Source organism: Paenibacillus sp. FSL P4-0176, assembly GCF_037975265.1.
GTDB lineage: Bacteria > Bacillota > Bacilli > Paenibacillales > Paenibacillaceae > Paenibacillus > Paenibacillus amylolyticus.
The window spans coordinates 4,613,720-4,671,390 of the sequence record NZ_CP150242.1; the positions used below are offsets into that span (position 1 = coordinate 4,613,720).

Here is a 57,671-nt window from a genome sequence, read left to right on the forward strand (position 1 = left end):
AGCTGATCGAGAGCATCGAGCGCTTTCTTCATATATCGGTCAGCAAGGGCTTCAGCTTTAGCAATTCCTTGACTTTGTCGAATCATTCCAATTGCATCCGATGCACTTGCCCGTCCTTCTTCATGCTGGACACGGGAAATCTCCTTAAGCAAAGGTTCCCGCAGATCGGATTCTTCCAAGGCATAAAGTACAGGAAGAGTGATATTTCCTTGCTTCATGTCACTGCCAGGTGGCTTGCCAAGTTGTTTCTCAGTACCTACCAGATCAAGTACATCATCTTGAATCTGGAAAGCCATCCCCACATTGTATCCGTACGTATACAGCAGGGAAGATACATGCTCAGGTGCACGTGTAGCCAATGCCCCTAACTGACAGCTAACCGCAATCAGAAGTGCTGTTTTGCGGCGAATCCGCAACAGATAGTTACGAACACTTTGTCCCGTATTGAAAAAGTCGCGAATTTGCTCCATCTCACCAATGGACATCTGTACCATAGCTTTGGCAAGGATACGATGAATCGCTGGATCGGATAATCCGGCAGTCATTTCAAGTGCCTTACCGTAGATATAGTCTCCAGTGTACATGGCAATCCGGTTATCCCATTTTGACTTCACCGTGGGTTTGCCTCGGCGTGTCTCCGCATTATCAATGACATCATCATGAACGAGGGATGCCGAATGGATGAGTTCCAGCGGAACCGCAACCAGCTTCAGACGTTCAATGTCGTATGTACCAAATTTCCCACCAAGTAACACAAAAACGGGCCGCAACCGTTTTCCTCCTGCTTTGAGCAAATGAAGTGACGTTTCACTCAGCAGCTTCTGTTCTCCTCGAACACTGCGATACAATTCTTTCTCAATGTAATCCATGTCCTTTTTTAACAACCCGAAAATATCCAATAGTTTCATTCGTTCACCCGTATCAGCGTATTGTCAGTCCATAAATTCATGCTTACCTTCCCCTCCAGCAAGTCGGGCCTGCAGGCATTACGAAAAACCCGGCTTACCGTTCTTGCTTGTGTTGTTCTATAAGGTAATCTAACGTGTTTTTCTTCTCCGAATGTCATAGCCGACACCCGAAAATTAAACTCTGCGACTTGTTCTGAAACAAAATACAGAAGTTGCCGGAGCATGGGTCAAGACTGTGGTTCATGAAGACTCACCATCAGTGCTCACCAATACCCCGGGATTCGGGGGACAAATAAACCGAGCAACACTTTGGCAAAAAACAGCCTTGTATCGAACTCAGTCGTTATCCCCGTTCATCCGGTTCTCCCCATCTTGTAAACAGTTGATGTGGGATGCGCAAGCTATCCAGCACTTTACCCACTAAAAACAGAATCAACTCATCCATAGTCTGAGGTTTGTAATAAAAAGCAGGCATAGCCGGTATCATTCGTACACCAAGACGAGAAAGCTTCAGCATGTTCTCCAGATGGATTGCATGAAGAGGCGTCTCACGTGGTACGAGGATCAATGTTCTTCCCTCTTTCATCATAACATCCGCTGCGCGAGACATCAGATTATCCGACGATCCCTGCGCGATGGACGAAAGAGTTCCCATCGAACATGGCATGATAATCATGCCGTCGGCCAGATAAGAACCACTTGCAATGGAGGCCCCTATATCACTCACAGGATGATAGATCAGAGAACCGGCACGGTTGCCGAATTTTTCTTCCAGCACCGCGTCCCGATTCGTCACATCCCAGTCCAATTCTTCTTTCAGTACACGCCACCCTGCATTGGATATGACCAGATGAACGTTATATTCCAAATCAAGCAGCGTTTCAATTAATCGAATGCCATATATACTGCCACTCGCTCCGGTAATTCCGACAACCAGTCGTTTATTGTCCGGCTGCTGCACCATTTATTTCACCGCCAGATCAATCAGAGTGAACGTAAATACAATTAAACTAAGCAAACTGTTCATGGTAAAAAACGCCGTTTGAACACGGCTCATATCATTAGGCGATACAATATAGTGTTGATAGAACAGAATTCCATACGTCACCAACATGCCTGCGCCATACCACCAGCTCAGATCTGTCATCAACAATAACGCAAGAAAACCAATTGCAGTAATCACATGGAAGAACTTAGCGATCTGCAAGGATTTAACCAGGCCAAAACGGGAAGGTATGGAGTGAAGACCCTCACCCTGATCAAATTCCAGATCCTGACATGCATAGATAATATCAAAGCCCGCTGTCCAGAACACAATCGTAACGTACAGCACAATCGCTGTCCAATCCATCGTTCCTGTTACAGCTACCCAGCCACCAAGTGGTGCCAAACCAATCGTCATTCCGAGAACAACGTGACATAACCATGTGAATCGTTTGGTGTACGAATACAGTACCAACATAAACACAGCAATAGGTAACAGCTGCATCGATAATACATTAAGATTGGATGAGGCCCAGAATAACAATATAAATGAGATAATGACAAATATAACAACTTCCCCATTTTTCAACAGTCCTGCCGGGATGGCTCTCATCGCGGTACGCGGGTTTTTGCTATCAATCGCTTGGTCAATAATTCGGTTCAAACCAAAAGCCGCACTACGTGCACCGATCATCGCAAGCAATACCCACATGATCTGCATCCAGCTTGGGAAGGTATCATTCACTACCATGGAGCCGAGGATCGCCCCCATAAATGCAAAAGGTAAAGCAAAAAGCGTGTGTTCAATCTTGATCATTTCTAAAAAGATGCGAATTTTCCTAAACATGCTGATTCTCCTTGGTTCCAATATGCAGTGCCGCGATACCTCCGGTCAGAGGGTAGGCCTGCACTTGTTGTAATCCAGTTTCTGCAAAAATGTCTGCCAGTTCCTGCCTTCCCGGGAAAATGGCCAGTGAGTCAGGCAGCCATTTGTACTGCTCAAAACTTTTAGCAAACACTTTGGCAAGATTCGGTAAAACCTTCTCAAAATAAAAATAATAAATGCCTTTGAACGGCTGCCATGTTGGCTTGGACAATTCCAGGCACACAACCATACCACCCGGTTTGACCACACGTTTCATTTCAGACAACACTTGTCTGAGATCAGGTACATTACGCAACCCAAACCCGATCGTCACATAATCAAACGAATTGTCTTCAAAAGGAAGTGACATGGCATTTCCCTGTGTCAGGGTAATCTGTTTTTGACGTTGCACCGCATTGATCTTTGTCTGGCCGACCTCCAGCATGTTGCTACTGAAATCAAGTCCATGCATGTGCCCCGTTTCACTTGCCTCTGCCATAGCAAGCGTCCAGTCACATGTGCCGCAGCACAAATCAAGACCGGTATCGCCTTTGGACATATTCATCTTTTTCATGGTGAATTTACGCCAAGCCTTATGCCTGCGGAAACTTAGAATATCATTCATGACATCATATTTTCCGGCTATACTCTGAAAAACCGAATGGACATATTCTTCTTTCGGTTTGGTCTCTCCGCTCCCCATTCGTCTGTCTCCCCCTCAATCTTCCCTTACTGCCGCATGTGAAGGCTGCAAATATGCCAAGTAAGGCTCTAGAATTGCATGTATCTCATGCAAGCCCATCCGCCCTTCCTCATCTTGCAACAACAGTTGAATGCGGTGTGTACACTCGCGAAGCTTGTCCAGCAAAACCTCGCCAACCCTATGCTTCAGCACCATAGCGTTCCATGCACGTGCATCCAATTCAGACTGACGCAACACATTGCGCTCATCGTCATTACCATGCTCGTATATGTGCCAATATGCATAGCTGTGAAGATATCGTTTTGCGTCATTCATCCGCTTCAGTTCTTCCACGATCGTTTCGCAGGAGCTGAATTCGGTCAACAGGCTGTTCCATAAAGACTCTTCGTTATGTTGAATCATGCCTGTAAATGAAAGAAACAGCTGCATTCTCAGCTGTACCGTTTCACGCAAGTATTCGTCAGCCGAAACGAGAAGCTTCTTCATCCGTTCATACAGCGTCATCTTGCGTGCGTTCACTCCGGATACAGCACCACTGAGTTTGCCAATCATTTCAATTCTGCCCGCTTGGGCAAGCAATTGATAAAAACGGCTACTTAAATAATCCCCGGCGAGTACATTCAATTGACGTGAACGCATCTCCTGCTCTTTCCGCTCACCGGAAATGGTATCGATTCGATCATGCGTATCCATGGCCAACTGAACGAGCGAAGTTGCAAGAGCATATAACTCTTGATGCACCTTTTCGTCTGTGCGGCCCACAAATACCTGCAACAGACGTGCCCGGCTATCCGGAAATGATGGGATTTCCGTATGTTGTCGAATCATGTCGTAATCCGTATATTTCTTTGCTAGTTGGGGTACGCGATATGAATTCATTCTCAGCCTCCGAGCCTTAACATTGTTAAACCTTTTCTGCACTACAATCTTATATATTATAGCATATGTTGAACGGGCACGCACTGAATCCTGCTATTCTATTACCCCTGACTTGTCATTTCGAATTGCTTCTTCCAGAGTTCGGTCTCCATCAAATGAAACCAGTCCTTCAATTCATCTGAAAAGGCCGCACTTTTCCAGTTCCGTAATGTTTCAATCGCATACAGAGGCCACTCTCCACGCCGAATATCAGCAGCAAGTAACAGATGTCGTTTATGCATCCATTCATCTTCTGCCATCACACGCAGCAGCACCTGATCCACGTTATCCAGACTCCGAAAGCCAAGATCCGCCACAGCTGCCATGTTCTCATAGATTTCAGTGTAACTTGTACCCGTTCCTTTAACTTTGAGGTCCAGTCTCAAAATGGACTGCTTCCATTCCACTCTTGCAATGGGAGTTGATAATCGCATGGAGCTTAGCACATCAACCAGATTGTCATTCGTTAGCTGAACTGGATGATGTGATGCAGAGGCAGGCTGTACGTTGTCCCCACCCCATGTACGCATATGTAAGGTTTGTATCGCAACAAGCAGAAAGACCGCCGCAACCGTTGCCAGCATTGAAGCAGTAACAATCATCCGCGGTTTCATATACGCCTCCCTGCCTTTACCTGTTAGTGTAGTCTGTCCGGTAAAGGCTCATACCTCATTGTACAATGAAAAAAAGCAGGCTATGCCTGCAATCTTCATTTGAATGTATTCAATCTGTCCATTACTCCGATTCAATCTGTCCATGCTTGGTAATCAGCGTGGCTTTGCCCCGGATTTTAATAGCTGAAGTATGGGTGGTAAATTGGGCAAACATCACTTCACCCTTGTCCAATTTCTCGGTGTGGTGAAAACGTGTATCCTGACCTCGGGTTAATCCGATCACCTGGACACCATTTTCCTCTGCCTTAATTACAATATAATCATTGCCGGTTGGATGATCCATCACGCATGTCCCCTTCTTTAGTTCGATAGCGTTAATGATGATTAAGATTGTTTCATTTGTCAACCTGCGCCTTATACGAATGAACCGCAAGAATCATCGTTAAAGGGCAAAAGAAAAGGCCGTGAACAAGTCACGGTCTTTTTGTCGACATATGGAATATGTAGAAATCTTATTTAATTCCGTCTTTGAGCGCTTTACCTGGTTTGAATGCAGGAATTTTGCTCGCAGGAATTTCGATTTCTTCACCTGTTTGCGGGTTGCGTCCTTTACGTGCAGAGCGCTCGCGAACTTCGAAGTTCCCAAAACCAACCAATTGTACTTTATCTCCGCTTTGAAGAGCCTCAGAGATTGCTTCGAATACGGCATCAACCGCTTTCGTTACATCTTTCTTGGACAATTCAGTCGCTTCAGATACGTGTGTAATCAAGTCTGATTTGTTCATTTGTTTTTCACCTCCTGTATCAATGTCCTGAATGTTATACTGTGTTTCCGTTTTATAGCGAAATATACGTTCATACGCAAAAAATCTACGTACATCTTGAGCGCTGAACACAAATCTCCGCCTGCGGTCAACAGTCATTTTCGGCAGAATGTCGTCTGAAACCACGGGCATTTCAGACGCCGAACAAATTTCATACTAATACAGACAGCCCACAATTTCAAGTCCGGTTGCGGTTTAAGACGTAAAATGTAACCGCCAGGGCAAGCACGAGAACCCCACCTTTTACAATATCATGTGTGAAATACTGTACGTTCATCATCGTTAAACCGTTCACAAGTACACCAATCAGAACCGAACCAATGAAGGTTCCGATGACATTGGGTTTACCCGCACCAAACACAGAGAAACCGACAAATACTGCAGCTACGGATTCCATTAACAACGGTGATCCCGCATCAATTTGCCCAGATCCTACTTTGGAAGCATAGATGATACCCCCGATTGCTGCAAACACTCCAGCGGCTACATAGGCGAGTGTACGCACCTTTTTCACCTTGATTCCAGACAACCGTGCAGCTTCCTCATTACCACCTGTAATGTACATCTGGCGACCATATTTCGTATACGTCAAAAAGATATGCACACCTATTACCGCAATAAGTAGCATGATAACCGATATCGGCATACCAAGCCATTTACCTTGCCCTATAAGCAGGAATGTCGGGTCCATCTCTCCCGCAGCTTTGCTCCCATCAGGGAACTGCATGTGATTGTAAATGGTATATCCCTGTGCATACGTTTTGTGAATACCTCCGATGATGTACATCGTGGCAAGGGTTGCGAGCAAATCCGGAATACGCAATTTTACAATGAGCAAAGCGTTCAGTAAACCAATAACAGCGCCAATGATTAGAGGCACAATAATTACAATTGCCAGTGGTTGTTGATACCAAATCATTAACGAAGCAGTAACGACGGTGGTCAATGAGACAGTCGCCCCAACCGAAAGATCAAATCCATCTACAATGAGAGATAACGTAACACCGATCGCTACAAACGTAACGATAGAGATCGAGCCCAAAATATCGGTCAAGTTACTGTACGTAAAGAAATAAGGCAATTTAATGCCGAAAAATGCGATAACACCTATGATGACTATAATCGCCCCGTAACGGAACGCAAAATCCAGTGATTTATCCTTCATGATTGCACCTCTTGTCCACCGCTTGCATAGTATAGCAGCTGTTCTTGGTTAGTCTCGCCTCGTTTGAATTCTTTTACGATAACACCCTCGCACATGACAGCGATTCGGTCACCAATTCCCATGCCTTCATCCAGTTCACAGGTGAAATAGATTACACCCTTGCCCGCCAAAGCCAGTTCATTAATGATGCGGAAAATGTCACTTTTTGCCCCAATATCTACGCCTTTGGTTGGCTCATCAAATATAAATACATCCGCATCCGCATTAAGCCATTTACCAATGGCTACCTTCTGCTGATTACCACCGCTTAGATATTTCACTTCCTGTTTCACGGACGATGTTTTAATTCCAAGCTGTTTCACCAATGACTCTGCATTCAGACGTTCCCGCTTGCGGCTTACGAAACCTAATGTACTAAGACGGCTTAGCAAAGGTAGACTTAAATTCCGTTCCACGTTCTCCTGAATCAGGATTCCTTGTTTACGCCGCTCCTCCGGTACAGAAACAATCCCCAGAGCCGCCGCATCCGCAGGCTGAGACAGGCGGAGATTACGGTTGTTAAGCCGGATCTCGCCTCCCTCCAGCCGATCTGCACCAATCAGCAAACGAGAGCTTTCCGTTTTACCCGCGCCTACCAGACCCACCACAGCGAGGACTTCACCTCGGCTTACAGAGAGGTTAACACCTTTAACCTTCACTCCACGACGAAGCCCACGCGCCTCCAACAGCAGTTCCCCCACGGGCGCTTCCGTCTTCGGAAACTCTTCTTCGAATGGTTTGCCCAGCATCTGTGTAACCAAATCGTTGATCGTTAGTCCTTTTGCTTCACCGGTAAATACATGTTGTCCATCTCTCATGACCGTAACGCGATCACAGTGACCCGTCACTTCTGCAAGACGATGGGTAATGAAAATGCAGGCTACGCCCCGCTCCTTCAGCAGATGTACAATACGGAAAAATGCATCCGTTTCTTCCTGACTCAGCGGTGCAGTAGGCTCGTCAAAAATGATGACCTTGGCATCCTGAATCAAAATCCGTGCCAGCAAAATCATCTGTTTTTCTGCAAGTGTCAGATCGGCCACTTTTTGGTGAACGGATATGTCCGCCCCTAATTGCTTCAATGCCTCAACCGCGCGTTGTTGCAGCTTCCGTGGACTTTTCCACCAACCTCCAGCAGATGAAGCCAACTGATCCAACATAATGTTCTCCGCAGCCGTCAGCTGTGGCACCAGTGCCGCGTCCACTTCCTGATAGACACAGTGAATCCCATTTGCCTTCGCGTCTCCCGGAGAACTCAAATGAAGCGCTTGTCCACTTAACTGAATCGTTCCCTGATCCAATGGATAGGCACCGGACAAAATTTTCATTAACGTGCTTTTACCGGCACCATTGGCACCCAGCAGCGCATGAATCTCCCCACCTTTTACAGAGAAATCCACATCCTTCAGTGCAGGAATACCTGAAAACTGCTTGTGGATATGTTCCATTTGAAGCAGTATCGGTGCAGTGCTCATGATGTTAACCTCCAATCGTTCCCATACGGGAGCATCCCTTTTTTCATCCAGACTCGCACATCTTCATTATGGTGGAAAAAGCGCGCCTTGCGGCGCGCTTCCCATACGCTGCTTATTTAGCAGTAATTCCGTATTCGCTCATCCAGTCCTTGATTCCTTGTGTGCTGCCACCCCAGCCTTCAACGAACTCTGACAGCTCCGAAGTGGAGATTTGTTTATCTGGCAGAGCTTCACGTTGAACATAGACCGGGTTAAGAACAACTGCATCTTCCGTCTCGTCCCCGTTCAGTTTTTGATAAGCATAACGTACTTGGACGCGACCAATATCCGTTGGATCAACAGCAGCAGAAGCAACCCAAGGATTTTTCGGGTCCTGAATCATTTGCAGGTCCTCGTCACTCATATCAATACCATACACTTTGATCTCATCACGTCCAGCTTGTTGAATCGCGCGCGCTGCACCTTTGGCGAACTCATCCCATGCAGTCCATACAGCTGTAATCTCACCTTTTGGATACTGCTTGAGAATAGCTTCCATTTTGGCTTGAGTATCCAGCGCAGGATTCTGTGCAGAACCAAATGTAGCTATTTCCTTGATGTCCGGATTTGCTTTCATGAATTCACCGTATGCAATCTGACGGCGTTCCATAGGTGCGAAACCAGCTACCCATACTTTGACAATATTACCTTGTCCATTGATATCTTTTTTCATTTGCTCCAGCGTCAGTTCAGCCATCTTCTGGTCATCCTGCGACAGGACTGTGGCTCCTGGAACACTGATAGCTGCGTCAAACACGACCACTGGAATATTCTGTTCTACTGCCTTCTTCACGCCTGGCTCTAATAGGGAATCCCCATGATCCGTGAGAATGGCATCAAATTTCTGGTTAATAGCGCTATCAAGCAAGGATACCATTTTTGCTTTGTCATTATCGGCAACAAACGTTGTCAGTTCTCCACCGAATTTTTCGATTTCTTCTTTTACACCCTGTACATATTGCTGCGAGAAAGTACCTGTATTAAACTCCATAATAAGTGCGATCCGTTTGCCGCTTAGAGGGCCTGTAACTGCTTCCGTTTTTGGTGTATCATCTGATGCGCCCGAAGCCGGAGTGGCTGCCGGTTCTTTTTTGATTCCGCAAGCGGACAGCGCCAATGTAAATACTAATAACACACTCAACCATAGCCATTTTGTCTCTCTTCTTTTCATCTCTGTATCCCCCTGTCCAATCTCTGTGATCTCGATCACAATAGTTGAATATTAATATAACGGCTAATCCCTAGTATGTAAATGGGTTTTAGCAATTTAAAGCTAAAACTCGCTAAGTTTTTTCGAAAGTACTATTCTTCCTATCCATTTCATCCAAAATAAAGAAATCACGTAAAAAAGACCGCGAGGGGATGCCCCCTTACGGTCTTTTGATGTCTTACAGAATGATAGCGATCAAGCCGCCCGAACCTTCGTTAATGATTCTTCCCAGCGTCTCTTGCAATTTGTATCTTGCATTATCCGGCATCATGGCAATCTTGCCCTGGATCCCTTCTCGCACGATGGAGTGCAGCGAACGACCAAACATGTCTGAATCCCATACCTTGATCGGATCGTTCTCGAAGTCCTGCATCAGGTATCTCACCAGTTCCTCACTTTGTTTCTCCGTACCGATGATTGGAGCGAACTCTGATTCCACATCAACCCGGATCATATGAATGGACGGTGCCGTTGCTTTCAGACGTACGCCAAATTTGGTGCCCTGACGAATGAGCTCAGGTTCATCCAGAGCCATCTCGGCAAGAGATGGAGCAGCAATGCCGTATCCGGTCGTTTTGACCATCTCCAGCGCTTCTGCGAAGCGGTCGTATTCTCTCTTCGCATGCGAGAATTCCTGCATTAATTGCAGCAGATGATCCTTACCGCGAATCTCGATGCCAACCACTTCCACGAGAATCTGATCATACAGTTCATCCGGCGCGTACAGGTCAATCTCGGCTACACCCTGCCCCATATTCATGCCACTCAGGCCTGCGCGATCAATGAATTCATATTCCATGAACTGAGCGACAACCCGATCCACGTCACGAAGTCTGCGAATGTCCTTAACGGTATCCCGTACGGAATTTTCGTAGTTGCTACGCAGCCAGTGAGTCTCATTGAGTACCATAACCCAGCTCGGCAAGTTTACATTCACTTCATGCACAGGGAACTCATAGAGCACTTCACGAAGTACACCCGTCACATCATCTTCCGTCATGGTTGCTGCACTGAGTGTCATCACCGGAATGTCGTATTTGGCAGCAAGCTCACTGCGCAATTGCAGGGCTTCTTCACTGCGAGGACGAGTAGAGTTGATGACCAGGACAAACGGTTTACCCACTTCTTTTAATTCTGCAATGACCCGTTCTTCGGATTCCACATAGGAACTGCGGGCAATTTCGGCGATTGTGCCGTCTGTTGTTACCACAACACCCAGTGTGGAATGCTCCTGAATGACTTTGCGAGTACCAATCTCGGCAGCTTCCTGGAACGGAATTGGTTCCTCGAACCAAGGCGTGGAGATCATGCGTGGACCATTCTCATCCTCGTATCCCTTGGCTCCTTCCACCGCGTAACCTACACAATCCACAAGGCGCACATTGACATCGAGTCCTTCTGCCACCTTAATCTGGACTGCGTTATTTGGTACGAATTTTGGTTCGGTAGTCATGATGGTTTTACCTGCTGCACTCTGTGGAAGTTCATCCACTGCACGGGCACGATCAGCCTCGCTTGCGATGTTAGGCAATACGATCGTTTCCATGAATCGTTTAATGAATGTTGATTTTCCCGTCCGGACTGCGCCGACAACCCCGAGATAAATATCCCCTCCGGTCCGCTCAGCTATGTCCTTAAAAATGTCCACTTTCTCCAATGAAATCCCCTCCCTAAATTACTCCGAAGGAAAAATGCTAAAGAGCATCCGCTTCGTTTTTTCAATCAGAAGACTGAAATCCCTGCAACGGTAGAGCCGCCTTTGTGAGTGCCCGGAAGTCGTCCGCCGCCGAACGTTGCATTCTGATGAAACCGGCGAGAGCGGCGTTAACTCGTACATGCAATTGGACTAGTATCATCTTATGTATCCGTATGCGGCAATATGACGCGTATTTTTGTTTTTTTATCTTAAGGTGATGACATTAGGAGAATCCCCCGATCTCGGACTGCGCGTCTTTATTTCAATCTACTTTATGTGATCCGCGAAGCTTTTATGACGGTTATTGCTCATACTGACAAAAGAAAAAAGAGATATCCCTTATTTGGAATATCTCTTTTTGAACCATTAGAGCCATGGTGGTCATACAGCTAAATCATTTGAATTGCAACCATGCTTATTTTATGGGCTGGGCAACCGGCGCATTATTTTTCCAAGCGTAGAAAACCGATTTTACAGGTACGAAGTAGGAGTGTTCCACCAGCAAATCCCGAACATCTTCAGTCTCTGCTGGAGACACGTCAGACTTTTCCACTGCCTGCATAATATCAAAAGCATAATCTACATAGACCTTGCCTTCGTCATCCATCATAAACGGTAACGCCTGACCTGAATATACACTATTCAGCGTAATGGAAGGAGTACCTGCCTGAGCAGCCTGCTCCATATTCACAACATATAACCCCGGATACAGTTCTTCCCCGCTTGGCAGCTTATTGTTATGTACGGACTTATATTGATTAACCATTCGTTGCACATCGTTTACTTTCTGTACGGTCAGAAGATCCATCACTTTAATGGTCGGATTCACTTCTTCGTCCTGAATAAGGAAGTAAGCGCTCCCACCACTTTCAAAAGCAGTCCCCGGTATTTCATCCAGATACCCCAGTTGTTTCAACTTGGGCAGATCCACTCTGAACTTTTCATATTTTGGCGTTTCCATATCTGCATTAATGATTGGCAAAATCCCCTCATCTTGCTGAAATGCCTCGACCGCACTCTGGATGCGGCTCACGCTTTCCCGATAGGCTATCTTAGGGTCTGAATTGCTCTGGGATGGATACATACAACCACTTGCTGTAAAAGCAAACAACAGGAATAACAGCAGACCGCCCGTCTGATGTTTCAGACGCTGCCATCCGCTTCCTTCCACACATTTTGGCTTGTTCCTAATCATTCGTGTCCTCCTTGAATAACTCATTAGAGAATCAATGTTATAACACTCAGAACCAGTCGTCTTCCTGTTGTTGACGTTCCAGTTGTTTCCGAATGGCTGCCTTCAGCGGGTCCTCTGGAACATGAACCGATAGAGATCCACACACCTTGGCCTGACAGGACAGTCGTGTACCTGCTTCCAACAGTGAACCCAGCTTGCGCTTTTCTGCATCTGTTGGTGGATACAGTTCCGTCCGATGTTCTTCATCCACGTTCACTTTGCACATCAGGCAAGCCGCTTTGCCATCACATCGGGTCGTAATCTTGACTCCAGCACGTCGTGCTGCATGCAGAAGTGTTGCCCCTGGTTTGAGCGCTATCGATTTGTTCATAGGTAAAAAAGTAACTTTATAGTCCATCATTTTCCTCCCTCAACCTACTGGGGCCATGTAAAGCCAACAAGCTCTTCCACTTCGGCTCTGAAGCGGCTTGTCCATACATTCTGTTGACTTAAAAGCATCATTATAGGTTGATGTGCATCTGGCTGCTCGCGCATCTGTGTCGCAATGGGGACATAACGATCTTCACGACCTCGCAGCAGATTAAACAACAGCTCATGCGCAAGCGGCATCAGTCGCAGGCTATATGAACCCACTTGTGCTACTGGTGCATGCGGAGCAAGTACATGTTCAATCTCAATACGGTACCAACTTTTGCGAGCCCATATTTCGAAACCACCAACCAGTTCCAACGCACATTCACCCACCTGATAGTGGCTCAGCAGAGAAGCATACGGTCCTGTCTTGTCCACTGTAGGCTCGTCAAGCATTTCCCCCGGAGCGCTACGGTGAAGTTCCTTAGCAGCAGCAACATCCGCATAGATATCAATATCTCTCGGAGCCTGTTGCAACTCCACCCCTTGAAGCAGCAACCCACAACTTCCTCCAAGTAACCATGTCTGTGACTGTGTGTTCCAGGCTTTGGCCGTTTCCAGCAAAGCCGCGTGTAATTCCGGATAACGCTCTGTCCGCCCCTCCGTATCATGCGGCCTCATAGGCTCACACTCCCCTCATCCGTGTTCATTGTGTCAGTTCTTATGATGTGCTTATGCGGATGTTATCTTTCAGGCATGGGAAATCAGGTCAGAGAAGCGATTCCACCGAAAAAGCCAATCAGCATAATCAAAAATGCAATCAGAGAAAGAATCCCCCGTACAATACCTTTTGTTTTGGCACGAGCAAACGTAATCAGGAATACAGATAGTCCCATAATGAGGATGGCCACCAATGACAGCCACATCTTGTCCATTGCACTCATAATCCAGCAGTCTCCCCTTCAGTCCGATATTCATCACTGACACTGTGACAATTGCAACCATTATAACACGAAATTCAGCTCAACTTTCCAAAAAAAAGACAAAAAAGCAAGCCGGCAGAAGCCGACTCGTCTTTTTGTCTTACTGGATCACCTGCACATGCAGGTGTGATCTATTATTTTTTCATCATCATTTTCATTAACGATTCCATACTGCTCGGATTCAATCCGCTTTTCTTGACCGCACTCACAATATCCTTAACCGTATCCTCAGATACCGGAACTTTCGCCATGGCGGATACTTGTTTGATCAATTGGCGCAACTGAACTTCATTCTGAATCGTCGTTGGTTTCACCGTGCTTGCCAATTTCTTAACGGCACCTTCCGTTATCGTTTTACCCGTTTTCTTGTTGATTGCATTCAGTGCATCTTTGGAAATGTTGTTACCCATTCGTCTCCCCTCCTCCGGCAATACTCATGTGTATAGTATGAGTCTGCTACAGAAAAGGTGAATAAGCTTCTTATTTCACAAGGTACGTTTAGGCTGATTACAATCAGGAATGCCATTGCTCCCAGGTTTCAAGTTTCATGACTTCCATTTCAGTTTTCGGGTCACGTCCCATCAAGGCTTCAACCGCATCACGCGGCTGTCTCTCCTGGAATAAAACGTGATATAACTGATCCGCAATTGGCATTTGCACTCCGTATTTTTGTGAGATGAAATAGGCAGCTTGCGTAGTTTGAATGCCTTCTACCACCATGCCCATGGACTTCAGAACATCATCCAGCTTCTGTCCCTGGCCCAACATGGAACCAGCTCTCCAGTTCCGACTATGCTGACTTGTAGCCGTTACAACCAGATCCCCGATTCCAGCAAGTCCTGAAAACGTTAGCGGATTTGCTCCCATCTCAACACCAATACGTGTGATCTCTGCCAGACCGCGTGTTAGCAAAGCGGCTTTGGCATTATCACCAAATTGAAGACCATCGGACATACCTGCACCAAGAGCAATGATATTTTTGAATGCACCAGCCAGCTCAACACCGATCATATCCCGATTCGTGTAAACCCGGAAATAAGCATTCATAAACAAAGCTTGGGCAGACTCGGCAGATGCCTTATCCAGTGAAGCTACAACCACTGTCGTTGGACAACGCTTCACCACTTCTTCCGCATGGCTTGGGCCAGAAAGAACAACCACACGTCCTTCTTCACATTCAAGCTCTTCTGAAATGACTGTGGACATCCGTTTGAGGCTTTCTGTCTCAAAACCTTTGGTTGCATGAATGACTAACATCTCAGGCTTGTAATAAGCCTTAAGCTGGTTCGTAACTGCACGCATGGCTGATGAAGGCGCAACAATTAACACAGCTATAGCGCCTTCCACCGCAGCTTCCATATCAGTTGTTGCTTGAATCCGTGGTGAAAGCTCCGCATCCGGAAGATAGCGAGTATTAGTGTGCTTGTTATTGATTTCGTTAGCCTGGTCTTCACCACGTGTCCACATCATCACATCCAACTGATTGGCGGCGAGTACACTGGCCAGAGCTGTTCCCCAGCTCCCAGCGACTAGAACAGCAACTTTTTTAGACAACTCGTTTACCCCCTCCAGGGTTTTTCGATCCCAATTTATTTTCCTGTCCTTTGGCGAGCTTCGCAATATTGGTACGATGTCTCCAGAACGCAAACAGACAAATAATCAGACTCCCCCAGAAGATATTCATTGAATATCCGGGTAATACCATGATAAAGATGGGTGTAAATGCTACAAAAATCAGAGACCCCAATGAAACATAGCGTGTCAATACAATAGACAGAATGGCGATCACCCCAGCACATAACGCAGGCAGGAAAGCAAGACTTACCAGAACACCAATGGCTGTGGCAATGCCTTTTCCTCCACGAAAATGGAAGTAAAGCGGCCAGTTATGTCCTGCAATAGCTGCTATACCACTGAGTGCAGGAATCCAGGCAGAACCGTTACTCAGCCAGATTCCAATCCATACAGCTGCAACACCCTTAAGTACATCAAGTAACAGAACAGCAATTGCCGGTCCTTTACCCAAAATACGCAATGTATTGGTAGCTCCCGCGTTTCCGCTTCCGTGCTGACGAATATCGATCCCCCGTATCGCTTTGGCAAGGAGGACACTAAAGCTGATCGAACCGAGCAGATAACTCAGTACAATCGCTGCGATTTGTAAAATCACACACTTCTCCCCTAACTTTCGTCGGACTTCTTCCGAGTAAATATGCGAATTGGTGTTCCTTCGAAGTCAAACGCTGCACGGATTTTATTCTCCAGGTAGCGCTCATATGAGAAGTGCATCAATTCCGGATCGTTCACAAAAACAACCATGGTCGGTGGCTTAACGGCAACCTGAGTCACATAGTTAATTCTCATTCTCCGTCCTTTATCCGTTGGCGGAGGGTTAATTGCAACCGCATCAGACACCACATCGTTAAGTAGATGTGTTTGTACACGTAACGAGTGTTGATCTGCTACCCTTTTCACAACCGGTAACAATTTTTGTAAGCGTTGTTTTGTGAGGGCTGACAAGAATACGACTGGAGCATAAGTCATAAACAGGAAGTGATCCCGAATTTTTCTCTCAAACTCTTTCATCGTTTTGTCATGCTTCTCTACCACGTCCCATTTGTTCACAACAAACAATGACGCTTTACCAGCTTCGAATGCATATCCTGCAATATGCTTGTCCTGTTCAATAATGCCTTCTTCACCATTAATGACAATCAGAACAACATCTGCACGCTCAATCGCACGCATCGCACGCATTACACTGTATTTCTCAGTTGTTTCATATACTTTACCACGCTTACGCATACCTGCTGTATCAATCAGCACGTAACGTTGGCCGTCTTTTTCAAAAGGTGTATCAATCGCATCCCGGGTCGTTCCAGCCACGTCACTTACAATGACACGCTCTTCACCCAGAATAGCGTTCACCAGTGAAGATTTACCTACATTAGGACGTCCGATCAGAGCTACACGAATGACATCTTCATCGTAAGTCTCTTCCTCAAGTTCTGGCAACTTCTCCACAATTGCATCAAGCAAGTCACCTACACCTGTACCGTGACTTCCGGATACGCCGATGGGATCACCGAAACCAAATCCATAAAACTCATAAATGAGCTCACTTCGTCCGATATTATCCACTTTGTTAACGGCTACAACAATAGGCTTGCCTGAGCGGTAGAGCATCTCTGCTACCTCTTCATCCGATTGCGTAATACCTGCTTTTGCATCACACATGAATACAATAACATCCGCTTCTTCAATAGCGAGCTCTGCTTGCATCCGAATCGATTTTAAGATTACATCTTCACCATCAATTTCGATACCACCTGTATCAATGATACTAAATGGTTTACCGTTCCATTCACCGATTCCATATATACGGTCACGGGTAATGCCCGGCTTGTCTTCCACAATGGCCAGTCTGTCGCCGATGATCCGATTGAAAATGGTGGATTTACCCACGTTCGGTCGTCCGACAATTGCCACAACGGGTCTTGCCATACATTCCACTCCTCCTGTCCATACTTACGATACTCATCATAGCAAAAAAGATATATCTTGGCTAACGTTTCATGCCAAATTACTCGCAATAAAAACAATCGGCGAACCCGCCTTGGGCTCGCCGATCTTGCTTTTGTTATTCAGCAAAATATGCAGTATATAACTTAGAACCATGCATTGTTAACTTATTTGAATTTGCTGAGTTTGTCTCCAAACAGTTCGCCAAGCGTAGTGCTCATACCTTGATTGTTCAAGGAAACGTTTGGATTGTTGATTTCTTCACGCGGAGCGTTGTTTCTTGAAGGTCTTTCTGATTTTTGTGGTTGAGCTGGAGCTTCTTCTGTTTCTTTGATGCTCAAGCTTACACGTTGCTCAGAAGGGTTCATGTCCAAGATTTTAACTTGAACTTCTTGTCCTTCTTTCAGCACTTCATGAGGAGTGCCGATGTGCTTGTGGGAGATTTGCGAGATATGCACAAGTCCCTCAACACCAGGAGCGATTTCAACAAATGCACCGAAGTCTACCAGACGTTTTACAACACCTGTTACGATATCGCTGGAATTGAATTTTTCGCTTGCTGTTTCCCAAGGACCTGGTTGAACAGCTTTCATGCTCAGGCTGATTTTGCCTTTTTCAGGGTCAACTTTCAGCACTTTCACACTAACTTTATCACCTTCAGACAGTACGTCGGATGGTTTTTCAACGTGTGTCCAAGCCAGCTCGGATACGTGAACCAAACCATCAACTCCGCCCACATCAACAAATGCACCGAATTGAGTCAAACGTTGTACTGTACCTTCGATCACTTGACCTTCTTGCAAACCAGCCATTACTGTAGCTTTGTTTGCTTCGAATTCTTGCTCCAGTACGTCTTTTTGGGAAAGGATCACTTTGTTGTTCTCACGGTCGATCTCTTTCACTTTAACACGCAGTGTGCGTCCTTTGTAGTCGCTGAAGTCTTCAACGAAATGGCGTTCAACCATGGAAGCCGGGATAAATCCACGTACGCCCACGTCAGCTACCAGACCGCCTTTAACAACATCACCTACAACAACTTCGAATACGTCTTGGTCTTCAAAATGCTTTTGCAATTGATCCCACGCGTTTTCGCTGTCGATTGCACGTTTGGACAGAACGAGTTTTTCTTTCTCGTCGTCGATGCTAAGAACTTTAGCTTCAACTTCTTGTCCAACTTCTACTGCGTCAGACGCGCTGTCAACATGTAATGAAGACAGTTCACGAATTGGAATGACACCGTCATATTTATATCCAATGCTCACATAGGCTTGGTTATCTTCCAATTTGACGATGGTTCCTTTTACGGTATCTCCTTTTTTCAAGGAAACGAATTGATCCAACTCATCTTGGGTTGCTTCTTGATTTTTCATTTCTTCCGACATGTCAAATACCCTCCTCAATTCAAAAACCCCATTATATTCAAACCTGCCTGTAGCAGAGTTCAAAACACTTTCATCACTGAGTGCTCAAACTTTAGTCTCCCTCAAAAATATGGAAACATGCACTCAGCTACCGACGAAGCCATTACTTGCTTGGCACGCCCGTTTGCACCATCTCGTTAATCTTGGACATAATCTTTTCAGTCGCCTTCTCCAGAGCTTCTCCAGATGGGTCTTCCTTGAACTCGTCCAAACTTACTGGTGCTCCATATACAACTTTCATCTTACGAAAAACTTTGTAGTTACCGATAATAGCAGTAGGAATAACTGTAGCGCCACTGCGGAGAGCAAAACTCGCTGCCCCTTTTTTGCCGATACCTCCATCATTGTGACGGCTTCCCGAGGGGAAGATTCCAAGCACTTGACCATCACGCAAAATATTGAGTGAGGTTTTGATGGATTCCTTGCTGACACCTCCACGTTTAACGGGGAAAGCGCCCACGGCTTTAATAATTCGGCCGAGTACCGGAATTTCAAACAATTCGCTTTTGGCCATGAAACGTACCTGACGGCGAAGTTTGATACCAACTGTTGGAGGATCGAAGTTACTAATATGATTGGAACATAAAAGTACGCCGCCTTCTTTCGGAATATTCTCCCGTCCAACGGCCTCCAAGCGGAAAAGAATGGTATAAATGATCCGCAGTAATGTGCTGCAAAATGTGTAAATCATAGACCGATCTCTCCTCTGACCATTGTGCAATAAGATACGATTTTGTCAACCACTTCATGAATGTTCATCTCCGTTGTATCAAGGACAATAGCATCCTCAGCACAACGCAATGGGGAAATTTCCCGATTCTCATCCAATCTGTCACGGGTGGCAATGTCTCGCTCCAGCTGTTGCAACGTCAGTCCTTCAGAGGGGTCCAGTTCTTTGAAGCGGCGAAGCGCACGCTCTTCCACACTGGCAGTCATGAAGATTTTCACTTCCGCATCGGGCAGTACTGTCGTTCCGATATCGCGTCCATCCATGACGACGCCCTTGCGCAAAGCCATTTGCCGCTGAGTATCCACTAATTGCGTACGCAGCCCCTCGATTTGCGCATATCGGGACACGATTCCCGTCACTTCACGGGAGCGGATTTCCGAGGTTACTTCTTCCCCATTACAGAACACTTTCTGTCCGTCGGGATCCGGTTGTAAATCAATGACCAGCTTTTGGGCTTCCTGAAGTACCTGTGTCACATCTTCCGGTGTAATACCTTTCCGAAGCATATGCAAGGTTACCGCACGGTACATTGCGCCTGTGTCGACGTATACATACGCGAGCGCCTCTGCAACCAATCGGGCCACCGTGCTTTTCCCGGCACCGGCAGGTCCGTCAATTGCAACGTTCATTTTCCCGTTCTCTGATGTGTTCTGGCTTGCCAACGGGGCATTCCTCCTCAAACGATAAACCTCAATAAAAAAACAGGCATTGCCTGCATCGTGAAAATTATACCACACTCTACACATGGATGCAAAAACAGACAAATCAACGACGTTTGTAATCATTCATCGTTTGCACTTCAATTGGCGTTCCTTCCAGGCGGTCAATGGTGGTCAAATTCTTTTTGAAGCCTGGTACCAACAGCAGCAATTGATATACCACAAGCAGGATTAGAAGGACTGTAATCAGAATCGTAACCTTTCGTTCCATTCGCCTGGAGAAAACATAATAAAGTCGTTCATATCTGCGGGTTGCATGACGACGATTCAAGGCAATACCTCCGTTTTTTTCATTACGGTACCCGCAGTTCCCTCTTTTTATGCCACAACATTCCTATTTCGTGCGATAGTCAAGTTGCCGCTCAAAACAAAACTTGATAATTTTCTGGCGCTCCGAATCTGAAATCTGCATAAATTTGAGCATGCATAGCTGTCTGCCGGTTTCCAGGGTTTTGATCCGCACAACTTCAGCTTCAAAATTCACATGTTCAATGGTTGAATTCCGGTAGGGAACCAGCAACCAGCATTTCAATTTTTGACCTTCAGCTATTGAGAAACCTGTTTCGCCGTAGATGGACAATCCACCACCGCCAATATCTTCAGTCAATCCGACAGCACGGGTCAGATCTTCACTCTGGATGGCCAATTCGAGGTTTGCATGAACACGAAGAAAGCTACGCCGTTGTATTTTGGATATATCGCTCGGAAGCGGTTTGCGGATACGGACAAGACGGACCACATCTTCCTCAAATCCCGTGATATAGGTATTAAAATAATGCCGGACCCCATCCTCCGTAATATATGAAATGGACAATTCATCTCCGAAAAAGAGCCTTTTCAGACGGCTGCTTCCTTGTTGCATTGGGACCTCAATCAGAAAACTGCTGTCATCCATATCTGCAATGCGTGATTTGTACTCTTTGTGTTCCTCTTTTTCATCTGCAGAAGCAATCTGGATGTATAAAATTTCATTTATTTTCGGAAACAAGCTGTTCACCGCCACTTTATGTATTTATCTTCGTATGTACAAGGACTATTATACCATGACCTTTCTCACATTGAACAAGAAAAAAACAGACCACATCGTGGTCTGCCGCAGTTATTCGCTCAACTTCAAATTCAAATTATCCATCTTTTTATGAGGTTGCATTGACCGGTTTGATCTCTTCAACCGCTTCTTCTATTCCTGTATTCGCATTAATGTATATCCGGTAACGAGAACCGTTAATTTTCCCTCCGAATTCATAACACAATACTTCTTTGCTGTAATCATTCTCAATCAGGGATTTGCGAACATAATTTTCTTCGAACTCCGAATTAAGCTTTTTCCGCGCCTGTTGCTCCGTAAGAGTTGCTTTCGGAATTTTGCGCATGTCATTATGTTCGTAAACAAAGTCACTCGCCTGGAAGCCGGTTACTTCGCCTGTATCCAAACCTACACGAACTGACATTTTCTCGGGATAAATCAAGGTGTCCCCTTGCTTACGCACATAAGTAAGGTTACCCAGATTACCATATTCATCGTAGTTTACAGCCTTCATATCCTTATAGCCTTTGTTCATTAGAAATTGATCTGCTTTAGCCATGGCATTCTGACGAGACACTTTTTTGGTTCCGATTGGACGCGTATCACTGTAAGAGATCAGCATTCCGCCATTACGGGTGAAATCCATCATCAGTTTGCCATTGTTGGCATGATCAATCGTGGCAGTGTAGGACTCCCAGTCTGTTCCTTTGCCGTTCTCCTGCACTTGGATTTTGCTACGATCCGCATCAGAGAATTTTGCAGCCTTGCTCTGAATCTGTTCTTTGGTCACCGGCAAGCCGTCCAGTTTCTTGACTGATCGTTTGGCATAGATGTTGGATACGGAAGGACCCCAATCAAGCTCCGGGTATTCCTGTACCTTTTTGTTTACAGTACGAAAACCATCAACGATCGTGTTGTCCATGGTTTGCTCTTGTGTTGCCATGGCAGTCTCTGCATCCATCCAGCGCAATCGGTCCGTCAGGACTTTCTGCTGCACATCCTGCAGATTCTTGGTAATCTCGGATGAATTCTGATACAGCTTTTTCAGGTTGCCCATTTCCTTCTCACTTAGCGGTTCGTTCGTCAAGTCACGCATCGACGCCCGATAGGCAAAGTTGGAAATACGCGAGAGAAACTCCTCTGTCTCGTTAAATGGTAGCATGGTGAGTGGCAGTTGGTTGATCTCATTCTGCGCTTCACTGGTGAGTCGCCATACATTCATCAGACCTTTGCGATGCATCCCCTGTGATGTAGAGTGAACCGCCAAGGTGTTGCCAATCTCCGAATGCAATTTGTCCATATGAAAAGATAAATCGTGAAATGCACGCTGATATTGATTCTCTGCCTTGATCAGAATTGCATTCTTCTCCTGATTCTCCTGATAGCCCCACACGAGCGCACCGACCAGCAGAACCGCAAATATCGGAAACATAACTGAACTTAATCGTTTATACATCGGTAGAGTCTCCTTTCTTCTAAACCACTACCTCTATTGTGGATCGAAGAAAGATCTCTTATGCATGCGATTTCCAGTCCTTACACAAGCAGGCTGCTAAAGTAGCGTTTGGGTCCTCCTTTTAATTCAGCTGAATCCCAGTTGCCATGCCCTCTTCTTCAATTTCGAACTGGTCTCTGTTATCACATAGGCACTGCTTGAATCCCGTCTCAATCCGGCCCCGATCTTTCTTGCCTCGTAATGTAAATCGTTCACCGCATTGTTTGCATCTGATTTTAATTTTAATTCTCATCACAACGATCTCCGTTTCTGTCGGTCATTCCCCGGGAGTTTATCTGTAAAAATAAAAACACACCGGAGTCATAGGCGCAATATGCGCTTTATGTCCACCAGTGTGTCCGTATTTTTATAATTTAACCTCTTCCTCCCGCTTCACAAAACGAAAAGGAGAACGGTTATTAGCTCGTGTGATTTTACCCATTGCCCCATACCACAGGCCCGCCATTAGCGGCGCTATAAACCACAACCAATGATTCACCATGGTGTTCATGATGACATCGTACAATGCATGCCAGAAAAAAGGTAACACCAGAGAAAGAACCAGATACCACCGCTTTTTCTTACCACCGATAAACTTGGCTTTACCCATATAATAACCCATGATTACCGCAAACATAGCGTGCCCTGAAACAGGGAGCAGTGCCCGAAGGAACATGGCTGAGACGGATGCATTCCCCGCAAAGGCATACAACACATTCTCAACAGTGGCAAATCCAAGTGAAACAGCGACTGCATATAATATCCCGTCATACGGCTCATCAAATTCGGTGTGATTATAGATGATATGATAAAGTACGAACCATTTAACGAATTCCTCCACACCACCTGAGATCATAATGGCCTCAAGATAAGGATTATCCCCGAGCCACATCATCATGCCACGCTGAATAATCATCACAGGCAGTACCATCAGAATCCCCATGAGGAAAACACGCAATACCATATGAAGTGGCTCATAATCATAACGGTCTTTCAGGTAAAAGTATGTTAACAAGGCGAGACCCGGAGCAACTGCTGCCGCTAAGACCGAAAACAAAAGCACCGAAATTCCCTCCTCTGACTAAAGACGCGATTACAACTAGAGATTAATCCTGGCGTTTGAAGTGGGTGCAGATAACATCAATCGCTTGTGCAGGAATAACAACCTTACCATACTCTTCCATGACTGCTGGAGTAACTGAGGAGCCTTCGCCAAATTCAGCAAGCAAGGCAATCAATGCCGCATGTTTGGTGGAATCTACCTCATCTGGCTCCAAATGCAAGAACCACTTGTCTTTATAGGAATAAAGTCTCCCAGCATCCGTAACATGCTGACGCAACATATGTGCAGCTTCAATGAGCACTTCAAAGTCCTTGAATGCATAAACAATGGAATCGCTTTGCTCGAGTGTAACTTCCATTTCATATACTTCTTCAGGAAGATCATCTTCATGACCTAAACCATATTGTTGCGGATCATATTTTCCACGTGTGACAATGACAACCATCCCTTGAGCGGGAAGTGCGAATACTTCGACAGCGAGTGGACCTGTGGCATCAAATCCAAGTTCGGAATAGGCCTGATCCATCATTTCAGTGAACAGTTCATGAACCTTAGGTATTTCCTGCCACATATCTTCTTTTTGTATTCCGCGCTCGCTCAGATCGTCAAAGGTCAGGAAAATCCGTATCTTATCGTGACTTAGTCGTTCTATTTTCATACAGGATCTCCCCTTTATAAGCAAGTCTTATAACAGATTATGAAGCACAAAACAATATGTGCTGAAAATAAATCTATGTAGTTATGTTATCATTTTATACCTCTAAATGCACGAAGTAAAATCGACAAAAAAAGAATCATTCCACAGCAAATCAAGACTGTGGATGATTCTAATTGGAGGTTTTGGTTTATAAACCCGGTACTGTTGTGTTTGTTTGGCTTAAAATTTGCTCAACTTCATGCTTCACATCGGGATTGGTGCGAATAAAATCTTTGAGCATGCTCATATTCGCTTCTTTTTCCTGCGGTGTGATCGCTCTTGCGGTCTTTGCTGCCGGATTTTTGTGGGATTCACCATGTTGATTTTGCTTGCTTGTGAACCCGTCCATACCCGGGAAAGTCATTTCCATCATCTTATGTTTTGCCTGATCCATCATATTTCTTGATGAACCCGATGACATCATGGGCAATTTGCCTTTGGACAGCCATGAACTGGCTGCAACACCAATGACAATGCCCCAAAAAAAGGATGAAGCCTTCATTACACCAACCTCCTTCAAGTGTTAAAATCATATTTAGTGTTTGCGGTAGTGAGCGATCTCATTCCGTATAATTACAGGAAAGCGAGTTGAAATCATGTTTAGACATACCGCCGCATTGATCATTGCTGCAAGTTTGCTGTTGTCAGCTTGTGGGACAGCGGAAGAAAAAACATCTGATAATTCCACACCAGCGGGCGAATCAACTACCACAGTTCAAGAAGAGCAAGGTAACTCTAACCCAACTGAAACAGGAGAACCCGGAACTGGTGTGCCCGAGTCTTCAACGGAAGATTCAACTGTGACAGAAGAAGAACCTGAATCTTCGGAGAAGGTTTCTACAGAAGAGAAAGTGGAAAAGACGTATCATATGAATGAAAATTATTATATTAAACCAAACGATGAAGCGAGCCCAAGCAAAGTGGTCTTGTTAACTTTTGATGATGGACCCAAAGAAGAAAAAATGATTACTTCACTGATCGACACTTTAGATAAACATAACGCTAAAGCGATATTTTTCGTCAATGGATATCGGGTGAAAAGCCATCCGGAATTACTCAAACTCATACATGATCGGGGTCAGATTGTAGGCAATCATGCCTGGGATCATGAGGATCTCAAAAAAATGTCCAACGCTGAGGCGGCAAAACAGGTTACAGATGTCCAAAAAATAGTGAAGGATACCATTGGTGAGGAACCGCAATTCTTCCGTCCACCTTTTGGTTCGGGAAATGATGCACTGAAGGCTGCTGTGAAGAAAAATGGCATGTTATATATGACTTGGTCTAATGGTTCTCTCGATTGGGATAAAAGCACCAAAGACAAACCGGAAAAAGTCATTCAAAATGTACTGGACCAGTTAAATCCCGGAAGCAATATTTTGATGCATGAGTTGCCATGGACGGTTGAAGCATTGGATGAGTTGCTGACCAAGCTCGAAAAGAAAGGTTATTCCTTTGTTGATCCGCGTGCAATTGAATTGGAAGCTCGTTAAATTGTAATTTTGCGCATTAAAATCAGGACCACCCGTCCAACGGGTGGTTTGCTCTTGGGGTATAACCCCCTGTTGCCAAACTGCGCCTAAAGACGCTAGCCTGACAGCAGGGCTGTTCAGGCTCAGTGTTATTTGCCTCTTTCACTTACCAGTTAAACTGGTTTTACTTCTTTTTGCTTCGATTACTGCTGAATGGATCTTCGTATTCTTTTACACTCAGCTTATCTACCGCCTGATCATGTGCTTCTTGCTCACGAATATACTTTCTTACTGTTGCTTCATTTAAGCCTACTGTACTCACATAGTACCCTTCTGCCCAAAACTTTCGATTGCCGTATTTATACTTGAGCTGGGCATGCTTCTCGAATATCATTAGTGAACTTTTTCCCTTTAGATATCCCATGAACGTGGAGACTGCCATTTTCGGTGGAATCGCTACCAACATGTGAACATGATCGGGCATCATGTGACCTTCTATAATTTCTACTCCCTTGTACTTACACAGACGTTTGAAAATTTCGATTAAATCTTTTCTCACTTGATTATAGATTTCTTTCCGTCTATACTTCGGGGTAAATACAATGTGGTATTTGCACATCCACTTTGTGTGAGCTAGGCTATAGCTCTTGTTTGCCATCTAAGACCATTCCTTTCTTTTGAGCCTGAACATCTCAATTTTATCGGAATGGTCTTGGTGGTCAAACCCTCGATCCCTCCACCCGCATAGCGGGTGGTTTTCGTATTATCAGGTTAGCCAGTAATTACTGGTTGGCCTTTTTTTGTGGTCGTTTTACGATGGGGGAAGCCGGGAGAACGTGGCGGTTTTAGGGGCTAGGACCTCGTAACAAAAACAGTTCTCCCACGACCTCCAAAAGACCATGTTTGGGCTGGTAGGGGCAGCTGACCCCGTATAACAAGCGAAGCTATGGGTTTGGAACCATCGTGGAAAGGACCGGCGAAACGAAAGATAAGGAGTGAGGACATGGAACCTGTTGTTGGTGTAGATGTCGCTAAAGGTTCAAGTGTGATACAGGCGTTTCAAAAACGAAATGAGCCCGTTGGTAAAGCTATCGTCATTGAGCATGTTGCGAATGGATTCGAACAATTTACGGAGGTGTTAGGGGCCCTTCAAGCCGAAACGGGTGTTGCTCCAGTGGTTGTTTTGGAGGCGACTGGGCATTACCATCGTGCCTTGGTGTCCTGTCTGAATCGGAGTGGCTATACCTACTACATTGTGAATCCCTTGCAATCCAAGCGAGCGAAGGGAACGCAGTTACGCAAAGTTAAAACAGATGCTGCAGATGCTTGGCATCTGGCAGAGATGTACTATCGCGGCGACGTGAAGCCGCATCGAAATTGGGATGAGACGTTTACAGAGCTACAGCATTTGACTAGGCAGCATGAGTTTGTCACGGGAATCTTTGTGCAGGCGAAGCTGAACAGCAGAGCCTTGCTGGAGCAAGTTTTTCCGACGTATGAGCAGATATTTTACAATGTGTTTTCAACAACATCATTGACGGTGCTGTCTCATTGTTTGGAGGGAAGTGTGACGAATTGGAATGAAGTCATTCAGGGTAATTCGGGACGATCCCATTCCAAGCGATGGACCAATGAAAAAGCGAGAAAACTGGAGGAAGTACTGGATGAATGGAGAGAAATTCGGCGTAGCCCCGCTCAAAGCAAGGCACTGCTCGGAATGGTCTCTTTATTGTTGACGATGATTCGGCAACTGGAGGAACTCGAAAAACAAATGGAGGAACTTGCAGAAAATCTGCCTGAAGTCGGACTGGTGAGAAGTATCCCGGGAATTGGAACGAAACTGGCCGCAGCCATTGTAGCTGAACTAGGTGATGTGAAACAGTTTAGTGATGCGAAGCAACTTGTAGCGTTTGCGGGCCTTGACCCAGGGATTTTCAGTTCAGGAAAGTTCACAGCGACAAGTACACGAATTACGAAACGAGGCTCTAAAAGGCTCAGACGTTCACTATATTTAGCGGTGCAATGTGGAATGCGAAAGAATGCGAATGCAAGAATCCGTTCGTACTACGAGAAAAAAAGAAACGAGGGCAAGCCCTACAAGGTGGCCGTGATCGCCTGCGCAAACAAGCTGTTACATCACATTTTCGCCATCTTGCAGAAAGGCCAGCCCTACCAAGTGTAATCCATATTTAACCAAAACCTCCATACCCGTGGAGGTTATTCGTGTTGGTCGGAAAAAGTATACCACGAAAAGAGAACTCATCCAACCAGAAATGCTTGACAAACATTAGCTGGTTTTTGTTTCGCGCGTTTCACGCACTCAACTGGCTAAAGCCATAATAAAACAGCCTTGATCCATTGGATCAAGGCTGTTTCTCTGTGAGTGCTTTTTCCGCGGGCACTCTTAACGTGATGATATGCATCTCCGCAGGACAACCTAGTCGGAGAGGAAGATGATTTGTACCGTATCCTCTGCTAACAAGCATTTTGCCTTCTTGGTGAACGTCCTCCGGACTTCGCTTCAGGGAGTACCACCCGTTCGATACGGGACGATACGCTTTTCTAAGGAACACAGGTCCGAAAAATGGCAAAACCAATTGTCCGCCATGTGTATGACCGCTTAGAATAAGATCTGCATTTTCTTCCAAGCGAAGGGCCTGCAAAGGATCATGGACGATAGCAATTTTGCATAAACGGTTACCGATCTGCTGCAGTAATACATCGCCCTGTTTGGAACGATAGTCTATGCCGATCAGGCTCAATCTGTCGTTGCCCCTTTGCAGATATTCTACATTATCCTGCAGGAGCTTAACGTCCGATTCCCGAAGGATTCGCGCAAGTTGAGCGGTACCAGCCCTCTTGTCATGGTTGCCATACACCGTAAATGAAGGAGCAATGTTCGATAAAATTTTCATGTTATGTCTAACTAAAGACCATGAGATTCCTTTTTCCGCAACATCCCCGCCGATGAGAACCCAGTCCACCTTGTTTTTAACGTTTGCCAGATCATTCTGCTTCAACTTGCGCTTGTGCGTGTCGGATACATACAAAATCATAGCCCCGTCAAAGGATGTTGGCAGATGAGGCACTTCAACCTCTTCTTCAATCATTTGATGAATATGGGCTTCACGCCACATATGAAAAAGTAGTAAAACTCCCATCAAAATGATTAAACCTGCGAGTAAAAGTATTACCACGGCAAGGGAAGGAACGTATTCAGAGCGGGTGCCCCTTCAACCCCCCACCAAACCAGACTAATCGTTAACATGACAAAAATAAAAATGAGTGAATTGACAAACCTCTTGCTCAATTTTAACCGACGTGAAGGATGTAATTCTGTCCGTGTAGGAAGCGAACCCGCTTCGGGGATCGATTCTTCCGTTGAATTTGGCGTTTTTTTGGAGCGTGATGGTGCCCTTTGAGGAAGTACTGGACTTTCCAGTTTTTCTGTATAGGGCTTGCGCTGTGATCTAGGTAAAGAAACGGAAGTAATTGGTGTGATTCCGCCAACCTCAGCAGCTGCTGCCGTTTCAGCAACGATGCTTACTTGAGAAGCCACCTGATGCTCGGATTTCTCTTTTTTATCCGATTGACGATGGCGCTGACTGCCATATGTCTTCATTCTACTTAATGGCTGATTCATGATCCCCTCCGAAAACGTATCGCTAATCCGGACACCAAATCAATAATAAAGTGACATAATATAGGCGCCCATAATGTGCCGGACTGCAAGTAAATCCAACCCAATCCATAACTTGAGACAAACACCCAGCCTGTTGGAATCCAGTGGCGCAAATAACGAATATGGATAACTGCAAATAAAATACTTGTCCAGTAAGGACCGATGGCATGTTGGATGGCTCCACGGAATAATAATTCCTCACACACAGCAACAATGGCTGCTATACATACAATGTGCCAGATCGGACGCCCACGGAACAACATCTCGTTAATTCCACCGTCATCCATGCTTTCCTGAGGTATAACATACGACAGTACCAAGTCCATAACAAGCATTATTCCTGCAAGACCCAGACCCCACCATATAAATTGGTAATTGTCAGGCCATGCGAGTACATCTAACAAGTTTCGTTTCTGCAATAAGATCCACACAACTCCGATAATCAGTGTCAGACCTTGTGTAAAGTATAGATTGATTAAAAGCAAACGCTCGGTAAGCTGCTGTGGCTCAGCCTTCTGAATCTTGAACTTGGGAAACTTGAATTTTTTCATCGGATGCGTCTGTCCTCTTGAGTTAAATTTGATGGATAACAATTACGTTGTCCAATCGGATAGTATACTAAATGATAGCCAAAAAACCAATTAGGTTCAAGGCCTGCCCCAAGTCCTGGTTATATGTCCGTGCCATTACTTCATTAAAGCAGTAAAATTCAGTTCACCAAACAGCTTACTTTCCATCTTCTTGTGATAGGTATATTAACTATTGTATTACTTATGGTGACTCTGTTTATGTGTGAATCTAAAGACATCTGCAAAACATTTTAAAACATTTAAGCCTATTGACATGCTCATGTCAGCCATGATACATTATGAAAAATTAGTCACGTTAAACACGATGATGGAAAAAAGACGTTGCTTCGTCTTACAGAGAGCCGATGGTAGGTGTGAATCGGTGGCAGGCAAATGGTCTTGAGCGCTCCTGAGTTATTGCATTGAAATTGGAGTAGGTGCAATCGGTTTAGACCCGTTATCCTCTTCGGTCTTCATTGACCGCTAAGACTGTCGTTGCGAAACGGCGGTGAATTAGGGTGGTACCACGACAACTCTCGTCCCTTATTGCGCAAGCAGTATGTGGATTGAGAGTTTTTTGATTTATTTTAAAGGATATCTGTGGGATCACTCTATTTGCTTCACCTTCCCCCTCTGCTGCGACACCGCGTTGTTGGGCGGAAGAATCAATCTGGTTTTAAGGAATACCTCTTCGCTGAGGTCAGACCTTGACGATATAGATACACATACCTAAGGAGGAAGAAACCATGTACAAAGTGTTAGTGTCGGACCCAATCAGTGATCTGGGGATCCAGCAACTGGTGGATGCAAATGATGTTGTTGTTGAGAAGAAAACCGGTCTTAGTGAAGATGAACTTGTTGCCATTATTGGTGAATATGATGCCCTCTTGGTTCGCAGCCAGACTCGTGTTACAGATCGTATTATGACGGCTGGTACCAACCTTAAGGTAATCGGACGTGCAGGTGTTGGTGTAGATAACATTGATCTGGAAGCTGCTACACAGCGCGGTATCATCGTTATTAATGCACCTGATGGCAATACCATCACAACCTGTGAGCACACGTTTGCCATGATGATGGCATTGGCACGACACATTCCTCAGGCATATGCCAAGACTATTCAGGGTACGTGGGATCGTAAAACCTTCCTGGGTGTGGAATTAAGAAATAAAACGCTCGGTGTACTGGGTATGGGACGGATCGGTAGTGAAGTTGCCAAGCGCGCCAAAGCATTTGGAATGGACATTCTTGCTTACGACCCGTTCCTCACGGAGGAGCGTGCCGAGAAGCTGCAAGTGAAGCTGGCTAGTGTAGATGATATCATTCGCAATGCGGACTTCATGACCGTTCACACACCATTAACACCGGAAACACGGCATATGATTTCACGTCCACAATTCGAAGTGATGAAAAAAGGCATGCGTATCATCAACTGTGCTCGTGGTGGTGTAGTTGACGAGATGGCACTTGTCGAAGCCATTGATCAAGGTATTGTTGCTGGTGCAGCATTTGACGTATTCGAAAGCGAGCCGCCAGCCGCTGATCACCCGTTCCTGAATCACCCAAGCATTATCGTTACGCCTCACCTTGGTGCGTCCACAGTAGAAGCGCAAGAGAACGTGGCTATCGATGTGTCGGAACAGGTGCTTCACATTTTGCGTAACGAACCGTTTAAAAACGCAGTTAACATGCCGGCTGTTGCACCAACCGTGATGAACAAATTGCAGCCGTATTTCAAACTGGGTGAAACGTTGGGTAGTTTTGCAGCACAGATTACACAAAATGCAGTGCAGGAGATTCGGATCGACTATGCTGGTGAACTTTCTGAAGTAGATACTTCTCCTCTCACACGTTACATTGTGAAAGGGATTCTCGCCAGACATTTGGGTGGGGAAGCCAACATCGTTAACTCCATGCATCTGGCCAAAATCCGTGATCTAAATGTGGTTGTAAGCCAAACCTCAACAACTAAAGGATTTACTAACCTGATTACCGTAACATTGGTTACAACTCAGGATGCTGAGGAACGTCGTGTAGCAGGTACATTGCTTGCAGGTTATGGAGAACGTATTGTTCGTCTGGACAAATTCCCGGTAGATATCGCACCGGAAAGTCATCAAATTTTGATCTCCCACAACGATAAACCAGGTATTATCGGACGTGTAGGAACTCTGCTTGGACAAAACGATGTCAACATCGCATCCATGCAGGTTGGACGTAAAATTATTGGTGGTGCAGCAATCATGATTCTGACCGTAGATAAAGCTGTTCCAAAAGATGTGCTTGTGCAGCTTGCTGCACTGCCTGAAATCAATACTGCTGTTGAAATTGTTCTGGAATAATCAAATATATTTCTAAATGTAAAAGGAAAGACGGGACCCTAGTGGTTCCCGTCTTTTTTGTCGTAAGGAATTGTATGACTGTACCCGCTGAAATATCGGTGATGAAGTTTGCAAACAAAATATTTGTGGAATTGGAAAAGGGGTGCCCATCACCCCCATATGAACTCCGCTTCTTTTGGTCAATGGAAATAGTCTAATACGAATCGAACTATTAACTTAACTGAATAATGTTTAGTGTAGACCCCGGAGGAGACAGAACGGCTGCGCCAACAAGCCCGAATAATTGTAACTGTATTGTTGAACCAGCGGTAACGGTAACCATAAAGTCAGACTGCAGCTGACTGAGAGAAAGTACTGGAGATACTACACTCGCTGGAATTGCTGCACCGTTAAGTAAAACCCTAGATTGGATAGCAAGTGCAGCTGTCAGATTTATTTTGTATGAGATATAGTAGCGACCTGCGTTGGTCAGTGTGAAGGTGTCATTTGTCCCATTGACGGTTATACCTGTGCCAATATTTTGGTTATTCGGTAATGGAACGAGTGTACCACCCAATATTACAACAATCGTACCATTAGTGTTCTCAGCAAAAGCCGAGTTAGATGTTACAGATGTTCCGGTTGCACCTGTTGCTCCGGTAACTCCTGTACTTCCGGTTACGCCCACTCCCGTTGCTCCCGTTATACCTGTGGCTCCTGTTCCCCCAGTCGCGCCTGTTGCTCCGGTACTTCCCGTTATGCCGACTCCTGTTGCTCCCGTTATACCTGTGACTCCGGTTTCCCCCGTCGCACCAGTAACTCCTGTACTTCCCGTTACGCCGACTCCCGTTGCTCCTGTTATACCTGTGGTTCCTGTTCCCCCAGTCGCACCAGTTGCCCCGGTACTTCCCGTTACGCCGACTCCCGTTGCTCCTGTTATACCTGTCGCTCCGGTTTCACCAGTGACACCAGTTACTCCAGTACTTCCCGTTACGCCGACTCCCGTTGCTCCTGTTATACCTGTGGCTCCTGTTTCCCCCGTCGCACCAGTTGCCCCGGTGCTCCCCGTTACGCCGATTCCCGTGGCTCCCGTTATACCTGTCGCTCCGGTTTCCCCCGTAACACCAGTTGCCCCGGTACTTCCCGTTACGCCGGCTCCAGTTGCTCCTGTTATACCTGTGGCTCCGGTTTCCCCCGTCGCACCAGTTGCCCCGGTGCTCCCCGTTACGCTGATTCCCGTGGCTCCCGTTATACCTGTAGCTCCGGTTTCCCCCGTAACACCAGTTGCTCCGGTACTTCCCGTTACGCCGACTCCCGTTGCACCGGTTATACCTGTGACTCCGGTCTCCCCCGTGACACCAGTTGCTCCGGTACTTCCGGTTATGCCGACTCCCGTTGCTCCTGTCACACCTGTTACGCTTACTCCCGTTGCGCCAGTCAATCCCGTTACGCCTGTTGATCCTGTTTCCCCTGTAGCACCAGTACTACCTGTTACACTTACTCCTGTGGCTCCTGTAATTCCCGTCGCCCCAGTCAACCCTACAAGACCAGTCGCTCCTGTTTCACCAGTTGCCCCAGTTACTCCTGTTACGCTTAATCCCGTGGCTCCTGTAATTCCCGTCGCCCCAGTCAACCCTGCAACACCAGTCGCTCCTGTTTCACCAGTTGCCCCAGTTCCTCCAGTTACTCCTGTTATGCTTAATCCCGTGGCTCCTGTAATTCCCGTCGCCCCAGTCAACCCTGCAACACCGGTCGCTCCTGTTTCACCAGTTGCCCCAGTTCCTCCAGTTTCTCCTGTTACGCTTAATCCCGTGGCTCCTGTAATTCCCGTCGCCCCAGTCAACCCTGTGAGACCAGTCGCTCCTGTTTCACCAGTTGCCCCGGTTCCTCCAGTTATTCCTGTAGATCCCGTTACGCTTAGTCCCGTGGCTCCTGTGATCCCCGTCGCCCCAGTCAACCCTACAAGACCAGTCGCTCCTGTTTCACCAGTACTTCCCGTTACTCCAACTCCAGTTGCACCCGTCACACCTGTCGCTCCTGCTCCAGCGATCAACGTGTAGTCTGGCGAAGTCCCCGGCGTTCCCGTTGGCGATGCCACATTTGCAATATACGTACTGCCGTTGAACGTTACAACCTGACCCGCTGGATACGTCGGGGCTACGGCTGGATCGAATGGCACGATACCACTTAAACCTACGCCTGTTGCTCCCGTTACCCCTGATGCTCCTGTGACTCCGGTACTTCCCGTTCCGCCAATGCCGGTTGCTCCTGTAACTCCCGTTGCTCCCGCGCCCGCAAGCAATGTGTAATCTGGTGAAGTCCCCGGCGTTCCGGTTGGTGATGCCACATTCGCAATATACGTACTGCCGTTGAACGTTACAACCTGACCCGCTGGATACGTTGGGGCTACGGCTGGATCGAATGGTACAATACCACTTAAACCTACACCAGTCGCTCCTGTTACGCCCGATGCTCCTGTAGCTCCGGTACTTCCCGTTCCACCAATGCCGGTTGCTCCTGTCACTCCCGTTGCTCCTGCGCCAGCAATCAACGTGTAATCTGGTGAAGTCCCCGGCGTTCCGGTTGGTGATGCCACATTTGCAATATACGTACTGCCGTTAAACGTTACGACTTGACCCGCTGGATACGTCGGGGCTACGGCTGGATCGAATGGCACGATACCACTTAAACCTACACCTGTCGCTCCCGTTACTCCTGATGCCCCTGTGACTCCGGTACTTCCAGTTACTCCAACGCCAGTTGCACCGGTCACACCAGTCGCTCCTGTTACGCCCGATGCTCCTGTAGCTCCGGTACTTCCCGTTCCACCAATGCCGGTTGCTCCTGTAACTCCCGTTGCTCCTGCGCCCGCAAGCAATGTGTAATCCGGTGAAGTCCCCGGCGTTCCGGTTGGTGACGCGACATTAGTTATATACGTACTGCCGTTAAACGTTACAACCTGACCCACTGGATACGTTGGGGCTACCGCTGGATCGAATGGCACGATACCACTTAAACCTACGCCTGTCGCTCCCGTTACACCTGATGCCCCTGTGACTCCGGTACTTCCTGTTACTCCAACTCCAGTTGCACCGGTCACACCAGTCGCTCCTGTTACGCCCGATGCTCCTGTAGCTCCGGTACTTCCCGTTCCACCAATGCCGGTTGCTCCTGTAACTCCCGTTGCTCCTGCGCCCGCAAGCAATGTGTAATCCGGTGAAGTCCCCGGCGTTCCGGTCGGTGATGCCACATTTGCAATATACGTACTGCCGTTAAACGTTACGACTTGACCGGCTGGATACGTCGGGGCTACCGCTGGATCGAATGGCACGATACCACTTAAACCTACGCCTGTTGCTCCCGTTACACCTGATGCACCTGTGGCTCCTGTAGGTCCTGCACCTGAAAGCAATGTATAGTCTGGCGAAGTACCTGGCGTACCCATAGGAGAAGCCACAGTCGTTATATACGTGCTGCCATTAAAGGTAACGACCTGGCCGGCTGGGTATGTTGGAGCTACTGCAGGGTCAAACGGAACCGCACCATTGAGACCGATGCCCGTAGCTCCGGTCACACCTGTAACTCCTGATCCTGCTAACAGCGTATAATCTGGAGAACTTCCTGGCGTACCCGTTGGCGAAGCGACATTTGTAATATAAGTACTGCCACCAAACGTGACGATCTGTCCAGCTGGATATGTTGGTGCTAATGCGGGATCGAATGGCACGATGCCACTTAATCCTGCACCTGTGGCTCCAGTTGCACCAGTCGCCCCCGCAGCAGCGATTAATGTGTAATCCGATGAAGATCCTGGTGTTCCTAGAGGACCAGCTACACTCGTAATGTAAGTACTACCGTTATACGTAATGACTTGACCTGCTGGATAACCCGGGGCGAGCGCTGGATTAAATGCCACGGCTCCTGTCAAACCAGCTCCGGTTGCTCCCGTTACTCCAGTCGTTCCTCCCGACAGCAAAAGAGTGTAGTCTGGAGAACTTCCGGGTGTACCCAAAGGACCATTTACATTGGCAACATAAAGACTACCCTCGTAGCTTACTACTTGGCCTTGAGCATAAGTTGGTCCCAGTGCAGGATCAAATGCAGTAATATTGTTCAAACCCACACCTGGTGCTCCTGCCGGACCCTGTGCTCCCTGTGGACCAACTGGGCCAACCGGTCCTACTGGTCCAAGTCCTCCCGGTGTGCCAGTAGCCCCTTTCACCCCAGGGACTCCTGGGACACCTGGTACCCCCGGGACTCCTGGCACTCCCTGTGGGCCGGCTGGTCCGGTAATCCCTCCAGTTCCAAGAGTTGTCGTCGCACGGCTTAGCGATATGGAGATCGATCGAATTAATCCCACAAGTTTATCTTTTTCTGCAGGAGGTACTTCCAGAAGCAGCGTCACACTTAACAAGTCATCCAGTAAGTTTTGCAAGTTACCTGCGAGATTAATAAGAGGAACAGGGACAACCTCTGAACCTGCAATCGTTAATTCCAATACGGCTTGTAATTCAGCCTTTACTCCGGCACGAAATCCGGATTGATTTACAAAAGTAAGTAACTGGCGTAATCCATTCTGTAATGACAGTATATTGGCTGAAGTCGGCTGACTAATTGCAGCAGGAATAGCCACAGCCAAAGAACGCAGTATGGATTCAAACTGCTCCAGTTCGCTTGTGGTTATTGGAATAAACGGAGAGCCTGCTCTAAAAGATCTGCCTTCCAGGAAAGCTTTAATATTGACCCTTTTTCGATCATCGGACATGCTTAACTCAATCCTCCTCTATCTTGCTTGCTTTTCAAGCTTATGTCACATAGGAAGGAAAATTATCTTGGACACTCTTTTTAGTCAAAAAAAGACCATTCTTGTTCCACGTTGAACAAGATTAAACGGTAGTCTTCAACAAAAAAACACCCTCCATAAGAGGGTGTTTCCGCACTTTTTGTATGAAATTCAGGCTATTTCGATGAATCCAAAGGAAATTGCAAAATAAACTCTGTTCCTTCGCCAAGCACACTATTGACGGTAATCATGCCTTGATGCGCATCAACAATATTTTTCACAATCGCTAAACCAAGCCCCGTACCTGCACTTTCTCCCCGAACACGAGCCTTGTCAGCTTTGTAGAATCGTTCGAAAATAAATGGCAAGTCGGATGAAGGGATACCTACACCCTGATCCTTCACAGAAACTCTGACAAATGGAGCACGAAGATAAGTGACCCGCTCTGCTGAGATCATTACATTTTTGCCAGTAGGTGTATGTCTGAACGCATTATCCAGCAGATTCGTAAATACTTGCTCAAGTCGATCCTCATCTGCCTGTTGAAGTTCAATTGTTGGCTGTTCGAACTCAAAGTGCAGTTGAATTCCCTGTTCTTTTGAACGCACCGAGAACTTCCGATATACACGTTCGAGTAGTTCTCCGAGGTCAACTTCCTTCATCACCATGTCCGTGTGTCCAGCTTCCATCCGCGCAAGATCAAGCAAGTCTTTAACCAGTCTGCCCATCCGTAGAGACTCATCATGAATGACTTGGATCAGTTCTTCGCTCTCTTCCGGTGAGGTTGCCATACCGTCCAAAAGGGCTTCACTGTAGCCTTGCATCATGGATAGCGGAGTTCGTATCTCATGAGATACGTTAGCCACGAAATCACGCCGCATTTTCTCCAGACGCACTTCTTCTGTTACATCTCTTAAAACAGCCACAGCCCCTCTGACAACACTGTCAGCGTACAACGGTGCCATCTGAACAGACCAGACACCTTGCTGTACGTGAACATTGGAGTTCTGGTCCCCGCCTTGCTCCATCACCATTCTGAACAAAGGAAGAAGGGGCTCAGGTACATCCCGCGAAGTCTTGTCAGACTGCTCGGATTCTTGTCCTTCGTCCATTTTCGCCCAATCGAGATCATACCATGCCTGCATGATCTTCTCTCCAGGCGGATTCGTCAGAATAACTTTGCCTTCACCATCGAATGTAACAACAGCATCAGTCATGCTGCGAAGCACACTCGCCAAATGTTCCTTCTCATGGTTAAGGTTTCGAATATTATCTTCCAGTTGGGCAGCCATATGATTAAATGTGTTGGCAAGTTCACCAATCTCATCACTCGTTACCAGGGAGAGACGTGTTCCGTAGTTCCCTTTGCGAATCGCATTGGCTGCCTGAATCAATTGCTGCATAGGCTGCGTTATTTTGGTGAATAGAAACAATGCAAAAAACGTGGTTAAACTGAATCCGATAATACAGATATAGGTGAACAACCGCTTAATATCTCTGGATTCGGATTCTGCAAAGTTCGTATCAATGTAGGGCAGCAAAAAAAGACCCAGCGCTATAAGTACACAACCCACAAGGCAGATAATAGTGATCCATAACTTCCCGACCAGTGATCTCCAGAAACTAAAACTACTTCGGTACTTCCAGTTTATAACCCACACCCCACACCGTCGTAATCATGGCCGCCGATTCAGGCGATACCTTGTTAAGTTTCTCGCGAAGACGCTTCACGTGCGTATCCACGGTACGAAGATCGCCAAAGAATTCGTAATTCCATACATCTTTGAGCAATTCTTCTCTGGAGAAAACTTTGTCGGGAGATGTTGCCAGGTAGTGCAGCAATTCATATTCTTTTGGTGTAAGACTAATCTCTTCGCCACCAGCGGTTACCCGGTGGGCATCATGCTCAATAACCAGATGCGGGAACACGATGTTGTTACTCGAATTGCTCTCCTTGGAGAGATAAGCTGTCGCGGAAGCTCGACGCAAAATCGCTTTGACGCGATAAATCACTTCTCGCGGGCTGAATGGTTTTACAACATAATCATCAGCGCCAACTTCGAAGCCTTGAACCCGGTTAATCTCTTCACCTTTTGCAGTGAGCATCAAAACCGGCGTTGATTTCACCTGACGAAGACGGGTACACACTTCAACTCCATCCATACCCGGCAACATCACATCAAGCAAAATCAGACCGTAGTCCCCTGCTGTTGCTTTACGCAGCGCAGTTTCCCCATCCTCAGCTTCATCGATTTCATAACCTTCTTTTTCAAGATACATTTTCAAAAGCCTGCGGATTCTCTCTTCGTCATCCACGACCAGTATTCGATTCTCATGTTCAGCCATGCCTCTCCAGCCCCTTTGCAATAACTCCTCATCACTTCTATTATGTTCGATCTGGCGAACAATATTTGAATACCCTTCAATAAAAAGGTACATTTGTGTTTCCCGCTTCTAAACTCAACCTTTGCAATACGAGTCTGTCCTAGTCAGCTCCAGCATAAGAATGTAATCCGGCAATGATCAGATTCACTCCAACCAGCGTAAACATAACCACCAGGAAGCCAAGAACTGCAAGCCATGCAGACTTCTGACCTTGCCAACCTCTGGATAAACGCAAATGCAGATACACACTATAATATAGCCATGTAATCAATGCCCACACCTCTTTGGGGTCCCAACCCCAAAAGCGACTCCAGGCAATCTGAGCCCAGATCATGGCAAAAATTAATGCTCCCAGCGTAAATATCGGAAAACCAATGGCAATCGCGCGATAACTTATCTCATCCAGATCATCAGCATCGATTCCATCCATCATTGGCTGTAACGCTTGTCCAAGTGGTCTGCGCACAAGAAGTCGTACAATTCCATACAGGATCAGACCTACAATAAGTGACCAAACCACCGTATTCAGCTTGCGCCCGGCATTTACCCCGTTCATCCAGGAAGGCGTCTCAAGTAAAGGTTTTTTCATGCCAAGAAACGGTGTCATGCTCTCCACTTCGCTATTATATGGTGCAAAAATCGGAGGCATGCGATAAATCACTTTCTCTATTGTACTATTTTCCTGTACCTCTGTGTCAATGCTGACCGTTTTCTGTACAAAAACCGCCTCGTAACCAGCTGTACGAAAGGCAAATACCGTTCCTATGAATCCGATGACTACAACGATCGTAACTAGGGTGAATTCAACCCATCCTCGTTGACGTCTTGAAGACTTGTCTTTACCACTGAAATCAACAGTACGGAGCAAATACATGAACCCTGCGGCAAAACCCACGGCGAAGAATGCTTCACCAAGCGCGGCCAACGTCACGTGAATTTTCAGCCAGATGGACTGAAGCGCCGGGATTAATGGCTGTACCTCCTGAGGAAATACAGCGGCATACGCCATAATAATAATGGTAAGTGGTAACGCAAACAAACCCAGTAATGACTTGCGGTATATGGCATATACAACAATAAATGCAACCATAATCATCATGGACAGAAAAGACATGAACTCATACATGTTACTAACCGGGATATGACCTGCCCCAGCCCATCGGGTTACAAAAAATACGATATGAGCCGCCAAGGCGACAGTCGAAGCGATGAAAGCTCTTTTACCCCAGCGATTCATATGGTCCAGAGGATCACGATTACTCCATTTTTTGCCCATGACCGCGACAGCATATAACAAGAATGCAGCACAATAGAGAAAGAAAGATACGATAAATGCGTCGCTGCTGAAATCCAATAATCTCATGCCTGATTCCCCCCGTTATCCAACGACTTCTCTTCCACTTCCAAATTCATCTGTTTCAAGACGGCCGCAACTTCACGCCTGAAGCCAAACCAGTTTTTGTTGGTATGTCCACCCAAGGTGAGCTGTTTATCATCAAAACGAATCCAGATGCGGCGATGATGCCAATAAAAACCCATGACCAGACCCAACATAACAATACCGGCTCCTACCCACACAAAAGGCATTGCCTTATCCACTCTTATATTGAGATAACTTACGGACTGAATAATATCGACCTTGTCCATGCTGTCTACTTCCAGCTGTAAAGGAATCTCAGCTCCAATCAACTGTTGGTTAATCGCATCTTGTTGAAACCGTTGTTTATCAATCTGCTTCGCAAAGTACAGATATTGTATCCCCTCTTCGGGCAGATCCGGTCCCTTGATGAGAAAGAGAAAAGCAGGTGCATTAGGTGAAGGCGATTTTGATTTGGGCTGACCATTCTCATCCAATCCAAAGTCCATAAACTTTTCTTTTACCGTGAGCTTATAAGGACCAGCTTCAAATGTTCTTTGGGTATCTACCATATCGATCTTAATTGGCCCATATACTTCACCCGTCTTTGTATTGACCAGATCAGGCGTTACGGACCGAATGGTGGGTGTTAGATCATAATCAAACTGATATGCTTTCAGACCGTTATAATTCAATGGATGATTCACGCGTACATCATGTCTGGCTACCTCAGCTAACTGAGGTTTCTTCGAGAGATCCGAACAATCTGCTGTACATTCATACAAAACAACTTTTGTTTCAAACAGTTTTGGAACGGTCTTGTTCAGGTTACGGAATTGCTCGGGTACTTCGTCCTCACTGTAGAATTCAACATTAAACTGTTCATTTTGCAGATACATCGATGTATTCGGGATCTTTTTGATCTCACCTTCAGGAAAAGCGACGTGCTCGTCCAAATTCAGACCTGGAAGACCTCGTGCGAGCACCGCCAGCAAAAATATAATGAGTCCAATATGGATGACATATGGGCCCCATCGACTGAATCGCTGTTTCTCGGCGAGTAATGCATCCCCCTGGGTGTGCACGCGGTATCCTTTCTTTTTCAACGGCGTAACCGCTTTCTTAATCCAGTCTTCTGGTGCCTCTTCGATGGTACCTTGGTACACGAGACGCTGTCTTGTCAAAAATTGCGTATGCTTACGTATTCTCTGTTTATTCAGTGCTTTGTAGAGCGGTAGGACGCGATCCAGACTGCATATCACCAATGATGCCCCAATCAGCACCAGCAGTAGAATAAACCACCAGGATTCATATGTATGGGATAAACCCAACAGATAATAGATATGACCCAACTGACCGTATGTTTCTTTGTAGTACACGGAGGGATCGATATTCAGAAATGTACTTTCTTGCGGATAGATCGTGCCAAGCATAGAACCTACAAGCGTAAAAACAATCATATAGACGGCAATTTTAACGGAAGAAAAAAAGTTCCATATGCGGTCAATGATATTAGGATTACTACGCTGTGAACGGCGCGCCATGCCATCATAACGCATTTCCAGCACTTCATCCGATTTAGCTTCAGACTCCAGCAGCGGTTTCCCACATGCTTCACATAGTACAGTGCCTACCGGATTCTGGTGTCCGCACTCACATTTGGTATTTTGGAACACGAATAGACCTCCTGTCAGGGCTGCTTCGCCAGTTGCGAAATTTGAGCGTCAAGTGTGTCCAAATCAAGTTGCCCGATATGAATGGTAGAGATTTTGCCCGTGTCGGATACAAAAAATGTCGTTGGCATGGGAGAGATCCCAAAATCACGAACCGAGTTTTTGTCCCGGTCAAGCATGATTGGAAACGTAACGCCAACCTGCCGTACAAAATTATCCACGGTCATCTGGTCTTCTCCAACATTAATCCCGACAAATTGTACTCCCTGGTCCTTCCATTTGTCAGCTTGCGCCTGAAGTGCAGGCATTTCTTTAACACAAGGTTCACACCATGTGCCCCAGAAATTGATCACCATCGCTTTTCCTTTGTACTCATCAGACGTATGAACTTGACCATCCAGGCCCAGCAGTTCAAAAGAAGGAGATTTGTCCCCTTCCTTTGGCTTGCCATTCGAGCCGGATACCGATGTGGTAATCGCATATCCGCCCAACACCAGGATCAATAACAAAATGACGATTTGCACCGTTCTTCTTGATTTCCCCATGTGCTGCTCCCCTTTTAAGTGACTGTAGCATTCGCATCTTATTGGTATAAGACAACTGTGAACATCCTATGAACAATTATAGCGAATTTCGTCACAAAACTGCGGCGGTTTTATGAAAATTATGTGTCCTCACATTACCTTTTTTTCATTTTTTTGGCTGGCTCTGATTGTGCGAGGGTAATCAGGTTGTTGACTTCCTCTTTGGTCAGATGACGTGTCAGACCACGTTTCAGGTTTTGTAGCAAAATACCACCAAACGAAATCCGTTTCAGGCGGGTTACCGGATGGTTGATTGCCTCGAACATACGTCTAACCTGACGGTTACGTCCTTCATAGATCGTAATGGAAATGACCGACTCATTAGCCGCTGTATCCACATCTTTGTACTCTACCTCTGCAGGAGCAGTCATGCCGTCATCCAGCATAATGCCTGTCTTTAATTTCTCCAAAGCTGTACCATGTGGCACACCTTTAACCGTTGCATGATACGTTTTGGGTACGTGATGCTTAGGATGCGTCAGCAAATGTGCAAACTCACCATCATTGGTAAGGATCAATAAGCCCTCTGTGTCATAATCCAGACGACCTACAGGATATACGCGTTCCTTGACACCTTTCAGGTAGTCGGATACAATTTTCCGACCTTCCGGGTCAGATGCACTTGTGATTACGCCTTTTGGCTTGTTTAACATCAAGTACACTTTTTTCTCACTACGGATCGGTTTTCCATTAACCGTAATCATATCCTCTTCGGGGTTCGCTTTTGTACCCAGTTCGGTTACGACCTCCCCGTTAACTTCTACTTTGCCGGACAGGATTAGTTCCTCGCTCTTGCGGCGGGATGCAATGCCTGCCTGTGCGATAATTTTTTGTAATCTTTCCATGTTTGTCATGTCACCTCACACTAATGATACCCATCACGCAAGGAAATCACAAGGATAATCCATGGATTTTGTAAACTGGAGACACGAATATCCATTTCTGGCTACCTTCCTCCCCCAGATTGCCGCAAAAAAAAAGCCTACCTTTACACGACCTGTTGAACACAGATGGCGTAAAGATAAGCCTTTTCCTCAAATCATTTAATTGGAAACTTTGCCGGCAACTGCAACCTGTTTTTTGGCAGGTGTGGTACTCTCTTTAATGAAAGTCTGCAATGTCTTGGAAGTAATATAATAGGTACGTCCACCGTACACAAATGTCATCATACCAATTACCCGGTTGTTCTGATCCAGAACAGGGCCACCTGAATTACCTTGGGCCATGGATTTCACAATACTGCCGATTCCCTTTTTACCTGGGACGTCCAAAGCTTGGGAACTAAACACTCTGCTTTTGGCTATCGTATTGAAGGTTGAAGGAAAATCTTCATCCAGGATGACAAGATCACCAGCAGGATTTTTGGGGAATCCAATCGTATAGACAACCTGGTTATCCCTTGCATTTGCAAATGCGACCGGTTGGGCGTCTATTTCCTTGTCCAGCTTCAGCAGTGCCATGTCTGTGACCGGATCTGTCTTAATAATCTTCGCCTTTACAGGCTTGCTAAGGGAACCCGGACTTGCAACAGTCAGTGTACCTTCATCACCATCAGACAGTTCAGCAAAACTCTGAACGACATGATAATTCGTGAGCACTTCATCCTTCGAGATCAATATTGAGGTACCAACATCATAATATACCATATCGGGTTCATCCTGCTTGACCAAACGTACATTCACGACTGGAAAAGAATCCGCTGTGACTGCCATTTGTGCACGCAGCTGTTTATCGAAGTAACCTGTAAAATGTATCGTCTGAACGGCTTGAGCTGCCGCCAGCCCCGTTGACCCTGCGAGCATTGCAATAGCAAGCACGCCTGACATTCCGACACGGAGCATTCGTTTCCAACTCTTCTGCATGTCTCACTCTCCTCCGCTATTATTCTAGCATATCTAATATATCGGAAGGAAAGGAGATATCTTTTAACCAAAAACGAGCAAACAAATGGCGAGGGCAGCAATAAAACCAACGACATCGGAAAACAACCCTACTTTGAGTGCATATCGACCGTTACGTATGCCTACAGCCCCAAAATAAACAGTCAGCACATATAACGTGGTGTCTGTACTCCCCTGAATCGTAGATGCCATACGTCCAATCATGGAGTCAGGGCCATGGGTTTTGATCAGATCGGTTGTAAACGCCAGAGAGCCTGTCCCCGTTAAAGGACGCAGTATTCCGAGTGGTAACACTTCGCCCGGAACACCCATCCAGGACACCAGCGGAGCAAACAGACTAATCACAAAATCCAGTGCACCCGAGGCACGAAATACGCTGATTGCGACCATCATGCCCACGAGATGTGGAATAATACTGATTGCAGTGGAGAAACCATCCTTGGCCCCATCAACAAAGGATTCGTAAACCGGGACCTTTTTGGTAAACGCATATAATGGAACAAACGCGATAATAACCGGGATGGCCCAGACGGAAATCCAGTTGATGAAGGTTAACAAAGGTGCTCATCCTTTCATGCCGGGATTGCCACTTTTCTGTATGCGCGGCGGTTTGTGTAAAGCCCTGTTTCGATACCAGCGATCGGCGATTATAGCAGCAAGTGTAGCGATAATGGTAGCCATCAATGTTGTTCCCACAATCTCTGTTGCATTGGCGGAATGATAGTTTAAGCGGATGGCGATCAGCGTTGTCGGAATAATGGTAATGCTAGCCGTATTCAGAGCCAGTAAGGTGCACATCGCAGGAGAAGCGGTTTGTTTGTCCGGATTAAGCTCCTGCAGCTGTTGCATGGCTTTGATTCCCATCGGTGTAGCCGCATTTCCTAGTCCCAGCAAATTGGCACTCATATTGGAGAGAATATAACCCATCGCCGGATGATTTTTGGGCACATCGGGGAACAGGAAGCCCACAACCGGACCGAGCAGCTTGGCAATCCGAGCCAGGAGACCCGCATCTTCAGCCATTTTCATCATGCCCATCCAGAACACAAGCACACTAATCAGTCCAAAACAGACCGTGACTCCCGTTGCCGCCCCATCAAAAGCGGCTTGCGTGACCACTTCGATATTGCCGTTGACGGCTGCAAAAACAAATCCGATTAAAATCATGAGCAGCCAAATTAGATTAATCATGGATTATATCCTCCCTTCAATGGCGATTTAGCTAAGGAGACAACAGATGGCTTAACACGGCGCGCCATGCAGCTGCCCAGGAAGAGACATCACCGATTCCACCCAGCGTTGCATCTTCTGTCTTCGGTTCAGGAGGAATATAACTGCCTTTGCGATACACGGGAATTGAGCCAACAAGTTTGCCGTCAAGCTGCATATCAATGCGACCTGCCAATCCAAACGAAGGATCTGTCGCTTTTTTCTTGTCTTCCTTTTCCGACTGTCCTCTATTTTCGTGTAGTATCAATTTCTTGGTCAATGAACTTTTCTCACTCTCAGCCAGTGGGTACCAAAATCCCCGGCCCGTAACAACATCTGTATTTTGCACAGGCTGTTCTTGCTTCGCGACCTCTACCAACGGGAAGTACTCAAACCCGAAATCTAACATCCGAGCATGATCGTTCCAATCGTTTCCATCGTTCAGCGTTACTGCGGCGAGCTGCTGTCCGTTACGTGTAGCGGAACTGACCAAACATCTGAAAGCTTTTTTTGTGTAGCCGGTTTTCACTCCATCCGCACCTTCATACATCCGCAACATTTTATTTTTATTGTGCCAAGAGTATTCCCAGCTTTCATTGGGGTTCGGTGCGGATTTGTCCTCCGTGGCTACGATGCGTTTGAACACCGGATTGTGCAATGCATATGCCGTTAATCGTGCCAAGTCGTTAGCTGTTGAATAGTGACCTTCTGCATCCAGTCCATGAGGGTTCATAAAATGAGAATGCGTCAGACCGATTTGCTCCGCCTTTTTGTTCATTAACAGGACAAAGCCTTCTTCCGATCCACCGACATGTTCTGCGATCGCAGAGGCCGCGTCATTGCCTGAACGGAGCATGAGCCCGTACAACATGTTTTCAAGCGTCATCTCTTCACCTAACTTGAGATAGAGAGAAGATCCTTCTTTGGCAAAAGCCGAGGGAGACACTTTCACTTTATCATCCAGCTTGCTGTGTTCGATCGCTACGATCGCTGTCATGATTTTGGTCAAGCTGGCAATTCGCAGTTCTTTATCCCCATCCTTGCTGTATAAGATCCGGCCTGATGTGACATCAATGAGAGCAGCGCTTTGCGCATGAGTAGACGGACCTTGAATCGTTGCCTGGGCTTGAGTAGCCCCAAATGAAGACAGCAAGAAGACAGGGATAAGCATGCATGCAATGACTTTCGTTATTTTTCGCATCAATTCATTCCTCCGGGTCACTTGGAATCTTGTACTATCTTATGTCCAGACAACTTGGAGTATGTCCCATCGGGCAAAAACAGCAAAAATCCCTCACGCTTGGATGCGGGAGGGACGTTATGTATGAGGCGTTATATAAGATATCAAGGGCTTAGACGACAATCAAGCCTGATCCTTTTTATCCAGCATTTTAGCTACTTTTCGCATAATTCTAGAGACTCTCATCTGGCTAATGTCTTCCATATCTGCGGTCTGAGTTTGATTAAATCCTTCAACACGATGCTTCAGTACAGTCACTTCTTTCTCACTAAGCTTGCGCTTGACCGAATCAATAACCGCATCAACGTATAACTTGTCCAAAATATCTTCTTCAATATTCTCCCCGCTATAGATGGTATCCATCAACGTCACGGATTGAGTTTGTTGATCATCAGCACCTACAGGCTCATCCAGGTATTTCACACCTTTACCCACTTGAAGTGCTTTATTGATCTTCTCTTCTTCCTCATCAAGCAACAATGCGATTTCATGTGCTGGTGGGAGGTAGCCCATATCGTGCTCAAGTCGATTGATTCGGTTAATTAATTCCGTAGCTGTGCGAGTTGGACGAATAATGCTTGCGCTATCTCTCAGAAAACATCTGATTTCTCTGACAATGGCAGTAACACTGAACGAACTGAATTTTACGCCACGCCCCGTATCAAATGCTTTAACCGCTTTGATGAATCCCAGACGGCCCAGTTGAAGAATATCATCCTTCTCCACACAATGATTCTTAGTAATCATTTCAGGTTTTCCAATATACTTATGAACGGAATGCCATATCAGGTTCTCATTGACCAGAATACAATCCCCGAGGAAATGCTCATCGAGCTTACAACGTTCAATATTCTCTACGTCATCCATTGTGTAATACTTCTTGTCTGCCTGCAAATTCGTGCTAATATGTTCTGGAAATTTTCCCATTTGGATCTCCCTATGTAAAATTGATAAACGATCTTATAGTATTCAAATTCTATTGTTAAATGATGTTTATTGACCTTTTTTGATTATTCCAAGCATCTTGTTATGATGTTCCTTCACTTGATTGTAGTACCAGGGGCGAGCCTTTCCCTTATCTACATTGCCCTCCCCCTGATTGTACGCAATGGTTGCCGTACGAAGATTTCCGTCGTACTTATCCATAAGATATTCCAAGTATATAATGCTTGTCCTGATATTCGTTTCAGGCTGATGTAGCTCCTGTTTACTCACTCCATACGATTTCGCTGTGCTAGGAAGAATCTGAAGTAAACCAACCGCTCCATGGGATGATACACTTTCCTCTAACATCCTGCTCTCTTGCCACATCATAGCCAGAATCCAGACGGAATCGATATCCGTATCCTTCGAATATTGAACTACCCACCTCACATACTTCAGCAGCTTTGCCTGGCTCACTGTTTTCTCATGGTGGAGTTCTATATACTGTTCAAGCATATCCGTCATTTGTATGTGCGCAGGAGCAACCGATTTAACTTGTTTTTGTTGTTTTTGTTGTTTTTGTTGTTTTTGTTGTTTTTGTTGTTTTTGTTGTTTTTCTTGCTTCATTAGTTTTATTGGCTTTACCTGCTCTGCTTCCGTTGCTTGGTATTGTGAAGCTAATACCACCACCGCAACAACAATACCTATTACTCTTTCTAAAGTAAGCAACAGATTCGCCCACCTCCTTACTGAAAGCTCTATATTATAGAAGGAATAATCTCATACATACGTTAGGATTGGTCTTGTTCACTTGGCTGATATACAATGATTGCTGCAAATTCCAACGTGTTACTGGATGGATCAACGGTGGAGGTAAACTCCAGTCCGGTAACGAACGTGTGTGGTTTGGATAACATCCATGCGTTGATTAATTCTTCCACACCTGTATCGCTAGCGGACACAAACGTTTTTACAGCTAAATCCGAGGCGTAGTTTAACACCTTCATTGCTCTTCACCAGATGAGTCTTGTTCCTCTTCCTTTTTCTCTTCAATGAGTTGATTAAACTCCTCTTCGGTCAGTTCATGAATCTCCAATTCGTAAGCACTTGTCAGAATGTACCCCATACCATCCGTTAAATGAACGTTATAAAATGTTTGTAGTTCTTCATGGAAGGTACCCTCTTCGTAGTTGAATCCAATAATGGCTTTTTCGTAACCAGCTACACGACCAGCAAACCATACGTTCGCTTTTGTTGTTGCGCCAGTTGGCGTCTGGATTTCATGCATATTGGTCGGCGCGTGGATATACTTTCCAATCATACTGGATACGATTTCTTCCGTTAATTTATCATCTTTTGCTTTGATCATATGTGTCATTGAATTATTCCTCCATTAGTTAAAGTCTCGCGAATATGCTTGCCCTTACATTCTCTATACGTGTTATCGGAGCGGCAGTTAAATTGGAGCCGCAGATGAAGGATTGGTTCCGCTGCTTAGGACCATATAGTTCGTCCGCATATGGTGTACAGCCACGTCCAGATCAGCCACTCGTTTGGAGACAAAATCTTCGATGACAGGCTCCAATGGCCTGAAACCTACACTCAAGATCGGTTTTTTATGTATATAAGCATGATGCATGATCACAATATCAGTAGAGGTCAAATGATCCATTTCCAGATTAACCAAGACAGCATCAGCCTGTAACACTACTTTCTCAATGATCAAGGCATACTCCCTGTTGCTTAAATCAGAAGCTGTCGAAGAATCATGACTTGCCCAAGCGATATCCGAATACCCCTCTAGACGTTCCACAGAAAATCCTAAAACCACCACACTAAGCATCCTTGTTCCGCCTTTCTTTCTGTACTAATCTCTCTATACGACATAAAAAAGCACCCAGTTAAGGGTGCTCTCTCTGTTCTATGTAGGTTACTGAATCTATCTTCATCAAACTTAGGCTATTAATTGCCACTTATGACTACAATGCTTCGTATTTCTCACGAATCGCTTTCCATAACTGGGATATACGTGCCTTGGATACACCTAGCATTCCTGCAATCTCTACAAATTCATACCCCGAAGTCCGAAGCTTAAAGATTTGTTTCTCTCGTTCGTTCAGCCTCATATTTTCCATAATATCTGTTACAAACTCAAAATTCTCATAAGCAAACCCAGCATGACCAAGCGCTAATGCGATGTCTGAGCTTTCCGATTCATCGCCACCCCCCTGATCCGTGCACATGATCTGTACAGCGTTAACCACACTGAGATTTTTCTCAGACATGCACTTGCGGTACATGTCCTTAATTTTATTTTCGATAAGATGATCAACAAACGTCGACATTTTGGCCTTTTCTGCATCATACTTGTCCAGGGAGTTAACTAATTTGATCATAATCTCCTGGGTCACATCTTCTTTCTCCATCCCGGCAAACGTTTTACCTCTAAGTTTGTGACGACACTTCTCCTGAGCTTTATTCAGGAACATGTCTATATCCCCAATCTCAAATAAATCATCAAAACCCATAGCAGTTGTAGCAGACATTATACATTTCCCCCATTAACTATTTAATTATCAGTAATCGTATTCTTTCTTCACAATCTAGTCGCTATCCAGCATGATCTTACTCTATATTCCCGCTATTGCTCCCGAAATCTCATATACCATATGTAGTCTTGTTACACACAATTGAAGCTAATAAGCCTAATTACACACAAACAATCAAGAAATCTCCCTTTGATCCGCCTCCCCATTCCCATCCTATTACATTCAGAATAACAAATACGAACTAATGTTCGCAACATTTATTTATTTCGTTCGCTTATATGCCTTTTACTGACTATATACGAAGTATACAGTGAAAGGTAAAGTAGCATTTTTTACAAACAAAAAGACCAACACAGAGCGCACCACTGGAAAATACCAAAATGGTGGAATGTGTCGGTCTTGGTCTGACATCTATTTCGTCCCAATTACCGAAGATATGGCCTTCAAGTTCTTTAACAAGGTTATAGGCTTCGTCAAGATTATTAATCTATTCGATCGCCATAAGGGTAGTATAAGGAAATATGTAGGATATTGTCAACAACAAAATTAGTTCCTAAGAACCTGTCCAGTATTCAAACGTTAGTTAATAGGTCTTAAGGCATGTTAATCTCATCATTTTTCAGCAGCACTTCAACATCCTTGTTCATCTTGAAGACTGTAATCTGCTCTGCAAAATCATGACCAAAAAATGTTGTTTCGATGTCTTCGATCTTCAGACCCATGTTGATATAGGAGAAAACGGGGTTGAAATCTTCTCTCATCATATGTGCTAGCTTCATCTTGTATTCGGCGAAAATTTGACTTGAGTGTGATTGCATATGTTCCAGCATGAATGCTTCAGGCTTGGTGAATTTTGCTGTAAACTTTAAGATGATAAAATGATTCATGATAGAGACTCTGGTATCTACCGGCCCGCGCTCAGTAAAATCTTTTCTTATTCTGGATGCCAACTTTGCGAGCTCTCTTTCCAAGTCTTTTATCTCAATGTCCCATCCCTCCTTGCCAATCATCCTGACCCCTTCTACTGCCCCTGAACATATGAATTCAACCTAGTTTAATCAAAACTGCTTGTACAAGACAAGTTTCAATGGATGCATTAAATCAAGTCACTATCAACTTTTCATGAAAAAGGAATAGACCCCAGAACTAGGCTTGGGGTATATCACTTTATTAACTATATTTTATAATTATTCAAATAAATCAACACTTGGTGCTGAAAAGCTAACATTAGTTAGCTCATACGCTTAATTTATCATTTCATTGGTGAGCTCTATTTTGAGTAGGCTAAACGCAACCAGGTTCAAAACGACATTGGCACCGTAGTCTTTTTCGATCAAATCGAACGCTTCTTCCGTTGCTCCAACCAGATCCTCCTTATCCGAGGTCATCTCGGTAGTGACAATTTCCTCATCATTCAGTGCAAAGGTCAGCCTGTACAGCATCTGTATTCCCCTCCTTAGAGGTCAATTCAATATTTCGCACATCGGTAAGATCAATGATATGAACCACATCGTCTGTATCTTCCAACGTAATCGATTTCCCCTCGTTCTTGTGTTTGGTGAAAAGTCGGCGATATTCTTGCTTAACCTCATTCCCAGTTAACGGGATTTCGCGTACGACCTTATCCGAATCTTTCTCTTTCTGTTGTAACCTTGGATTATCTTCCATCCAGTTCACTGTTTTTTTCTTCCCACTTCCCTTGAAATAGAAATGAGCAGTAAGTTCAATATTCATCGTACACTACCTCCCGGAATAATTACGTTTTCATACTACTTTCTCTATACGCCTTGATCAGTTAATCGTTAATGCTAATCTTCATGCAGATGCGGGATACACAAACTATTTCGTTGTTAAAAGAAAAAAAAGGACAGCATATGCTATCCTTCCGTATTAGTATTTCTTAACCGCTATACGATTGCCGTATGAGTCATATATATATTGGAAGTTAGTTTGAACAGGTGTTGTTCCCAACCTGGTGATGGACTTGGCCACCAATCTTCCCTCATCATCATACTGATAGATGACATCAACCAAAGTAGGAAGTTGCACGAAGTCCAGACCGTCATATCGATATATCTCACCAATCGAAATGACTAAGAAGGAATCATCCTGTGCATAACCTTCTGGAGAAGCCGGCATGGTAAGTACAGGTTCTCTAACAAGCTGCTCGGTGTAGTTGTCTGTAACGACTTGTCGAATAACTCTTCCCTGATTGTCAAAAGCAAAATATGTAACCACATCCGTATAATCTACCAAATCGCTGATCGATTCCCACGGATCAATGACATTCAGGCGTTTTCGTTCACCCCAAGTCATGCTCACATGGGTTTCTCCATCGCTGATCATATCGGCACTGTGTGTGTCAGGATGTGTGTAATGATTGGCCTCACGCTCGATGTTGGACAATTTTTCGCGTTCGTCCAGAGTCATGATAACGTTATGAATTCCATCTGTTAACATATCAGCACTGTGTGTATCAGGATGGCTATAGATCACCGTTTTGGTACCATTAAGATTAATCACTCCATTCTCAGGATGGTTCGAAACTCGATCACCACCCACCTTTACATATTTCCCACCGCTGTATGTATAGGTCGTTGATTCATTTTGATTGCTTGAGTCTTGGCGGACCAAATACAATCTTCCTGCTTCACCTACGGTTGGAAGTTCTGTTTTGAGTCTGACCGAGACCACGTTCCCTACTGACACTGCGTCCAGTCTGCCATCAAGTGAGGCATAAGAATCCCTGGCTTGTTTAACTTCACGTTCTACTTTGGCAGCTTTGCTGTATGAAACAATATCCATGTGGTGGTCCTCCTCTCACCTTGTAGTCAAACCAACGACCTCAATATCGAAGTTGGCCACATCTGTACCCAGATTTTTTAACGACAAGTGAAGTGTTGAAGTCCCATCTACGTCCTCATATGGCAAATCGATCATATCGTAAATCCCTTCCATAAAATTCCCCGTCGAGTATTGGGAATTGTTGAAATAGAGAACCTCTGGATGTGGACCTGCACTGTTCAAAACATGAACTTCCACATTTGTCTCTCTGGACGGAATGACCCTAATCGTTTTGATCATGAATCGAGGATGTTCCATGGGAATATCAATCATTGCCTTCGCCCCACCGCCAACATACTCTACTCTTTGGGCAAACGATACCGGCAATAGCACTTTTCTCATCTCCTCCATCAGTTTCCATGTCCTGTTCAAGAGCCTTCCCTCCTTCTAGGAATATGTGTATCCGGATACCGTCGTGGACGAAGATGACTATCAGATGTGTTGCCACTTCCGCTGTAGGACCAATCCCCCCACGTTTTCCCCACTAACCCAGCCTGCTGGACAGGAATCTTGACCTTAATACACCAATCAAGCCCCGCATAATTTTGTTTCACTTTGAGGCCTCTTATGGTATCACGAATTAAACCTACTCCACTGGACTGGGTCAAAAATTTATGCTTCAGTATCATATTTTTTTCATCAGGAACTCCCACTCTGGTTCGTGGCCCATAAATATATTTATCCGTAACGTATCCAATCAATTGATCATTATGGTTGTCCAGCATCCTCCATGTACCCCAACGGTAGATGTCAATTAATTCAGCCGTAGTGGATAACGTTCCTAATGAATAGACTATTTCCTTACCTTCAATAGTTAACGGAACAGCATCAAGATCGTATCCAATGCCATGCAGAACTGCCGTCTTACTCTGGGTATAGAGAGAACCGCTCTCGGCGGTCCCTACAACTTTCCCTTGATGTATAGCCATGTCCATCACCACCTTAATTCATCAGGACAGCAACCGTAGCTCCTGATAAGAAGCTCTGTCCACCAATCGACAGCGAGTATACCTTATATGTTCTAGTGCCCACTTTGATCTCATCTCCATGTGAGACTCCGGCAGAAGGTACCGCATAGATATCAATAAGTTCGCCTCTAGGGCCTTCCACACCATTACACATAATAACCGGAGCAAGATGATAAAGAGACCCCCACCCTGGATTAACAGGAAGCATGGCAGAGTAAGCATCATAAATGTTATTCACCATCTGTTTATCTTTATCACGCAACGTCCGGATACCATTATCCCCGTTGTAGCTGAGGCCAACACTCAAACTCGAGGAATCTGTCTCTGTGGCATACCTGTTCAGAATTCCGAAGTAACCCAGATTGGATATACCGGTAACCGAGTTCACATCCCCCTGCAAATAAATAATAATTCGGTTTGGTTGAACTGAAACTTGGTAATCGATTAATAGATTCGTATCAACCGCACTCGTATGACATAAGAAGTCCTTTTTCACTTCGGCTCTGCCCAAAGGAATACTACCATCTGTTGCCATCACATCTTCAGCCACACTCACGGTCAATGTGTTTCCCGTTGTTCCCTTCGTGTTTCCAACCTCAAGTCTGAAGAACAGTTTATCTGAACCTGTTGTTCCCACTGATTTGAGCACGATCACACTCGCTGTCTCGTAAAATACAGACCAAGGAGAACCTGCAATCGTTTTAAAACCTTGAACAATATTTGCAAATAATTCATTCATCTTAACTTTGCCTGTGAAATTAGCCATCCCTCATAAACACCTCCTATATTTGGAAAAGTAACGCTCTTTGCCCGCCACCAAGCAGTCTCGCACCATGGAAGAACTTCGGCCTTGAATACACAGGAGCCAGGTTCGAATTGTAGTAATAACGTCCATAGTCTGTATTCGGATAATCCTGATCTACGACATGAAACACGTAATACTTGCCATCATTGCCAAGATCCAGGATCGATCCGTCCGGGTGCTGCGCACTGTTTTTAAATACAATGGAACGCATACCCTTGAATTCACCCCTAGCTCCTTCAGATGGATGATAGACCATAAAAGGCGTAACATAGTATCTTGAACCTACACCTGGAGAAGGGATGGACTCTGTCCCAAAATTGTACAGTGCGTACTCCGTTCCATTCCGTGAAGTCATCACGACACCTCTGGGAGTGTCATATTGATCTGATATGTTGTTATCCGAAGCAGATAAAGGCATATGTGGGAAAACGCCATAAAATTTATTGGCAATCGCCGGGTCCTCTTGCTCTAATGGCTGGCATTTACCTAGGAATATTCGTACCGGGTAAGCTCTTTCCGGATAGTTCAGACTCTCTCCATGGATAAACAGGATATCCTCATTCGTAATTACAGACCACTTATAGTTCACATTATACTGTACGTTATGACACAAAAATGGCGTTTCCGTCATGAATTTATCTGTGTCCACTGGCGAATTTACGAATAGATCTGGTGATGCCACATTGCTTCCCAGGTTCTTCAGTCCCCAGCGAATGTTGACTCCTCTGGCGTGCGCCCATACACACATGGTAAAACGCATGGATGTATTTTTTTTATTGGTAAGCAGCGCATTGCCCCAGTTGGCATAAGTCGTTTCGGCCGTATGTATGGTATCCCAGTAAGGATCGAGTGCATCTTTCAATGTGTTAACAAGCGTTGAAGTAAATAAGCTTAGCGTACTGGTAAACTCGTGTCTGCGAATCATGGTCATGCACTACACCTCCTTCTCGATCTCGAATAGCAGCACCCGTTGTCCGCCACCGAGAAGTAACGCTGAATCGAAGAAGTAGGGTTGACCTGCATATGCGGTACCGTTTGTTGCATAAAACTGTTGATTGGTAGCAGGATGGGCTTGGTTAAATGCATGGAAGACATAGTACCTTTCATCCTCCAAGTCCAAGATTGATCCATCTGGATACTTACTGGCATCCTTAAGTACTGCAGTTCTGATACCTTGGAACTCACCTCTGGCACCTTCTGTTTCATGCCAAACGTAAAATGGTGAAATAAAAAATCTCCCACCTACACCCGGTGAAGGTACTTGTGAACTCGTCGCAAAGTGATATAACGCATTTGGTGTTCCATTACGTGAAGAACGCATGTACCCGCGTCCTGCCCGATATTTAAGTTCATCGTCGTTGTCAATTAAACCGTGGGGGAAGTGAGAGAAAATACCGACGTTATCGTTAGCAATCAAAGGATCTTCTTCTTCGAATGGTTTTACTCTTCCAAGATACATACGGAAAGGATATGCTAGATTTAAGTTTGTCTGAGGTTCACCAAAGAGAAATATATAGTTCTCACTGATAAATAAACTCCACTTCCAATAGACATTAACAGCTGTATTAATACTCCTGTATTCACTACTATAGACAGAGTTATAGTCCATTGTATGAAAAGGGATTTCGGTGACTGCTCCAAGATTAGTATATAAATCGGGTAATATTGTAGATGCATTATTTCTTAAGCCTGTTCTTAGAACATAATTCTTTGAGTACGATCCACGACTATTATCACTACCGTATGTATAACTAGAAGAATT

General features: G+C 45.5%; 63 protein-coding genes and 1 other annotated feature (2 of these 64 running past the window's edge). Of the genes, 3 read left to right on the plus strand and 60 right to left on the minus strand.

Features of this window, described 5'->3' with window-relative positions:
- From MKY95_RS21405 to MKY95_RS21550, 30 genes are all read right to left on the minus strand, one after another.
- Window positions 1-908, minus strand: partial view of a polyprenyl synthetase family protein gene (locus MKY95_RS21405; RefSeq protein ID WP_017687703.1) — the 5' portion only. It extends 67 nt beyond the left edge of the window; only the first 908 of its 975 coding nucleotides appear in the window; it begins with the start codon at window positions 906-908; its stop codon lies beyond the left edge, outside the window.
- A gap of 343 nt (window positions 909-1,251) precedes the next feature.
- Window positions 1,252-1,872: a flavin prenyltransferase UbiX gene (locus tag MKY95_RS21410; protein WP_017687702.1), complete on the minus strand. Its 621-nt coding sequence runs from the start codon at window positions 1,870-1,872 to the stop codon at window positions 1,252-1,254.
- Complete coding sequence (locus MKY95_RS21415) at window positions 1,873-2,739, minus strand: UbiA-like polyprenyltransferase (protein ID WP_100527226.1); 867 nt, start codon at window positions 2,737-2,739, stop codon at window positions 1,873-1,875. It lies immediately after the preceding gene.
- Complete coding sequence (locus MKY95_RS21420; protein WP_036607690.1) at window positions 2,732-3,460, minus strand: demethylmenaquinone methyltransferase; 729 nt, start codon at window positions 3,458-3,460, stop codon at window positions 2,732-2,734. Before MKY95_RS21420 ends, MKY95_RS21415 begins: the two co-directional genes overlap by 8 nt.
- 15 nt (window positions 3,461-3,475) lie before the next feature.
- A complete protein-coding gene (locus tag MKY95_RS21425; protein ID WP_339194345.1) occupies window positions 3,476-4,339 on the minus strand; it encodes a heptaprenyl diphosphate synthase component 1 in 864 nt (287 codons plus the stop codon).
- Between the two features lie 101 nt (window positions 4,340-4,440).
- Window positions 4,441-4,992 carry a hypothetical protein gene (locus tag MKY95_RS21430; protein ID WP_339194346.1) on the minus strand — a complete coding sequence of 184 codons (552 nt, stop codon included), beginning with the start codon at window positions 4,990-4,992 and terminating at the stop codon, window positions 4,441-4,443.
- A 121-nt stretch (window positions 4,993-5,113) separates the two neighbouring features.
- Window positions 5,114-5,335 carry a trp RNA-binding attenuation protein MtrB gene (gene mtrB, locus MKY95_RS21435; RefSeq protein ID WP_017687697.1) on the minus strand — a complete coding sequence of 74 codons (222 nt, stop codon included), beginning with the start codon at window positions 5,333-5,335 and terminating at the stop codon, window positions 5,114-5,116.
- Window positions 5,336-5,504: 169 nt separating this feature from the next.
- Window positions 5,505-5,777: an HU family DNA-binding protein gene (locus MKY95_RS21440; protein WP_024630670.1), complete on the minus strand. Its 273-nt coding sequence runs from the start codon at window positions 5,775-5,777 to the stop codon at window positions 5,505-5,507.
- 217 nt (window positions 5,778-5,994) lie between these two features.
- Window positions 5,995-6,981 (minus strand): ABC transporter permease, encoded by a 987-nt coding sequence (locus tag MKY95_RS21445; protein WP_017687695.1) that lies wholly within the window; start codon window positions 6,979-6,981, stop codon window positions 5,995-5,997.
- Window positions 6,978-8,495, minus strand: coding sequence for a sugar ABC transporter ATP-binding protein (locus MKY95_RS21450; RefSeq protein ID WP_339194347.1), 1,518 nt, complete (start codon window positions 8,493-8,495; stop codon window positions 6,978-6,980). The genes MKY95_RS21445 and MKY95_RS21450 overlap by 4 nt, the downstream gene beginning before the upstream one ends.
- Window positions 8,496-8,607: 112 nt before the next feature.
- Window positions 8,608-9,705, minus strand: a complete 1,098-nt coding sequence (locus MKY95_RS21455) for a sugar ABC transporter substrate-binding protein (protein ID WP_074095648.1) — start codon at window positions 9,703-9,705, stop codon at window positions 8,608-8,610.
- Window positions 9,706-9,922: 217 nt separating this feature from the next.
- A complete protein-coding gene (gene spoIVA, locus MKY95_RS21460; RefSeq protein WP_017687692.1) occupies window positions 9,923-11,401 on the minus strand; it encodes a stage IV sporulation protein A in 1,479 nt (492 codons plus the stop codon).
- Window positions 11,402-11,855: 454 nt separating this feature from the next.
- Window positions 11,856-12,635 carry a hypothetical protein gene (locus MKY95_RS21465; protein WP_076317430.1) on the minus strand — a complete coding sequence of 260 codons (780 nt, stop codon included), beginning with the start codon at window positions 12,633-12,635 and terminating at the stop codon, window positions 11,856-11,858.
- 46 nt (window positions 12,636-12,681) lie between these two features.
- Complete coding sequence (locus MKY95_RS21470) at window positions 12,682-13,032, minus strand: 2Fe-2S iron-sulfur cluster-binding protein (RefSeq protein ID WP_036607701.1); 351 nt, start codon at window positions 13,030-13,032, stop codon at window positions 12,682-12,684.
- 17 nt (window positions 13,033-13,049) lie between these two features.
- Complete coding sequence (locus MKY95_RS21475; protein ID WP_076317429.1) at window positions 13,050-13,667, minus strand: hypothetical protein; 618 nt, start codon at window positions 13,665-13,667, stop codon at window positions 13,050-13,052.
- An 83-nt stretch (window positions 13,668-13,750) separates the two neighbouring features.
- On the minus strand, window positions 13,751-13,930 hold the full coding sequence (locus MKY95_RS21480; RefSeq protein ID WP_017687688.1) for a DUF2768 family protein: 180 nt from the start codon (window positions 13,928-13,930) through the stop codon (window positions 13,751-13,753).
- A 173-nt stretch (window positions 13,931-14,103) separates the two neighbouring features.
- Complete coding sequence (locus MKY95_RS21485) at window positions 14,104-14,379, minus strand: stage VI sporulation protein F (protein WP_076317428.1); 276 nt, start codon at window positions 14,377-14,379, stop codon at window positions 14,104-14,106.
- A 103-nt stretch (window positions 14,380-14,482) separates the two neighbouring features.
- Complete coding sequence (locus MKY95_RS21490; RefSeq protein WP_076317427.1) at window positions 14,483-15,523, minus strand: NAD(P)H-dependent glycerol-3-phosphate dehydrogenase; 1,041 nt, start codon at window positions 15,521-15,523, stop codon at window positions 14,483-14,485.
- A complete protein-coding gene (gene plsY, locus MKY95_RS21495; protein WP_036607711.1) occupies window positions 15,516-16,139 on the minus strand; it encodes a glycerol-3-phosphate 1-O-acyltransferase PlsY in 624 nt (207 codons plus the stop codon). Before plsY ends, MKY95_RS21490 begins: the two co-directional genes overlap by 8 nt.
- 11 nt (window positions 16,140-16,150) lie before the next feature.
- A complete protein-coding gene (gene der, locus MKY95_RS21500; RefSeq protein WP_017687684.1) occupies window positions 16,151-17,473 on the minus strand; it encodes a ribosome biogenesis GTPase Der in 1,323 nt (440 codons plus the stop codon).
- Window positions 17,474-17,658: 185 nt separating this feature from the next.
- Complete coding sequence (rpsA, locus tag MKY95_RS21505; protein ID WP_036607712.1) at window positions 17,659-18,873, minus strand: 30S ribosomal protein S1; 1,215 nt, start codon at window positions 18,871-18,873, stop codon at window positions 17,659-17,661.
- Window positions 18,874-19,015: 142 nt separating this feature from the next.
- On the minus strand, window positions 19,016-19,603 hold the full coding sequence (locus MKY95_RS21510; RefSeq protein WP_036607713.1) for a lysophospholipid acyltransferase family protein: 588 nt from the start codon (window positions 19,601-19,603) through the stop codon (window positions 19,016-19,018).
- Window positions 19,600-20,304, minus strand: coding sequence for a (d)CMP kinase (gene cmk / locus MKY95_RS21515; protein WP_036607714.1), 705 nt, complete (start codon window positions 20,302-20,304; stop codon window positions 19,600-19,602). The genes MKY95_RS21510 and cmk overlap by 4 nt, the downstream gene beginning before the upstream one ends.
- Window positions 20,305-20,407: 103 nt before the next feature.
- On the minus strand, window positions 20,408-20,632 hold the full coding sequence (locus MKY95_RS21520) for a hypothetical protein (RefSeq protein ID WP_076317426.1): 225 nt from the start codon (window positions 20,630-20,632) through the stop codon (window positions 20,408-20,410).
- A gap of 63 nt (window positions 20,633-20,695) precedes the next feature.
- Entirely contained in the window at window positions 20,696-21,349 is a 654-nt protein-coding gene (locus MKY95_RS21525; RefSeq protein ID WP_076249995.1) for a flagellar brake domain-containing protein, read from the minus strand.
- A gap of 148 nt (window positions 21,350-21,497) precedes the next feature.
- Window positions 21,498-22,844: a germination protein YpeB gene (gene ypeB / locus MKY95_RS21530; RefSeq protein ID WP_036607717.1), complete on the minus strand. Its 1,347-nt coding sequence runs from the start codon at window positions 22,842-22,844 to the stop codon at window positions 21,498-21,500.
- Window positions 22,845-22,965: 121 nt separating this feature from the next.
- Window positions 22,966-23,136, minus strand: coding sequence for a hypothetical protein (locus MKY95_RS21535; protein ID WP_164783335.1), 171 nt, complete (start codon window positions 23,134-23,136; stop codon window positions 22,966-22,968).
- Between the two features lie 114 nt (window positions 23,137-23,250).
- The gene (prsW, locus tag MKY95_RS21540) at window positions 23,251-23,946 is read right to left on the minus strand and encodes a glutamic-type intramembrane protease PrsW (protein WP_017687676.1); all 696 of its coding nucleotides are present in this window, start codon (window positions 23,944-23,946) and stop codon (window positions 23,251-23,253) included.
- Window positions 23,947-23,989: 43 nt separating this feature from the next.
- A complete protein-coding gene (locus MKY95_RS21545; protein ID WP_017687675.1) occupies window positions 23,990-24,604 on the minus strand; it encodes a genetic competence negative regulator in 615 nt (204 codons plus the stop codon).
- A gap of 187 nt (window positions 24,605-24,791) precedes the next feature.
- Window positions 24,792-25,145, minus strand: coding sequence for a hypothetical protein (locus MKY95_RS21550; protein ID WP_036607724.1), 354 nt, complete (start codon window positions 25,143-25,145; stop codon window positions 24,792-24,794).
- Window positions 25,146-25,239: 94 nt separating this feature from the next.
- Between MKY95_RS21550 and MKY95_RS21555 the strand changes: the two genes are divergently transcribed.
- Window positions 25,240-26,136: a polysaccharide deacetylase family protein gene (locus tag MKY95_RS21555; RefSeq protein ID WP_076317425.1), complete on the plus strand. Its 897-nt coding sequence runs from the start codon at window positions 25,240-25,242 to the stop codon at window positions 26,134-26,136.
- Window positions 26,137-26,299: 163 nt separating this feature from the next.
- On the opposite strand, the gene tnpA is transcribed toward MKY95_RS21555, so the two are convergent.
- Entirely contained in the window at window positions 26,300-26,773 is a 474-nt protein-coding gene (gene tnpA, locus MKY95_RS21560; RefSeq protein ID WP_076317424.1) for an IS200/IS605 family transposase, read from the minus strand.
- A gap of 345 nt (window positions 26,774-27,118) precedes the next feature.
- Here tnpA and MKY95_RS21565 point away from each other — a divergent pair, with 345 nt between their 5' ends.
- Entirely contained in the window at window positions 27,119-28,297 is a 1,179-nt protein-coding gene (locus MKY95_RS21565) for an IS110 family transposase (protein ID WP_339194353.1), read from the plus strand.
- Between the two features lie 181 nt (window positions 28,298-28,478).
- Here MKY95_RS21565 and MKY95_RS21570 read toward each other — a convergent pair whose 3' ends face one another.
- The 3 genes from MKY95_RS21570 to MKY95_RS21580 are packed head-to-tail and all read right to left on the minus strand — an operon-like array spanning window position 28,479 to window position 30,348.
- Window positions 28,479-29,252: a metallophosphoesterase gene (locus MKY95_RS21570; RefSeq protein ID WP_339194355.1), complete on the minus strand. Its 774-nt coding sequence runs from the start codon at window positions 29,250-29,252 to the stop codon at window positions 28,479-28,481.
- A gap of 53 nt (window positions 29,253-29,305) precedes the next feature.
- On the minus strand, window positions 29,306-29,758 hold the full coding sequence (locus MKY95_RS21575) for a hypothetical protein (RefSeq protein ID WP_076317422.1): 453 nt from the start codon (window positions 29,756-29,758) through the stop codon (window positions 29,306-29,308).
- Complete coding sequence (locus MKY95_RS21580) at window positions 29,755-30,348, minus strand: type II CAAX endopeptidase family protein (protein WP_036607728.1); 594 nt, start codon at window positions 30,346-30,348, stop codon at window positions 29,755-29,757. Before MKY95_RS21580 ends, MKY95_RS21575 begins: the two co-directional genes overlap by 4 nt.
- A gap of 334 nt (window positions 30,349-30,682) precedes the next feature.
- Window positions 30,683-30,913: a binding site (T-box leader), on the plus strand.
- Window positions 30,914-31,112: 199 nt separating this feature from the next.
- Between MKY95_RS21580 and serA the strand changes: the two genes are divergently transcribed.
- Entirely contained in the window at window positions 31,113-32,708 is a 1,596-nt protein-coding gene (gene serA, locus MKY95_RS21585) for a phosphoglycerate dehydrogenase (protein WP_017687669.1), read from the plus strand.
- 211 nt (window positions 32,709-32,919) lie between these two features.
- Here serA and MKY95_RS21590 read toward each other — a convergent pair whose 3' ends face one another.
- From MKY95_RS21590 to MKY95_RS21715, 26 genes are all read right to left on the minus strand, one after another.
- Entirely contained in the window at window positions 32,920-37,452 is a 4,533-nt protein-coding gene (locus tag MKY95_RS21590; RefSeq protein WP_339194357.1) for a collagen-like repeat preface domain-containing protein, read from the minus strand.
- Window positions 37,453-37,646: 194 nt separating this feature from the next.
- Window positions 37,647-39,044: an ATP-binding protein gene (locus tag MKY95_RS21595; RefSeq protein WP_235193867.1), complete on the minus strand. Its 1,398-nt coding sequence runs from the start codon at window positions 39,042-39,044 to the stop codon at window positions 37,647-37,649.
- A gap of 55 nt (window positions 39,045-39,099) precedes the next feature.
- Window positions 39,100-39,816, minus strand: a complete 717-nt coding sequence (locus tag MKY95_RS21600; RefSeq protein ID WP_036607918.1) for a response regulator transcription factor — start codon at window positions 39,814-39,816, stop codon at window positions 39,100-39,102.
- A 139-nt stretch (window positions 39,817-39,955) separates the two neighbouring features.
- Window positions 39,956-41,218 (minus strand): cytochrome c biogenesis protein CcsA, encoded by a 1,263-nt coding sequence (gene ccsA / locus MKY95_RS21605; protein WP_017687663.1) that lies wholly within the window; start codon window positions 41,216-41,218, stop codon window positions 39,956-39,958.
- The gene (locus tag MKY95_RS21610; RefSeq protein ID WP_036607737.1) at window positions 41,215-42,888 is read right to left on the minus strand and encodes a cytochrome c biogenesis protein ResB; all 1,674 of its coding nucleotides are present in this window, start codon (window positions 42,886-42,888) and stop codon (window positions 41,215-41,217) included. Before MKY95_RS21610 ends, ccsA begins: the two co-directional genes overlap by 4 nt.
- Window positions 42,889-42,902: 14 nt before the next feature.
- Entirely contained in the window at window positions 42,903-43,430 is a 528-nt protein-coding gene (locus MKY95_RS21615; RefSeq protein WP_036607739.1) for a redoxin family protein, read from the minus strand.
- 134 nt (window positions 43,431-43,564) lie between these two features.
- Complete coding sequence (locus MKY95_RS21620; RefSeq protein WP_036607741.1) at window positions 43,565-44,314, minus strand: pseudouridine synthase; 750 nt, start codon at window positions 44,312-44,314, stop codon at window positions 43,565-43,567.
- 198 nt (window positions 44,315-44,512) lie between these two features.
- Window positions 44,513-45,331 carry a serine protease gene (locus MKY95_RS21625; RefSeq protein WP_036607743.1) on the minus strand — a complete coding sequence of 273 codons (819 nt, stop codon included), beginning with the start codon at window positions 45,329-45,331 and terminating at the stop codon, window positions 44,513-44,515.
- A 63-nt stretch (window positions 45,332-45,394) separates the two neighbouring features.
- Window positions 45,395-45,928: a spore maturation protein gene (locus MKY95_RS21630; protein ID WP_017687658.1), complete on the minus strand. Its 534-nt coding sequence runs from the start codon at window positions 45,926-45,928 to the stop codon at window positions 45,395-45,397.
- Between the two features lie 6 nt (window positions 45,929-45,934).
- Window positions 45,935-46,561, minus strand: coding sequence for a nucleoside recognition domain-containing protein (locus MKY95_RS21635; protein WP_036607746.1), 627 nt, complete (start codon window positions 46,559-46,561; stop codon window positions 45,935-45,937).
- Between the two features lie 31 nt (window positions 46,562-46,592).
- Window positions 46,593-47,780 (minus strand): D-alanyl-D-alanine carboxypeptidase family protein, encoded by a 1,188-nt coding sequence (locus tag MKY95_RS21640; protein WP_036607749.1) that lies wholly within the window; start codon window positions 47,778-47,780, stop codon window positions 46,593-46,595.
- A 162-nt stretch (window positions 47,781-47,942) separates the two neighbouring features.
- Window positions 47,943-48,746: a sigma-70 family RNA polymerase sigma factor gene (locus MKY95_RS21645; protein ID WP_036607750.1), complete on the minus strand. Its 804-nt coding sequence runs from the start codon at window positions 48,744-48,746 to the stop codon at window positions 47,943-47,945.
- Window positions 48,747-48,812: 66 nt separating this feature from the next.
- Entirely contained in the window at window positions 48,813-49,472 is a 660-nt protein-coding gene (locus MKY95_RS21650) for a lytic transglycosylase domain-containing protein (RefSeq protein ID WP_339194362.1), read from the minus strand.
- Window positions 49,473-49,534: 62 nt separating this feature from the next.
- Window positions 49,535-49,750: a hypothetical protein gene (locus MKY95_RS21655; RefSeq protein WP_036607752.1), complete on the minus strand. Its 216-nt coding sequence runs from the start codon at window positions 49,748-49,750 to the stop codon at window positions 49,535-49,537.
- Window positions 49,747-50,121, minus strand: coding sequence for a hypothetical protein (locus MKY95_RS21660; RefSeq protein WP_051447052.1), 375 nt, complete (start codon window positions 50,119-50,121; stop codon window positions 49,747-49,749). The genes MKY95_RS21655 and MKY95_RS21660 overlap by 4 nt, the downstream gene beginning before the upstream one ends.
- Before the next feature lie 78 nt (window positions 50,122-50,199).
- Window positions 50,200-50,556, minus strand: coding sequence for a hypothetical protein (locus MKY95_RS21665; RefSeq protein WP_143781068.1), 357 nt, complete (start codon window positions 50,554-50,556; stop codon window positions 50,200-50,202).
- Window positions 50,557-50,722: 166 nt separating this feature from the next.
- Window positions 50,723-51,289, minus strand: a complete 567-nt coding sequence (locus MKY95_RS21670; RefSeq protein WP_051447053.1) for a sigma-70 family RNA polymerase sigma factor — start codon at window positions 51,287-51,289, stop codon at window positions 50,723-50,725.
- A gap of 596 nt (window positions 51,290-51,885) precedes the next feature.
- Entirely contained in the window at window positions 51,886-52,302 is a 417-nt protein-coding gene (locus MKY95_RS21675) for a Na-translocating system protein MpsC family protein (protein ID WP_036607758.1), read from the minus strand.
- 234 nt (window positions 52,303-52,536) lie between these two features.
- Window positions 52,537-52,734, minus strand: coding sequence for a hypothetical protein (locus MKY95_RS21680; protein ID WP_036607761.1), 198 nt, complete (start codon window positions 52,732-52,734; stop codon window positions 52,537-52,539).
- Complete coding sequence (locus MKY95_RS21685; protein ID WP_036607763.1) at window positions 52,703-53,026, minus strand: hypothetical protein; 324 nt, start codon at window positions 53,024-53,026, stop codon at window positions 52,703-52,705. The genes MKY95_RS21680 and MKY95_RS21685 overlap by 32 nt, the downstream gene beginning before the upstream one ends.
- Window positions 53,027-53,182: 156 nt before the next feature.
- Window positions 53,183-54,097, minus strand: coding sequence for a hypothetical protein (locus MKY95_RS21690; RefSeq protein WP_036607767.1), 915 nt, complete (start codon window positions 54,095-54,097; stop codon window positions 53,183-53,185).
- A gap of 15 nt (window positions 54,098-54,112) precedes the next feature.
- The gene (locus MKY95_RS21695; protein WP_339194366.1) at window positions 54,113-54,508 is read right to left on the minus strand and encodes a hypothetical protein; all 396 of its coding nucleotides are present in this window, start codon (window positions 54,506-54,508) and stop codon (window positions 54,113-54,115) included.
- Window positions 54,505-55,065 (minus strand): hypothetical protein, encoded by a 561-nt coding sequence (locus MKY95_RS21700; protein WP_339194368.1) that lies wholly within the window; start codon window positions 55,063-55,065, stop codon window positions 54,505-54,507. The genes MKY95_RS21695 and MKY95_RS21700 overlap by 4 nt, the downstream gene beginning before the upstream one ends.
- Before the next feature lie 13 nt (window positions 55,066-55,078).
- Entirely contained in the window at window positions 55,079-55,870 is a 792-nt protein-coding gene (locus MKY95_RS21705; protein ID WP_253501457.1) for a hypothetical protein, read from the minus strand.
- A 16-nt stretch (window positions 55,871-55,886) separates the two neighbouring features.
- Window positions 55,887-56,840, minus strand: coding sequence for a hypothetical protein (locus tag MKY95_RS21710; protein WP_076251177.1), 954 nt, complete (start codon window positions 56,838-56,840; stop codon window positions 55,887-55,889).
- 3 nt (window positions 56,841-56,843) lie between these two features.
- A protein-coding gene (locus MKY95_RS21715) for a hypothetical protein (RefSeq protein ID WP_036607777.1) crosses the window boundary here: on the minus strand, window positions 56,844-57,671 show its 3' portion. The gene runs 255 nt beyond the window's last position; 828 of the gene's 1,083 nt are visible here — the last part of the coding sequence; its start codon lies beyond the right edge, outside the window — the gene reads right to left on this strand; its stop codon occupies window positions 56,844-56,846.

What these genes read in the sequence shown, in the direction of transcription:
- MKY95_RS21670 (WP_051447053.1), bottom strand. Translation starts at nt 51,289, where the DNA reads ATGTCTGCTACAACTGCTATGGGTTTTGATGATTTATTTGAGATTGGG.
- ccsA (WP_017687663.1), bottom strand. Translation starts at nt 41,218, where the DNA reads ATGAGATTATTGGATTTCAGCAGCGACGCATTTATCGTATCTTTCTTT.
- MKY95_RS21510 (WP_036607713.1), bottom strand. Translation starts at nt 19,603, where the DNA reads ATGATTTACACATTTTGCAGCACATTACTGCGGATCATTTATACCATT.
- MKY95_RS21570 (WP_339194355.1), bottom strand. Translation starts at nt 29,252, where the DNA reads ATGTGGCGTGAAGCCCATATTCATCAAATGATTGAAGAAGAGGTTGAA.
- MKY95_RS21580 (WP_036607728.1), bottom strand. Translation starts at nt 30,348, where the DNA reads ATGAAAAAATTCAAGTTTCCCAAGTTCAAGATTCAGAAGGCTGAGCCA.
- MKY95_RS21700 (WP_339194368.1), bottom strand. Translation starts at nt 55,065, where the DNA reads ATGGCTATACATCAAGGGAAAGTTGTAGGGACCGCCGAGAGCGGTTCT.
- MKY95_RS21710 (WP_076251177.1), bottom strand. Translation starts at nt 56,840, where the DNA reads ATGACCATGATTCGCAGACACGAGTTTACCAGTACGCTAAGCTTATTT.
- MKY95_RS21440 (WP_024630670.1), bottom strand. Translation starts at nt 5,777, where the DNA reads ATGAACAAATCAGACTTGATTACACACGTATCTGAAGCGACTGAATTG.
- MKY95_RS21590 (WP_339194357.1), bottom strand. Translation starts at nt 37,452, where the DNA reads ATGTCCGATGATCGAAAAAGGGTCAATATTAAAGCTTTCCTGGAAGGC.
- MKY95_RS21465 (WP_076317430.1), bottom strand. Translation starts at nt 12,635, where the DNA reads ATGATTAGGAACAAGCCAAAATGTGTGGAAGGAAGCGGATGGCAGCGT.
- MKY95_RS21480 (WP_017687688.1), bottom strand. Translation starts at nt 13,930, where the DNA reads ATGAGTGCAATGGACAAGATGTGGCTGTCATTGGTGGCCATCCTCATT.
- MKY95_RS21680 (WP_036607761.1), bottom strand. Translation starts at nt 52,734, where the DNA reads ATGCTGTACAGGCTGACCTTTGCACTGAATGATGAGGAAATTGTCACT.
- MKY95_RS21470 (WP_036607701.1), bottom strand. Translation starts at nt 13,032, where the DNA reads ATGGACTATAAAGTTACTTTTTTACCTATGAACAAATCGATAGCGCTC.
- MKY95_RS21410 (WP_017687702.1), bottom strand. Translation starts at nt 1,872, where the DNA reads ATGGTGCAGCAGCCGGACAATAAACGACTGGTTGTCGGAATTACCGGA.
- MKY95_RS21675 (WP_036607758.1), bottom strand. Translation starts at nt 52,302, where the DNA reads ATGATTGGCAAGGAGGGATGGGACATTGAGATAAAAGACTTGGAAAGA.
- MKY95_RS21555 (WP_076317425.1), top strand. Translation starts at nt 25,240, where the DNA reads ATGTTTAGACATACCGCCGCATTGATCATTGCTGCAAGTTTGCTGTTG.
- MKY95_RS21450 (WP_339194347.1), bottom strand. Translation starts at nt 8,495, where the DNA reads ATGAGCACTGCACCGATACTGCTTCAAATGGAACATATCCACAAGCAG.
- MKY95_RS21685 (WP_036607763.1), bottom strand. Translation starts at nt 53,026, where the DNA reads ATGAATATTGAACTTACTGCTCATTTCTATTTCAAGGGAAGTGGGAAG.
- MKY95_RS21645 (WP_036607750.1), bottom strand. Translation starts at nt 48,746, where the DNA reads ATGGGAAAATTTCCAGAACATATTAGCACGAATTTGCAGGCAGACAAG.
- MKY95_RS21660 (WP_051447052.1), bottom strand. Translation starts at nt 50,121, where the DNA reads ATGACACATATGATCAAAGCAAAAGATGATAAATTAACGGAAGAAATC.
- MKY95_RS21420 (WP_036607690.1), bottom strand. Translation starts at nt 3,460, where the DNA reads ATGGGGAGCGGAGAGACCAAACCGAAAGAAGAATATGTCCATTCGGTT.
- MKY95_RS21455 (WP_074095648.1), bottom strand. Translation starts at nt 9,705, where the DNA reads ATGAAAAGAAGAGAGACAAAATGGCTATGGTTGAGTGTGTTATTAGTA.
- MKY95_RS21475 (WP_076317429.1), bottom strand. Translation starts at nt 13,667, where the DNA reads ATGAGGCCGCATGATACGGAGGGGCGGACAGAGCGTTATCCGGAATTA.
- MKY95_RS21625 (WP_036607743.1), bottom strand. Translation starts at nt 45,331, where the DNA reads ATGCAGAAGAGTTGGAAACGAATGCTCCGTGTCGGAATGTCAGGCGTG.
- MKY95_RS21415 (WP_100527226.1), bottom strand. Translation starts at nt 2,739, where the DNA reads ATGTTTAGGAAAATTCGCATCTTTTTAGAAATGATCAAGATTGAACAC.
- MKY95_RS21705 (WP_253501457.1), bottom strand. Translation starts at nt 55,870, where the DNA reads ATGGCTAATTTCACAGGCAAAGTTAAGATGAATGAATTATTTGCAAAT.
- rpsA (WP_036607712.1), bottom strand. Translation starts at nt 18,873, where the DNA reads ATGTCGGAAGAAATGAAAAATCAAGAAGCAACCCAAGATGAGTTGGAT.
- der (WP_017687684.1), bottom strand. Translation starts at nt 17,473, where the DNA reads ATGGCAAGACCCGTTGTGGCAATTGTCGGACGACCGAACGTGGGTAAA.
- ypeB (WP_036607717.1), bottom strand. Translation starts at nt 22,844, where the DNA reads ATGTATAAACGATTAAGTTCAGTTATGTTTCCGATATTTGCGGTTCTG.
- MKY95_RS21640 (WP_036607749.1), bottom strand. Translation starts at nt 47,780, where the DNA reads ATGCGAAAAATAACGAAAGTCATTGCATGCATGCTTATCCCTGTCTTC.
- MKY95_RS21550 (WP_036607724.1), bottom strand. Translation starts at nt 25,145, where the DNA reads ATGAAGGCTTCATCCTTTTTTTGGGGCATTGTCATTGGTGTTGCAGCC.
- MKY95_RS21620 (WP_036607741.1), bottom strand. Translation starts at nt 44,314, where the DNA reads ATGGAAAGATTACAAAAAATTATCGCACAGGCAGGCATTGCATCCCGC.
- MKY95_RS21445 (WP_017687695.1), bottom strand. Translation starts at nt 6,981, where the DNA reads ATGAAGGATAAATCACTGGATTTTGCGTTCCGTTACGGGGCGATTATA.
- MKY95_RS21655 (WP_036607752.1), bottom strand. Translation starts at nt 49,750, where the DNA reads ATGAAGGTGTTAAACTACGCCTCGGATTTAGCTGTAAAAACGTTTGTG.
- MKY95_RS21635 (WP_036607746.1), bottom strand. Translation starts at nt 46,561, where the DNA reads ATGATTAATCTAATTTGGCTGCTCATGATTTTAATCGGATTTGTTTTT.
- MKY95_RS21565 (WP_339194353.1), top strand. Translation starts at nt 27,119, where the DNA reads ATGGAACCTGTTGTTGGTGTAGATGTCGCTAAAGGTTCAAGTGTGATA.
- MKY95_RS21600 (WP_036607918.1), bottom strand. Translation starts at nt 39,816, where the DNA reads ATGGCTGAACATGAGAATCGAATACTGGTCGTGGATGACGAAGAGAGA.
- mtrB (WP_017687697.1), bottom strand. Translation starts at nt 5,335, where the DNA reads ATGGATCATCCAACCGGCAATGATTATATTGTAATTAAGGCAGAGGAA.
- MKY95_RS21430 (WP_339194346.1), bottom strand. Translation starts at nt 4,992, where the DNA reads ATGAAACCGCGGATGATTGTTACTGCTTCAATGCTGGCAACGGTTGCG.
- tnpA (WP_076317424.1), bottom strand. Translation starts at nt 26,773, where the DNA reads ATGGCAAACAAGAGCTATAGCCTAGCTCACACAAAGTGGATGTGCAAA.
- MKY95_RS21425 (WP_339194345.1), bottom strand. Translation starts at nt 4,339, where the DNA reads ATGAATTCATATCGCGTACCCCAACTAGCAAAGAAATATACGGATTAC.
- MKY95_RS21535 (WP_164783335.1), bottom strand. Translation starts at nt 23,136, where the DNA reads ATGAGAATTAAAATTAAAATCAGATGCAAACAATGCGGTGAACGATTT.
- MKY95_RS21485 (WP_076317428.1), bottom strand. Translation starts at nt 14,379, where the DNA reads ATGGGTAACAACATTTCCAAAGATGCACTGAATGCAATCAACAAGAAA.
- MKY95_RS21615 (WP_036607739.1), bottom strand. Translation starts at nt 43,430, where the DNA reads ATGGGGAAATCAAGAAGAACGGTGCAAATCGTCATTTTGTTATTGATC.
- MKY95_RS21545 (WP_017687675.1), bottom strand. Translation starts at nt 24,604, where the DNA reads ATGAAAATAGAACGACTAAGTCACGATAAGATACGGATTTTCCTGACC.
- MKY95_RS21690 (WP_036607767.1), bottom strand. Translation starts at nt 54,097, where the DNA reads ATGGATATTGTTTCATACAGCAAAGCTGCCAAAGTAGAACGTGAAGTT.
- serA (WP_017687669.1), top strand. Translation starts at nt 31,113, where the DNA reads ATGTACAAAGTGTTAGTGTCGGACCCAATCAGTGATCTGGGGATCCAG.
- MKY95_RS21575 (WP_076317422.1), bottom strand. Translation starts at nt 29,758, where the DNA reads ATGAATCAGCCATTAAGTAGAATGAAGACATATGGCAGTCAGCGCCAT.